Annotated in this window: 53 protein-coding genes and 1 tRNA gene (2 of these 54 only partly in view); 32 read left to right on the top strand and 22 right to left on the bottom strand. The window is 70.2% G+C overall.

The window, feature by feature from the left end; all coding sequences use genetic code 11:
* The 4 genes from ACIQID_RS13905 to ACIQID_RS13890 all read right to left on the bottom strand — a co-directional run.
* Positions 1-85 carry the start of an ABC transporter substrate-binding protein gene (locus ACIQID_RS13905; RefSeq protein ID WP_312675283.1) on the bottom strand. The gene continues 1,508 nt to the left of window position 1, outside the view, so 85 of the gene's 1,593 nt are visible here — the first part of the coding sequence; the start codon lies at positions 83-85; the stop codon falls past the left edge of the window.
* 73 nt (positions 86-158) lie between these two features.
* Positions 159-1,082 carry a serine hydrolase gene (locus ACIQID_RS13900; protein ID WP_312675282.1) on the bottom strand — a complete coding sequence of 308 codons (924 nt, stop codon included), beginning with the start codon at positions 1,080-1,082 and terminating at the stop codon, positions 159-161.
* On the bottom strand, positions 1,079-2,467 hold the full coding sequence (locus ACIQID_RS13895) for a serine hydrolase domain-containing protein (RefSeq protein ID WP_400286154.1): 1,389 nt from the start codon (positions 2,465-2,467) through the stop codon (positions 1,079-1,081). Before ACIQID_RS13895 ends, ACIQID_RS13900 begins: the two co-directional genes overlap by 4 nt.
* A 153-nt stretch (positions 2,468-2,620) precedes the next feature.
* Positions 2,621-4,105: an amidohydrolase family protein gene (locus ACIQID_RS13890; protein WP_400286151.1), complete on the bottom strand. Its 1,485-nt coding sequence runs from the start codon at positions 4,103-4,105 to the stop codon at positions 2,621-2,623.
* Between the two features lie 167 nt (positions 4,106-4,272).
* On the opposite strand from ACIQID_RS13890, the gene ACIQID_RS13885 reads away from it, so the two are divergent.
* The 4 genes from ACIQID_RS13885 (at position 4,273) to ACIQID_RS13870 (ending at position 9,505) form a co-directional block, all read left to right on the top strand.
* Positions 4,273-5,286: a LacI family DNA-binding transcriptional regulator gene (locus ACIQID_RS13885; RefSeq protein ID WP_249521340.1), complete on the top strand. Its 1,014-nt coding sequence runs from the start codon at positions 4,273-4,275 to the stop codon at positions 5,284-5,286.
* Between the two features lie 153 nt (positions 5,287-5,439).
* On the top strand, positions 5,440-6,960 hold the full coding sequence (gene mmsA, locus ACIQID_RS13880) for a multiple monosaccharide ABC transporter ATP-binding protein (protein WP_312675927.1): 1,521 nt from the start codon (positions 5,440-5,442) through the stop codon (positions 6,958-6,960).
* Complete coding sequence (gene mmsB, locus ACIQID_RS13875; RefSeq protein ID WP_025105620.1) at positions 6,957-8,327, top strand: multiple monosaccharide ABC transporter permease; 1,371 nt, start codon at positions 6,957-6,959, stop codon at positions 8,325-8,327. The genes mmsA and mmsB overlap by 4 nt, the downstream gene beginning before the upstream one ends.
* Before the next feature lie 59 nt (positions 8,328-8,386).
* Complete coding sequence (locus ACIQID_RS13870; RefSeq protein WP_136051678.1) at positions 8,387-9,505, top strand: sugar-binding protein; 1,119 nt, start codon at positions 8,387-8,389, stop codon at positions 9,503-9,505.
* Positions 9,506-9,619: 114 nt separating this feature from the next.
* Here ACIQID_RS13870 and ACIQID_RS13865 read toward each other — a convergent pair whose 3' ends face one another.
* Positions 9,620-10,828: a Cmx/CmrA family chloramphenicol efflux MFS transporter gene (locus tag ACIQID_RS13865; RefSeq protein WP_400286145.1), complete on the bottom strand. Its 1,209-nt coding sequence runs from the start codon at positions 10,826-10,828 to the stop codon at positions 9,620-9,622.
* A gap of 105 nt (positions 10,829-10,933) precedes the next feature.
* Positions 10,934-12,373, bottom strand: coding sequence for a DUF222 domain-containing protein (locus ACIQID_RS13860; RefSeq protein WP_400286142.1), 1,440 nt, complete (start codon positions 12,371-12,373; stop codon positions 10,934-10,936).
* A gap of 90 nt (positions 12,374-12,463) precedes the next feature.
* Here ACIQID_RS13860 and ACIQID_RS13855 point away from each other — a divergent pair, with 90 nt between their 5' ends.
* The 6 genes from ACIQID_RS13855 (at position 12,464) to ACIQID_RS13830 (ending at position 19,763) form a co-directional block, all read left to right on the top strand.
* On the top strand, positions 12,464-13,240 hold the full coding sequence (locus ACIQID_RS13855; RefSeq protein WP_312675268.1) for an alpha/beta fold hydrolase: 777 nt from the start codon (positions 12,464-12,466) through the stop codon (positions 13,238-13,240).
* A 42-nt stretch (positions 13,241-13,282) separates the two neighbouring features.
* Entirely contained in the window at positions 13,283-15,133 is a 1,851-nt protein-coding gene (locus tag ACIQID_RS13850; protein WP_312675267.1) for an ABC-F family ATP-binding cassette domain-containing protein, read from the top strand.
* Positions 15,134-15,172: 39 nt separating this feature from the next.
* A complete protein-coding gene (locus tag ACIQID_RS13845) occupies positions 15,173-16,957 on the top strand; it encodes a Na+/H+ antiporter (protein WP_331201884.1) in 1,785 nt (594 codons plus the stop codon).
* Positions 16,958-17,056: 99 nt separating this feature from the next.
* The gene (locus ACIQID_RS13840) at positions 17,057-17,962 is read left to right on the top strand and encodes a MetQ/NlpA family ABC transporter substrate-binding protein (RefSeq protein WP_400286135.1); all 906 of its coding nucleotides are present in this window, start codon (positions 17,057-17,059) and stop codon (positions 17,960-17,962) included.
* 98 nt (positions 17,963-18,060) lie between these two features.
* Positions 18,061-19,104, top strand: a complete 1,044-nt coding sequence (locus ACIQID_RS13835; protein ID WP_312675264.1) for an ATP-binding cassette domain-containing protein — start codon at positions 18,061-18,063, stop codon at positions 19,102-19,104.
* Positions 19,104-19,763 (top strand): methionine ABC transporter permease, encoded by a 660-nt coding sequence (locus ACIQID_RS13830; RefSeq protein ID WP_312675263.1) that lies wholly within the window; start codon positions 19,104-19,106, stop codon positions 19,761-19,763. Before ACIQID_RS13835 ends, ACIQID_RS13830 begins: the two co-directional genes overlap by 1 nt.
* 6 nt (positions 19,764-19,769) lie before the next feature.
* Here ACIQID_RS13830 and ACIQID_RS13825 read toward each other — a convergent pair whose 3' ends face one another.
* Together ACIQID_RS13825 and ACIQID_RS13820 are read right to left on the bottom strand one after the other, a co-directional pair.
* Positions 19,770-20,693 carry a pseudouridine synthase gene (locus ACIQID_RS13825; protein ID WP_400286130.1) on the bottom strand — a complete coding sequence of 308 codons (924 nt, stop codon included), beginning with the start codon at positions 20,691-20,693 and terminating at the stop codon, positions 19,770-19,772.
* A 107-nt stretch (positions 20,694-20,800) separates the two neighbouring features.
* Entirely contained in the window at positions 20,801-21,550 is a 750-nt protein-coding gene (locus ACIQID_RS13820; RefSeq protein WP_400286127.1) for an SDR family oxidoreductase, read from the bottom strand.
* Positions 21,551-21,613: 63 nt separating this feature from the next.
* On the opposite strand from ACIQID_RS13820, the gene ACIQID_RS13815 reads away from it, so the two are divergent.
* A complete protein-coding gene (locus ACIQID_RS13815; RefSeq protein ID WP_400286123.1) occupies positions 21,614-22,084 on the top strand; it encodes an RrF2 family transcriptional regulator in 471 nt (156 codons plus the stop codon).
* A 108-nt stretch (positions 22,085-22,192) separates the two neighbouring features.
* Here ACIQID_RS13815 and ACIQID_RS13810 read toward each other — a convergent pair whose 3' ends face one another.
* Entirely contained in the window at positions 22,193-22,687 is a 495-nt protein-coding gene (locus ACIQID_RS13810; RefSeq protein ID WP_062636517.1) for a MarR family winged helix-turn-helix transcriptional regulator, read from the bottom strand.
* The gene (locus tag ACIQID_RS13805; protein WP_396654662.1) at positions 22,684-23,259 is read right to left on the bottom strand and encodes a GNAT family N-acetyltransferase; all 576 of its coding nucleotides are present in this window, start codon (positions 23,257-23,259) and stop codon (positions 22,684-22,686) included. The genes ACIQID_RS13810 and ACIQID_RS13805 overlap by 4 nt, the downstream gene beginning before the upstream one ends.
* 56 nt (positions 23,260-23,315) lie before the next feature.
* On the opposite strand from ACIQID_RS13805, the gene ACIQID_RS13800 reads away from it, so the two are divergent.
* From ACIQID_RS13800 to ACIQID_RS13775, 6 genes are all read left to right on the top strand, one after another.
* Positions 23,316-23,387, top strand: a tRNA-Gln gene (locus ACIQID_RS13800).
* 1 nt (position 23,388) lies between these two features.
* Positions 23,389-24,819 (top strand): bifunctional UDP-N-acetylglucosamine diphosphorylase/glucosamine-1-phosphate N-acetyltransferase GlmU, encoded by a 1,431-nt coding sequence (gene glmU / locus ACIQID_RS13795; RefSeq protein WP_312675254.1) that lies wholly within the window; start codon positions 23,389-23,391, stop codon positions 24,817-24,819.
* Between the two features lie 7 nt (positions 24,820-24,826).
* Positions 24,827-25,861 carry a ribose-phosphate diphosphokinase gene (locus tag ACIQID_RS13790; protein WP_312675253.1) on the top strand — a complete coding sequence of 345 codons (1,035 nt, stop codon included), beginning with the start codon at positions 24,827-24,829 and terminating at the stop codon, positions 25,859-25,861.
* A gap of 92 nt (positions 25,862-25,953) precedes the next feature.
* Complete coding sequence (locus tag ACIQID_RS13785; protein ID WP_400286116.1) at positions 25,954-26,430, top strand: FMN-binding protein; 477 nt, start codon at positions 25,954-25,956, stop codon at positions 26,428-26,430.
* 15 nt (positions 26,431-26,445) lie between these two features.
* On the top strand, positions 26,446-27,339 hold the full coding sequence (locus ACIQID_RS13780; protein WP_400286113.1) for an FAD:protein FMN transferase: 894 nt from the start codon (positions 26,446-26,448) through the stop codon (positions 27,337-27,339).
* Positions 27,336-28,910 carry an FAD-dependent oxidoreductase gene (locus tag ACIQID_RS13775; protein ID WP_400286110.1) on the top strand — a complete coding sequence of 525 codons (1,575 nt, stop codon included), beginning with the start codon at positions 27,336-27,338 and terminating at the stop codon, positions 28,908-28,910. Before ACIQID_RS13780 ends, ACIQID_RS13775 begins: the two co-directional genes overlap by 4 nt.
* Positions 28,911-28,945: 35 nt before the next feature.
* Here the strand turns inward: ACIQID_RS13775 and ACIQID_RS13770 are convergent, their stop codons facing one another.
* Together ACIQID_RS13770 and ACIQID_RS13765 are read right to left on the bottom strand one after the other, a co-directional pair.
* Positions 28,946-30,436, bottom strand: a complete 1,491-nt coding sequence (locus tag ACIQID_RS13770) for a sensor histidine kinase (RefSeq protein WP_400286107.1) — start codon at positions 30,434-30,436, stop codon at positions 28,946-28,948.
* A 26-nt stretch (positions 30,437-30,462) separates the two neighbouring features.
* Complete coding sequence (locus ACIQID_RS13765; RefSeq protein WP_136051691.1) at positions 30,463-31,191, bottom strand: response regulator transcription factor; 729 nt, start codon at positions 31,189-31,191, stop codon at positions 30,463-30,465.
* A gap of 164 nt (positions 31,192-31,355) precedes the next feature.
* Between ACIQID_RS13765 and ACIQID_RS13760 the strand changes: the two genes are divergently transcribed.
* From ACIQID_RS13760 to ACIQID_RS13750, 3 genes are all read left to right on the top strand, one after another.
* On the top strand, positions 31,356-32,819 hold the full coding sequence (locus ACIQID_RS13760; protein ID WP_400286102.1) for an ABC transporter permease: 1,464 nt from the start codon (positions 31,356-31,358) through the stop codon (positions 32,817-32,819).
* Positions 32,820-32,866: 47 nt separating this feature from the next.
* Positions 32,867-33,586: an ABC transporter ATP-binding protein gene (locus ACIQID_RS13755; protein ID WP_136051726.1), complete on the top strand. Its 720-nt coding sequence runs from the start codon at positions 32,867-32,869 to the stop codon at positions 33,584-33,586.
* Positions 33,587-33,662: 76 nt separating this feature from the next.
* Positions 33,663-34,913, top strand: coding sequence for an FAD-binding oxidoreductase (locus ACIQID_RS13750; RefSeq protein WP_400286099.1), 1,251 nt, complete (start codon positions 33,663-33,665; stop codon positions 34,911-34,913).
* A gap of 51 nt (positions 34,914-34,964) precedes the next feature.
* Here ACIQID_RS13750 and gndA read toward each other — a convergent pair whose 3' ends face one another.
* Positions 34,965-36,419: an NADP-dependent phosphogluconate dehydrogenase gene (gndA, locus tag ACIQID_RS13745; RefSeq protein WP_400286096.1), complete on the bottom strand. Its 1,455-nt coding sequence runs from the start codon at positions 36,417-36,419 to the stop codon at positions 34,965-34,967.
* A 163-nt stretch (positions 36,420-36,582) separates the two neighbouring features.
* Between gndA and ACIQID_RS13740 the strand changes: the two genes are divergently transcribed.
* Entirely contained in the window at positions 36,583-37,641 is a 1,059-nt protein-coding gene (locus tag ACIQID_RS13740; RefSeq protein WP_400286093.1) for a D-2-hydroxyacid dehydrogenase, read from the top strand.
* A gap of 19 nt (positions 37,642-37,660) precedes the next feature.
* On the top strand, positions 37,661-38,185 hold the full coding sequence (locus ACIQID_RS13735; protein ID WP_400286090.1) for a gluconokinase: 525 nt from the start codon (positions 37,661-37,663) through the stop codon (positions 38,183-38,185).
* Here ACIQID_RS13735 and ACIQID_RS13730 read toward each other — a convergent pair.
* On the bottom strand, positions 38,170-38,295 hold the full coding sequence (locus ACIQID_RS13730) for a hypothetical protein (RefSeq protein WP_400286087.1): 126 nt from the start codon (positions 38,293-38,295) through the stop codon (positions 38,170-38,172). The genes ACIQID_RS13735 and ACIQID_RS13730 overlap by 16 nt on opposite strands.
* Before the next feature lie 225 nt (positions 38,296-38,520).
* On the opposite strand from ACIQID_RS13730, the gene ACIQID_RS13725 reads away from it, so the two are divergent.
* Positions 38,521-39,138 (top strand): 50S ribosomal protein L25/general stress protein Ctc, encoded by a 618-nt coding sequence (locus ACIQID_RS13725; RefSeq protein ID WP_312675233.1) that lies wholly within the window; start codon positions 38,521-38,523, stop codon positions 39,136-39,138.
* 96 nt (positions 39,139-39,234) lie between these two features.
* On the top strand, positions 39,235-39,816 hold the full coding sequence (gene pth / locus ACIQID_RS13720; protein ID WP_025105649.1) for an aminoacyl-tRNA hydrolase: 582 nt from the start codon (positions 39,235-39,237) through the stop codon (positions 39,814-39,816).
* A 21-nt stretch (positions 39,817-39,837) separates the two neighbouring features.
* Here the strand turns inward: pth and ACIQID_RS13715 are convergent, their stop codons facing one another.
* Positions 39,838-40,461: a hypothetical protein gene (locus ACIQID_RS13715; protein ID WP_400286082.1), complete on the bottom strand. Its 624-nt coding sequence runs from the start codon at positions 40,459-40,461 to the stop codon at positions 39,838-39,840.
* A 26-nt stretch (positions 40,462-40,487) separates the two neighbouring features.
* On the bottom strand, positions 40,488-41,492 hold the full coding sequence (gene trpS / locus ACIQID_RS13710) for a tryptophan--tRNA ligase (RefSeq protein WP_082749972.1): 1,005 nt from the start codon (positions 41,490-41,492) through the stop codon (positions 40,488-40,490).
* 62 nt (positions 41,493-41,554) lie between these two features.
* Here trpS and ACIQID_RS13705 point away from each other — a divergent pair, with 62 nt between their 5' ends.
* Positions 41,555-42,220, top strand: a complete 666-nt coding sequence (locus ACIQID_RS13705) for a DUF4166 domain-containing protein (RefSeq protein WP_400286077.1) — start codon at positions 41,555-41,557, stop codon at positions 42,218-42,220.
* Here ACIQID_RS13705 and ACIQID_RS13700 read toward each other — a convergent pair.
* From ACIQID_RS13700 to sdhC, 6 genes are all read right to left on the bottom strand, one after another.
* A complete protein-coding gene (locus ACIQID_RS13700; RefSeq protein WP_025105653.1) occupies positions 42,214-43,053 on the bottom strand; it encodes an exodeoxyribonuclease III in 840 nt (279 codons plus the stop codon). The genes ACIQID_RS13705 and ACIQID_RS13700 overlap by 7 nt on opposite strands.
* Before the next feature lie 9 nt (positions 43,054-43,062).
* Entirely contained in the window at positions 43,063-44,268 is a 1,206-nt protein-coding gene (locus ACIQID_RS13695) for a YihY/virulence factor BrkB family protein (protein ID WP_400286073.1), read from the bottom strand.
* A gap of 132 nt (positions 44,269-44,400) precedes the next feature.
* Positions 44,401-45,168, bottom strand: coding sequence for a succinate dehydrogenase iron-sulfur subunit (locus ACIQID_RS13690; protein WP_025105655.1), 768 nt, complete (start codon positions 45,166-45,168; stop codon positions 44,401-44,403).
* Positions 45,169-45,170: 2 nt separating this feature from the next.
* Positions 45,171-46,997 (bottom strand): succinate dehydrogenase flavoprotein subunit, encoded by a 1,827-nt coding sequence (sdhA, locus tag ACIQID_RS13685; RefSeq protein ID WP_136051703.1) that lies wholly within the window; start codon positions 46,995-46,997, stop codon positions 45,171-45,173.
* 19 nt (positions 46,998-47,016) lie between these two features.
* On the bottom strand, positions 47,017-47,457 hold the full coding sequence (locus ACIQID_RS13680; RefSeq protein WP_060921490.1) for a succinate dehydrogenase hydrophobic membrane anchor subunit: 441 nt from the start codon (positions 47,455-47,457) through the stop codon (positions 47,017-47,019).
* A complete protein-coding gene (gene sdhC, locus ACIQID_RS13675) occupies positions 47,457-47,891 on the bottom strand; it encodes a succinate dehydrogenase, cytochrome b556 subunit (RefSeq protein WP_082758508.1) in 435 nt (144 codons plus the stop codon). Before sdhC ends, ACIQID_RS13680 begins: the two co-directional genes overlap by 1 nt.
* A 165-nt stretch (positions 47,892-48,056) precedes the next feature.
* Here sdhC and ACIQID_RS13670 point away from each other — a divergent pair, with 165 nt between their 5' ends.
* The 7 genes from ACIQID_RS13670 to ACIQID_RS13640 form a co-directional block, all read left to right on the top strand.
* Positions 48,057-49,172 carry a mannose-1-phosphate guanylyltransferase gene (locus tag ACIQID_RS13670; protein ID WP_060921492.1) on the top strand — a complete coding sequence of 372 codons (1,116 nt, stop codon included), beginning with the start codon at positions 48,057-48,059 and terminating at the stop codon, positions 49,170-49,172.
* 147 nt (positions 49,173-49,319) lie between these two features.
* On the top strand, positions 49,320-50,438 hold the full coding sequence (locus ACIQID_RS13665) for a BMP family ABC transporter substrate-binding protein (RefSeq protein WP_312675220.1): 1,119 nt from the start codon (positions 49,320-49,322) through the stop codon (positions 50,436-50,438).
* 105 nt (positions 50,439-50,543) lie between these two features.
* Positions 50,544-52,058: an ABC transporter ATP-binding protein gene (locus tag ACIQID_RS13660; protein WP_312675219.1), complete on the top strand. Its 1,515-nt coding sequence runs from the start codon at positions 50,544-50,546 to the stop codon at positions 52,056-52,058.
* The gene (locus ACIQID_RS13655) at positions 52,055-53,362 is read left to right on the top strand and encodes an ABC transporter permease (RefSeq protein WP_292789986.1); all 1,308 of its coding nucleotides are present in this window, start codon (positions 52,055-52,057) and stop codon (positions 53,360-53,362) included. Before ACIQID_RS13660 ends, ACIQID_RS13655 begins: the two co-directional genes overlap by 4 nt.
* Positions 53,362-54,645 carry an ABC transporter permease gene (locus ACIQID_RS13650; protein ID WP_396654670.1) on the top strand — a complete coding sequence of 428 codons (1,284 nt, stop codon included), beginning with the start codon at positions 53,362-53,364 and terminating at the stop codon, positions 54,643-54,645. The genes ACIQID_RS13655 and ACIQID_RS13650 overlap by 1 nt, the downstream gene beginning before the upstream one ends.
* Before the next feature lie 28 nt (positions 54,646-54,673).
* Positions 54,674-55,072, top strand: a complete 399-nt coding sequence (locus ACIQID_RS13645) for a cytidine deaminase (RefSeq protein WP_136051707.1) — start codon at positions 54,674-54,676, stop codon at positions 55,070-55,072.
* On the top strand, positions 55,069-56,061 hold the 5' portion of the coding sequence (locus tag ACIQID_RS13640; RefSeq protein ID WP_400286063.1) for a thymidine phosphorylase. It continues 321 nt past the right edge of the window; 993 of the gene's 1,314 nt are visible here — the first part of the coding sequence; it begins with the start codon at positions 55,069-55,071; its stop codon lies beyond the right edge, outside the window. Before ACIQID_RS13645 ends, ACIQID_RS13640 begins: the two co-directional genes overlap by 4 nt.

Genomic DNA, 56,061 nt, shown 5'->3' with positions numbered 1-56,061 from the left:
CGCCGGGAGCGGCGCCGCCGGCGCACGATGTCAGGGCGAGCGCCGTGGCGCCGAGCAGGGCGAGCAGCGGGGTACGGGAACGCATCAGGAGCCTCCAGCGGTGTTCGGGCGGTGCGGGTCGGGTCGTGCGGATCGGTGGTGCGAGGGGGTGGTGCGGTTCAGGAGTCGTGGCTCCGGCTCGGTGTCGCCGCGCGCAGGTGCTCGACGGCGGCGTACGCGGCGGCGCCGATGGACGCGTCGACGCGTGGCTGCCGGTCGGCGAGCGAAGCCGCGCGGGTGAACACGGCGACGGCGTACTGCCGGCCGTCCGGGTAGGTCACCACGCCGGCCTCGTTGCGCCAGGTGGGCAGCGTCCCCGTCTTCGCTGCGATCTGCACGCCGGAGGGGAAGGCGGACGAGAGCCGGTGCGGCCAGATCTGTCTGGCCATGATGTCGCGCGCCTGCCGGCAGGCCGCCGCGGGGGCGGCGCGGTCGCTCCACAGGGAGTCGAGCAGCGTCGTGACCTCGCGGGGGGTCGAGCGCGTGGTCCGCTGCGGATCGAGCGCGTCGAGGGCGAGCACCTGGTCCGCCGACGCACCGCTGAGCAGAGCGTCCAGGTCGCTGTCCGGGGTGCCGCCGAGACCGGAGACGACGGAGGCGAACAGGTCCTCGCAGCAGCCGATGAGGTGCGTGCGGTGCAGGCCGAGATCGGTGATCACCCTGTCCACGGCCGCGGCGCCGAGGCGGTGGTAGAGGACGTCGGTGGCGGCGTTGTCGCTCATCGACATCATGTTCAGAGCGAGGTCGCGCCAGCTCACCTCGGTGTCGTCGGCGAATCCGGCCGTGCCGACACCGCCGATGCGGTAGCGGGCCGTGACGGTGGTGCGCTCCCGCCCGTCGAGCTCGCCCGCCTCGACCGCACGGACGAACGCCGTCAGCACGAGGATCTTGAACACCGATGCGAGCACGACCGGCTCGTCGGCGCCGATCGCGACCTCCGGTCCGCCGTCGACGCCGATCTCCCGCGCGTGCAGGAAGCCGACGGCGCCGGCATCGGCGAAGATCTCCGAGATGCCGGGAGCTGTCGTCGCCGCGATCGTCATGCGTCCACCCGACGGTCGGCCCGGCCCGTGTGCAGGTACAGTGCGCGACCCGTGCCGTCGTCGCCCACGAAGGCGTGCGGCATGCGGATGCCGTTCTGCGCCTCGCGGGGGAGGAGGGTGTCACCCGCCCAGCCGACGAGCTCCACCGGTTCGGGGGCCGGACCCAGCTCCGCGAAGATGCCCTTCATGGTGCGCTCGAGCCACACGCGACCGTCGTCGTCGACGCGTACGGTCGAGTCGGACACCGAGGACGAATAGGTCCCGAGGATCCGGTCGAGGTCGACCTCCACGGGGGAGTCCGGGAGGGAGGGCAGCGCCGGCATGCGCACGCCGGCGAGGGCGGCGAGGACCCGCGAGGTGATCGCGTGGTAGACGTCGACGGCGTGTCCGCCGTTGGTGAGCACGGCGACGGCGACACCCGCGCCCGGCACCATGCGGAGGAATGCGTTCTGGCCGATCGTGCCGCCGTCGTGGCCGATGACGGGCCCGCCTTCCCAGTCGAAGAGCTCCCAGCCGAGGCCCCAGGCGTCGCCCATCAGCCCGAGGTCCGGCAGCTCGACCTGACGTTCCTGCATGGCCTGCACGCTCTCCGTCGAGAGCACACGGGTGCCGTCCGCGGCGACGCCGCCGTCCAGATGCATCCGGGCGTACGTCACGAGGTCGCGCGCCGTCATCGCGAGCATCGATCCGGCAGGGGCGTTGGAGCGCACGAGGCTCCACACGGGTGCCGGGACCGGTTCGTCGCCGTCCTCGGACGGGAGATGACCGAGTGCGGCGCGGAACATGATCGCCTCCGCCGCGGAGGTGGCGAGATGGGTGAGCCCGAGCGGTGTCGCCAGGTGCGTGCGCAACGCCTGGTCGAAGGACGTCCCGCGCAGCACCTCGACGATCCGGCCGAGCACCACGAAGGCGGCGTTGTTGTACGAGAAGCGCTCGCCGGGTGCGAACAGCTGCGGGGCATCCGTGATCGTGGCGAGGTACTTCTCCACGGCGTCGTCGCCCACCCCGGTGTCGTTGAACAGGTCGCCCTCGAAGCCGCTCACGTGGCTGAGGAGCTGGCGCGGGGTGATGGCGCTCGCCGCCGCCTCGTCGGCGATCGCGAACGCCGGGACGACGTCGCGCACCGGCGCATCGAGGTCCAGCAGACCCTCGTCGACGAGCTGCATGATGAGCGTCGCCGTCCAGGTCTTGGTGATGGACCCGATCTGGAAGACCGAGTCCTCGTCGGCTTCGACCCCGGTGTTGCGGTTCAGGATGCCGGCGGCGGCGGTGACGACCTCGCCGTCGGACAGGACCGCGACGGATGCCGCGGGGACGTGCGCGTCGGCGAGCAGCGCGGGCAGGTTCTCCCGCACCCAGCTGCCGATTTCGTTCAGTTCGGACACGTGCGCTCCTCTTCGTCGAGTCGGCCGTCGCCACGGAGGGGGGGACGGCGATGCGCCGAGACTATTGGCGGGTTCCGGTTCGTCGTTGGTGCCCGGCGACGAGATGTGCGCCGCCCTTGGTGCCGCCGGACGAAGAGCTCAGCGCTCGAGGCGTCAGGCGTCGCCGCGCACGGCACGTCCCGGCAGGGCATCGGGCACGATGTCGCCGTCCCGCACCACCGCCGTGCCGTGCACGAGCAGGTGCCGGACGCCCCGGGACGGGCGGGTCGGGTCGGCGTAGCTGGCGCGATCGGTCACGGCGTCCGGGTCGAGGATCACCAGGTCGGCGTCGGCGCCCACGCCCAGGTGGCCTTTCCGTCGCATCCCGGAGGCGACCTCGTCCAGCACGCGGGCGGGGAGGGTGGAGCAGCGGCGGAAGGCCTCCAGCCAGCTCCACTCCCCGCTTTCCCGCACCATCAGGCGCAGCGACTTGAGGAACGTGCCGGCGGTGCGCGGATGCGTGTGCCCACCGGGCGGGAGCGGCCACTCCCGTTGCTCGTACACGGAGGAGCCGTCGGGCTGCGTCCACGACACCGGCATGGCGTCGCTCGCGACGATCGCGTCCGGGTAGGCCAGCGCGCGGTGGAGGTGGGCGCGGTCGAAGGGGTCGGCCTCGTCGAGGAAGGTGACGATGCAGGTGGCGCCGGGATCGGAGGCGCGGAGCTCGCGCAGCCGGGTCTCGTCGGCGATCCGCTCGCCCGTCTCCACGAGGAGGAGCGACTGCGGCGTGATGCCGAGGCCGGGGAGCTTCTCCGGCGCGAGGAAGAAAGCCCCGATGGCTGTGCTCCCCGCGCCGTACGGATAGGCCTCGACGGTCACCCGGGAGCCGGCGGCCCGACTGCGGTCGAGGAGCGCGAGCACCCGGTCGACGTGGCGGAGCGAGGTGCTGTTCACGTGGCAGTGGTGCATGGCGGCGCCGGTCTCGGCCGCAGCCCGGACGAGTTCCTCCGACCCGTCGATCGGGGTCCGCGGATCGGCCTCGATCAGTTCGCGGACGTGGGTGAAGGTCGGGGCGTGTGCGGCGGCGGCGATCCGGGCGAGGGCCAGGTACTCGTCCGGGTCGGATCGCGGGGCGTAGCCCATCAGCACGCCGATGCCGAGAGCTCCGGCGGACAGCTCGTCCTCCAGGAGGCGCAGCCAGCGGCGACGCTCGACGGGGGAGGAGGACCGCTGCCACTCGCTGAGGCCGAGCAGGTCCATCGACGCGGTGAAGTCGGCGACGGGCACGCGGCCGAGGTGAGCGAGGGCGCGGGCCTGCGCCCAGGAGGCGGAGAACCCGTAGTTCAGGGGGCGTCCGTCCGCGGCGGCGCGCGCGAAGGCCTCCGCGATCGGCATGAGCCCGGCCTCGAGGTCGAGTGCGGTGGTCACGCCGTCCATCGCCTGGAGCCGCTGACCGGCGATCGAGTGCACGTGGCTGTGCAGGTCAACGAAGCCGGGACCGACGATCGCCCCGTCCGCCTCGATCACGTCGGCGCCGACGGGCGCGGCGAGATCCCGCCCGATGGCCCGTACCCGCCCGTCGGCGATCAGCAGGTCGGCGGTCCGGTCCGTCTCGGTCATCGGGTCGATCACGCGCCCGCCGCGTACCAGGGTGTCCACCCCGCCACCCTCGCACCCTCCGCGCGGCGCGTCCCGTGCCGTCGGACGAAACCAGGGCGTGCTTCCGGTGCGCTCCCACGAACTCCGGTGCCCCATCGAGGTGCACGGGGCATCGTCGGCAGACATAATGAAGTAGTCATGTGACCGTGCACACGCGAGGAGGCTGGATGTCGACCTCCTCCGAGCGTGCCCGCATGCCGAGCATCCGCGACGTCGCCCGCCTCGCCGGCGTCTCGCATCAGACCGTCTCCCGGGTGCTCAACGATCACCCCAGCATCCGCCCGGAGACCAAGGCGAAGGTGCTCGACGCGATCGCCGTGCTCGACTACCGTCCCAATCTCGCGGCGCGCGCGCTCGTGACGAGCAAGTCGAACATGCTCGGCATCCTGTCCGCGACGATCGGCGAGTTCGGGCCGACGTCGTCCATCGCCGGCATCGAGGACGCGGCGCGCGAGGAGGGGTACTCGGTCTCCACGCTCAACCTCCCCGCGACCACTCCGGAGGCGATCGGCAACGCCGTGCGCCAGCTCGAGCGCGAGCAGGTGGACGGCATCGTCGTGCTCGCCCCGCAGGTGCGGGTCTTCCATGTCCTGCGCGGCATGAACGTCACGATGCCCTTCGTGACCCTGCAGACCGCCTCGGGCTCGGACGGCGTCAGCCTCTCCGCCGACCAGGTGGCGGGGGCGAAGGCGGCGACCGAGCACCTGATCGCGCTGGGTCACAGCGACATCCTCCATCTCGCCGGGCCGCAGGACTGGATCGAGGCGGAGTCCCGGATGCGCGGGTATCTGGATGCGCTCCGCGACGCCGACCTGCCGACGTTCCCGCCGATCCGCGGGGACTGGACGGCCGACTTCGGCTACTTCGCCGGCAAGGAGCTCTCGTTGCGGCGCGACTTCACGGCGGTGTTCGCGGCGAACGACCTCATGGCCATCGGACTGCTGCACGGCTTCCGCGACGCCGGGCTGCGCGTGCCGCATGACGTGAGCGTGATCGGCTTCGACGACATCCCGGTCGCGGCGCACGTGGCGCCGACGCTGAGCACGGTGCACCAGGACTTCCCCGAGCTCGGCCGACGTGCCGTGCGCATCCTCCTCGCCGAGATCCGCGGCGAGAAGACCCCCGCATTCGGCCCGCTGCAGACCCTCCTGCGGGCGCGCGAATCCGCTGCATCACGGTAGCGACACGAAAACACGCCGCGGACTTGACACGGCTCCCGCGGAAGACGACGATATACCGATGTGAACGGTCACATCGAAGGTGACCGCACGTCGCGAGGAAGATCCGTGAGCACCACAGCAACGTTGCCGACCGTGTCAGGCCCGATCCTGGAGATGCGCCGCATCACCAAGGAGTTCCCGGGAGTCAAGGCGCTCGCCGACGTCTCGATCACCGTCCGCGCCGGCGAGATCCATGCGATCTGCGGCGAGAACGGCGCCGGGAAGTCGACGCTGATGAAGGTCCTCTCGGGGGTGTACCCCTACGGCACGTACGACGGCGAGATCCTCCTCTACGGCCAGGAGCAGCGCTTCAAGGACATCGCGGCCAGCGAGCAGGCCGGCATCGTCATCATCCACCAGGAGCTCGCGCTCATCCCCGAGCTGTCCGTCACCGAGAACATCTTCCTCGGCAACGAGATCCGCCGCTTCGGCCGCATCGACTGGCAGGCGCAGAAGGAGCGCACGATCGAGCTGCTCGCCCGCGTCGGCCTGGACGAGGACCCGGACGTGCCGATCAAGACCCTCGGCGTCGGCAAGCAGCAGCTCATCGAGATCGCCAAGGCGCTGAACAAGGACGTCAAGCTGCTCATCCTCGACGAGCCCACCGCCGCCCTCAACGAGAACGACTCGCAGCACCTCCTCGACCTGATCCTCGGGCTCAAGGCCAAGGGCATCGCGTCGATCATGATCAGCCACAAGCTCAACGAGATCGAGCAGATCGCCGACGAGATCACGATCATCCGCGACGGTCGCACGGTGGAGACGCTGGACATCTCCCGCGGCGAGATCAACGAGGACCGCATCATCCGCGGCATGGTCGGCCGGTCGCTGGAGAGTCGCTACCCGGACCGCACGCCGGAGATCGGCGAGGTGTTCTTCGAGGTCAAGGACTGGTGGGTGCAGCACCCGACCGTGCCGGAGCGCATGGTGGTGAAGGGGTCGAGCATCGACGTCCGTCGCGGCGAGGTGGTCGGCATCGCCGGGCTCATGGGTGCGGGGCGCACCGAGCTGGCGATGAGCATCTTCGGCCGGTCCTACGGCACGTTCCTCTCCGGCACGCTCGTGAAGGACGGCCAGGAGATCGAGCTCCCCGACGTCGCCGCCGCCATCAAGCACGGCCTCGCCTACGTCAGCGAGGACCGCAAGGTTCTCGGGCTCAACCTGCTCGACACCATCAAGCGGTCCATCGTCGCGGCGAAGCTCTCCAAGATCGCGCACAACGGCGTCGTCGACGCCCGCGAGGAGTTCTCGGTGGCGGAGCGCTACCGCAAGGCGCTGCGCATCAAGACCCCGTCGGTCGAGGAGGGCGTCGGAAAGCTCTCCGGCGGCAATCAGCAGAAGGTCGTGCTGGCGAAGTGGATGTTCACCGACCCGGACCTGCTGATCCTCGACGAGCCCACCCGCGGCATCGACGTCGGCGCCAAGTACGAGATCTACGCGATCATCAACGAGCTCGCCGCCCAGGGCAAGGGCGTGATCGTCATCTCCAGCGAGCTGCCCGAGCTGCTCGGCATCTCCGACCGCATCTACACCGTGTTCGAAGGCCGGGTCACCGACTGCATCCCGGCCGACCAGGCGACCCCCGAAGACCTCATGCGCAGCATGACCTCCGCGACCCAGAAAGCATCCGCATGACCACCGACTCGACCACCGCGAAGCGCGGCTTCCACTTCAAGGACATCACGAAGATGTTCGGGGGAGGGCAGTCGACCCTCCGTCAGTTCGGCATCCTCGGCAGCCTCGTCGTCATCCTCGTCGTCTTCCAGGTGCTGACCTGGATCTTCAAGGGCACGGGTCTCACGCTGTCCTCGGGGAACCTCATCAACGTCGTGAACCAGTACTCGTACATCCTGATCCTGGCGATCGGCATGGTGATGGTCATCATCATGGGGCACATCGACCTCTCAGTCGGCTCGGTGGCGGCGTTCACGGGCATCGTCGTGGCGAAGGCCATGCAGGACTGGAACCTCCCCTGGCCGCTGGGCATCCTCCTCGGCCTCGGTGTCGGCGTGCTCGTCGGTGCCTGGCAGGGGTTCTGGGTCGCCTACGTCGGAGTGCCGGCGTTCATCGTGACGCTGGCCGGCATGCTGTTCTTCCGCGGCGCGAACCAGGCGGTGGGTGACTCGCAGTCGGTGCCCGTGCCGGAGGGCTTCAAGATCATCGGCGCCGGCTACCTGCCGGAGATCGCCCTGCCGCTGCCGTTCAACATCCCGACCATGCTGCTGGCGCTCGCCGGCGTCGCGTGGATCGTGTTCTGGGAGATCCGCACCCGGCGCATCCAGCGCAAGATGGGCTCCGACATGGCGCCGCTCTGGGTGAGCGTGACGAAGGTCGTCCTCATCTCGGCCGTCATCCTCGTCGCCGGCTGGCTGTTCGCCACGGGGCGCGAGGGTACGAGCTTCCCGATCTCGGGCGTCATCCTCCTCGCTCTCGTCATCCTCTACTCGTTCATCACGAACAACACCGTCTTCGGCCGTCACATCTACGCGGTCGGCGGCAACCGCCAGGCCGCGCGCCTCTCGGGCGTGAAGGATCGCTGGGTCGACTTCTTCGTGATGATGAACATGTCGGTCCTGGCCTCGCTCGCCGGCATGATCTACGTCGCCAGGGCGACCGCCTCGGGCCCGCAGGACGGCAACGGGTGGGAGCTCGATGCGATCGCGTCGGTCTTCATCGGCGGCGCGGCCGTCTCCGGCGGCATCGGCACGGTGATCGGGTCGATCATCGGCGGTCTCGTGATGGCGTTCCTGAACAACGGCCTCGCACTGCTCGGCGCCGGTGCCGACGTCGTCTCGATGATCAAGGGCCTCGTGCTCCTCTTCGCCGTCGGGGTCGACGTGTGGAACAAGCAGCAGGGTCGTCCGTCGATCATCGGCTTCCTCACGCGCCGTCTCGGCCGCAAGCAGGATCCGGCCACCGACACGTTCGATCCCACGAAGACGAACTACCCCACCAGTCAGAAGTACGAAGCCCCCGCCGTCGAGGAGACGCGCGGAAAGTAAGGGCCGCGTCGCGCAACGCAGGCGCGACGGGACCTGCACACACCAGAGAAAGAGATCACATGAAGAAGATCCTTCTGTCGGCGACAGCGCTTGTCGTCGCGGGCGCATTCGCCCTCACCGGCTGCTCCTCGGAGCGCGGCGGTGACTCGGGTTCGGGGTCGGGCGATGAGGCCGCCTCGGGCTTCGACGCCGGCTCCACGATCGGTGTCGCTCTGCCCGACAAGACCTCGGAGAACTGGGTCCTGGCCGGTCAGCTGTTCACCGACGGTCTCGAAGAGGCCGGCTTCAAGGCGGACGTGCAGTACGCGCCCGCCAGCAACACGGTCGCCGAGCAGCAGAACCAGATCCAGGCGATGGTCACCGGTGGCGCCAAGGTCATCATCATCGGCGCCAAGGACGGCAAGCAGCTCACCACCCAGGTGGAGGCCGCGCGCGACGCCGGTGTCGCGGTCATCGCGTACGACCGTCTCATCGAGAACACCGACGCCGTGGACTACTACGTCGCCTTCGACAACTTCGAGGTCGGCAAGCTCCAGGGCCAGGCGCTGCTCGACGGCCTCGCCGAGCGCGCCGGTCACGAGGCGCCGTACAACATCGAGCTGTTCTCGGGCTCGCCGGACGACGCCAACTCGGCGGTGTTCTTCAACGGGGCGATGGAGGTGCTGCAGCCGAAGATCGACGACGGCACGCTGAACGTCGTCTCCGGACAGACCGAGATCTCCCAGACGGCGACCGAGGGCTGGAAGCCGGAGAACGCGCAGCGTCGCATGGACTCGATCCTCACGTCGAGCTACGGCTCGGAGACGCTCGACGGCGTCCTGTCCCCGAACGACACCCTCGCCCGCGCCATCATCACCTCGGCGCAGCAGGCCGGCAAGCCCGTCCCGGTGGTCACCGGACAGGACTCCGAGGTCGAGTCGGTGAAGTCGATCATGGAGGGCGTCCAGTACTCCACGATCAACAAGGACACCGCGCTGCTCGTGGAGCAGGCCATCAAGATGGTCGGTCAGCTCCAGAAGGGCGACGAGGTCGACGTCAACGACACCGACCAGTACGACAACGGCAAGAAGGTCGTCCCGGCCTACCTCCTCCCGCCGGTCATCGTGACCAAGGAGAACGCGGCCGAGGCCTACGCCAACGTCCCGAGCCTCCTCGAGATCGTGAAGTCGTACGAGTAAGGACGAGTGGGACCGTCCCCGTTCCGCGCGAACGACGGACAACGCCACGACGAGCCGTCCGGACCTTCGGGTCCGGGCGGCTCGTCGCCGTTGCGGCGCGTCACCGTCCTGCCTTCAGCCGACGGGCCGCCATCGCCGCGTCGCCAGGGCGAGGAGGAGCGCCGCCATCGTCAGGGCGGCCGCGAGAGCGACGGGGGAGAGCGGACCCGCTCCGCTCGCGAGGATCCACGCTCCCGACGCCGGCCCGATCACGGCGCCGATGTTCAGGGCCGCGGTCGCGTAGGACCCTCCCATGGTCGGGGCAGCGGACGCGGCGTTCAGCACGCGGGCGATCAGCGTGCTGCCGACCGCGAAGGACAGCACGCCCTGCACCAAGACGAGGGTCAGTAGGGCGACGGGATGGGAGGCGACCGCCGCCCACAGGATCCAGCCGCCCAGGAGAAGGGGCCCGGCGACCGCGAGCAGCATCCCGGCGTGGTGGTCGGCGAGCTGACCCGCGATGGTCACGCCGAGGAACGAGCCGATGCCGAACAGGACGAGCGCGACGGGGACCGCAGCATCCACCAGGCCCGCGACCTCGGTGACGACCGGCGCGAGGAACGTGAAGACCGCGAAGGTCCCCGCGTTCACCAGCGCTGCCAGGCTCATCGCGACGGCGAGACGCGGTGTCACCAGGAGCGCGAGCTCCGCACGCAGAGACGGCGCGGGCCCGGGGAGCGGTGTCGGAGCCGGCGCTGTCCCTGGCGCCGACCGGGGTCGGCCGTGCGCCGTGCCCCGGATCGTCGTCGGCACGCCGCGGAGGATTCCGAGCAGTGCAGGGAGACAGAGGAGTGCGACGGCGGCGAAGGGGGCGCGCCAGCTCAGCGCGGCGCCGAGCACTGCCCCCGCCGGAACGCCGACCACGGTGGCGATCGTCGTGCCGGAGAGCAGCACCGCGAGAGCGCGGCCGGTGCGTTCACCGGGGACGAGGAGAGCGACCGTGCGGAGTGCGACGGCGAGGAAACCGGCGTTCGCGAGGGCGCTGAGCACGCGCGTGACGAGCAGGAGTTCGAATGCGGAAGCAGCCGCGCCGACGACGTGGCATACGGCGAAGAGCGTGAGGCGGGCGATGAGCGTGCGACGCGGGGGCCAGCCGCGCGCGAAGGCGGCCAGGGCGGGGGCGCCCACGACCATGCCGACGGCGAAGCCCGAGGTGAGAAGCCCGGCCGTGCCGACCGGGACGTCGAGGTCGTCCGCGAGCGCGGGGAGGAGTCCCGCGAGCATGAACTCGGAAGTGCCCATGACGAAGACTGCCAGGGCAAGGGCATAGAGGGGGAGAGGCATCGAGTGCTCCGAGGTGAGAGGGAAGGGGGAGCTTCTCGTCACCACGGTCAGCGCCCGGGTCACCGGCGCGCGCCCGCCGAAAGGGCGGACGGAGGGATCAGCGGTTCACGGGGCTGACGGTGTGACCGGCAGCCCCCGACCTGTCTGATTCGGGGCTCGACATGCCCTCCACCCTACGGCTGACCGGTGTGCCTGCGTGAACGTCGTGCCTGCGGGAGACCACGGGGGTTCTTCGGCGAAGGTCACAGTGTGCGGAGGCGGCGGTCGGTCGATGTAGGTCCGGCCGGTGGGGCTCGTCCACTCCAGAACGCCGCCCGGCCCCTGCTCGACGTGCCACGGGGAGTGGTGTTTGAGCATGTGATGTCGTCGGCAGAAGGTCGCGAGGTTGTCGTGCGCGGTCTCGCCGCCGAGCGCCGCATCGTGATTGTGATCGAGGTCGCACTTCCGCGGCGCGAGGCCGCAGCCGGGGAAGCGGCAGCGTTGATCGCGGGCCCGCAGGTGTCGGCGGAGGTCTTCGCTCGGGCGATACCGGTCGACGGCCAGCAGTGCCCCGCTGATCGGGTGAGTGAGCACCCGATCCCATCCGCTCGCGGCACCGGCCAGTCGCCGGGCCGTGGCCGGATCGATCGGGATCATCCCGTCGAGCTCGGCGGCGAGGATCGGAGCGCCGTCCATCGTCCCTTCCTGCTCGCCGCGCATCCGCTCGCCGTGCATCAGCGTCAGCACCGGCACGGTGACCTCGACGCGCGCACGAAGCTCGGAGAGCAGCCCCTCTTCCGAGTCATGGCCCGCCGGTGCGCCGGTCAGGACGAGATCGGCGAGCAGGTCCGCGCGCAGCTGATCGACCGTCCTCTCGTCGAGGATGCTCTCCGCCGCCTCCGGACGCCGTGCCCGCGCGTTCTCCTCCCGCACGGCATGCGCCATCTGGGAGAGCCGGTCGTACATCCCGTGCACGAGGGCCGCAGGCCCGCGGGCGCCGAGTTCGGCCATGCCGTCCTCGAGATCGGTCACCCAGACGCGGCGCAGCTCCCTGGCGTCACGATGTCGCTCGACGAGCGTCCGCTCCTGGAACCGGTCGGCCAGTCGGCGCACGAGTCGGCGTATCCGGTTCGGAGATTCCGCAGCGGCCACCTCGATCGCCTCCGCCGCGAAACGCGAACGATCGTCGGCGTCGTCGAGGTGAGCCCCCGCCTCCACGATCACGCGTGCGTGTGCGGCGCTGACGCGCCCGGCGCCCTGGGCCTCCCAGACGGCGGGGAACCGTTCGACCAGCCAGGACGCATCGGACATCCGCCGCTCGATGGTGCGGTCGCTGACGCGCTGCGCGGCCCCGATCTCCGCGGCGACGGTGCGGATCGCCATGTCTGCGCCGTCCGGATGACGCGCCTGCCGAGCGATGTCGACCGCAAGTCGCCCCGCCATCGCGAGCAGTCCGTCGCGGGCCGCCTGCATGCTGCTCAGCGTCTTCTCCGCCGCTTCCAGCCCCTCCACCAGATCGGCGAGAATCGCCATCTGGGAGTCGGTCGCGTCGAGCAGTGCGGGCATGACGTCAGTCCATCACCGACCACCGACATTCGAACGAAGATTCGAAGGAATCTGGCCGAAAGTCGTATCACGAAAGGATAACGACCGTGGTTGACTGGCTCCGTGCTCCTGAACGTCATCGAAGCCGGGGAGGGCGACCGCGTCGCCGTGCTGCTGCACGGCATGATGGGGTCCGCCGAGAGCTGGCACCGCGTGGTCCCGCTGCTCGTGGAACGCGGCTTCCGCGTGCTCGCGCTCGATCTGCCCGGCCACGGCCTCTCGCCGCGCGATCCGGAGCTCACGATCGAGACGGCGGCCGACGCCGTCGTCGCCACGCTCGCGCAGACGGCTCTCCCTCCGGGGGCAGGGTCCGCCGCGGGGGACAGGGCCGCGGCCCCGCCCGCCGTCGCCGTCGGGCACTCCTTCGGCGCCACCGTGCTCGCCGCCGCCGCGCCCCGCCTCGACCCGGGCCTCGCGGTCTACGTCGACGCGCCGCTCGCCCTCCAGGGTGGCCATGATCGTGCCGCCCTCGTGTCGCAGTACGAGCACGACCGCCGCGCGCGCATGTCGCCCGCCGAGCTCCGCAAGCTCCGGCCCTTCTACTCCGTCGACGACGCCACGGTCGAGGCGCGCGCGGCCGAGCGCTTCGATCCGCCGACCGCGGCCTCCGTCTCCTGCGGGGAGGACGGCCATTGGACCGCCGCCCCCGGCTCCATCGTCGTCCGCGCGGAACCCAGCGCCTGGGTCACCGACGAGGACGCGCGACGGTTCGAGCACGGCGGCGTGACCGTGCGCAGCATCCCCGGAGCCGCCCACACCGTCTGGTACAGCCACTTCGAGGTCTTCACCGCCGCGTTGCCCGAGCTCTTCGCCCCGTCGCTGGTCTGATCGGGCGACCGCCCGACGCGGCGCGACTACCCTGGAGAGGACATGGCACATCTTCTCGGGGCCGAAGCCCTGCACCTCGAATACCCGACCCGCGTCGTCTTCGACGCCGTGACCCTCGGCATCGAGGAGGGCGACCGCATCGGCATCGTCGGCCGCAACGGCGACGGCAAGTCGAGTCTCCTGGCGATGCTCGCCGGCCGGAAGGAACCGGACTCCGGCCGGGTGACCGTCCGCGGTGGCACCCGCATCGGCGTGCTGGACCAGGCCGACACCCTCCCCGACGACATCACGATCGGGGCCGCCGTCGTCGGCGACATGGCCGAGCACGAATGGGCCGGAGACGCCCGCGTCCGCGACGTGATCGAGGGGCTGCTGACCGATCTTCCGTGGGACGCGCAGATCGGCTCCCTCTCCGGCGGACAGCGCCGCCGCGTGTCGCTCGCGAAACTGCTCACCGGGGACTGGGACGTCATCGCTCTCGACGAGCCGACCAACCACCTCGACGTCGAGGCGATCACCTGGCTCGCCGGGCACCTCAAGAAGCGCTGGCCCGCGAACGCCGGTGCCCTCCTCGTCGTGACCCATGACCGGTGGTTCCTCGACGAGATCTGCACCGAGACGTGGGAGGTGCACGACCGCATCGTGGAGCCCTTCGAGGGCGGCTATGCGGCGTACATCCTGCAGCGGGTCGAGCGCGACCGCATGGCGGCGGCGACCGAGGCGAAGCGGCAGAACCTGGCCCGCAAGGAGCTCGCCTGGCTGCGCCGCGGTGCCCCGGCCCGCACCAGCAAGCCCAAGTTCCGCATCGATGCGGCCAACGAGCTCATCGCCGACGTGCCCGAGATCCGCGACAAGGTCTCGCTGCAGTCGCTCGCCGTCTCGCGGCTGGGCAAGGACGTCGTCGACCTGCTCGATGTGGGGGTGACGTACCCTTCGACAAGCTCAGGGACCCAGACTTCGACAGGCTCGGGGGCCGGCGGGAAGACCGTGCTCAAGGACGTGGAGTGGCGGATCGCCCCGGGCGAGCGCACGGGCATCCTCGGCGTGAACGGTGCCGGGAAGTCCACGCTCCTGGGGCTCATCTCCGGCACGGTCGAGCCCACCGAGGGGCGGATCAAGCGCGGGAAGACCGTGCAGGTCCGTACGCTCACGCAGCGCCTCGACGAACTCCTCCCGCACTGGAACGACCCCGTGCGCGTGGTCATCTCCGGCCTGCGCACGTCCTACACGCTCGGTGCCGGGTCGAAGGCGCAGGACCTCACGCCCGGACAGCTCCTGGAGCGGCTCGGGTTCTCGTCCGCCCAGCTCTCCACTCCGGTGAAGGATCTCTCCGGCGGTCAGCAGCGCCGGTTGCAGCTGCTGCTCGTGCTGCTCGACCAGCCGAACGTGCTCATCCTCGACGAGCCCACGAACGACATGGACACCGACATGCTCGCCGCGATCGAGGACCTCCTCGACTCCTGGTCGGGCACCCTCCTCGTCGTGAGCCACGACCGGTACTTCCTGGAGCGGGTGACGGATCAGCAGTACGCGATCCTTCCCGGTCCGGACGGCGCGGGGCGCCTGCGTCATCTCCCGGGCGGCGTCGACGAGTACCTGCGTCTGCGGCAGCGCGTCGAGAGCGCCTCGACGACCTCGACGGCGGCATCGGCCCCCGCAGCGAGCGGTCTCGATGGCGCGGCTCTCCGGGCGGCGCAGAAGGAAGCCGCCGCCCTCGAGCGTCGCATCCAGAAGCTCACGCAGCAGGTCGACGCGGCGAAGCACGCCCTCGCCGACCACGACCAGTCCGACTATGCCGGCCTCGGCGAGCGGATGAAGGCGATCACGGCGCAGGAGGCCGAGATCGAGGAGTTGGAGCTGCGCTGGTTCGAACTCACGGAGCAGATCGGCTGACGGAGGAATATCCTTCTCCCACGACTGTTGGGAGTAGCGATGGAAGGCCTCGAAGTAACCGTCCTGCTCGGACTCACGATCCTCGTCGGAACCCTGATCGCCCCGCGCGTGCGTCTCGCGCTGCCCCTCGTCCTCGTCATCCTCGGTCTGGCGCTGGGATTCATCCCGCCGCTGCGCGAGGTCCAGCTGCCGCCGGAGACCGTGCTGCTGCTGTTCCTGCCGGTGATGCTGTTCTGGGAGAGCCTGACGACATCGCTGCGGTCGATCCGCCGCGACTTCCGCTACATCGTGCCGATGAGCACCCTCCTCGTCGTCGCCTCCGCGTTCGCGGTGGCCGGCATCGGCGTGCTGTTCGGCATGCCCTGGGAGATCGCGCTCATCCTCGGGGCCGCGGTCGCACCGCCCGACGCCACGGCCGTCGCCGCCCTCGGCCGGCTGCTGCCGCGCCGGATGTTCATGAAGCTCAAGGCCGAGAGCCTGACCAACGACGGCACCGCGCTCGTGCTCTACGCCATCGCGGTGTCCCTCGCGCTGGGCGGTCAGGTCACGCCGCTCTCGGTCACCTGGGACGTTCTGGTGTCCTACGTGGGCGGGATCGCCGCGGGGATCGTGGTCGCGGCCCTGGCCACGCTGCTGCTGCGCCGCATCTCCTCCACCATCGTCATCAACGTCACGCTGCTGCTCGTGCCGTTCTCCGCGTTCCTGCTCGCCGAGCTCGTGCACGCGTCGGGGGTGCTCGCCGTGGTCGTGGCCGGACTCATCGTCGCCTGGGTGTCGCCGCGCGTGACGACGGCGGCCTCGCGCCGACAGGCCGACGCGGCCTGGCCGTTCGGCGTCTTCCTGTTGAACGGGGCGCTGTTCGTGCTCATCGGCCTCGAGGTGCAGTTCGTCGCGCACGAGATCTCCGCCGCCGCCATCGGCCGCCTGGTGCTCGTGACGCTCGCCGTGTGGGCGACGCTCTTCGCCGTGCGGTACGTGTTCCAGCTCCTCAACGTGCTGTTCCAGCGCCGCCCGGCCGAACGCCCGCCGCGCGGCGCCCGCTCCCGCGCTCGACTCGTGTCCACGGTCGCCGGCATGCGCGGCGCGGTGTCGCTGGCGATCGCGCTGTCGGTGCCGACCGGTGTCTCCGCAGGGAGCATGGTGGGCGGGCGTGACGAGATCGTCTTCGTGACCGCCGGGGTGATCCTGCTCAGCCTCCTCGTGCAGGCGCCTCTCCTCCCCGCGCTCGTGCGCTGGGCGCGATTCCCGGTCGACCATGCCGAGGACGAGGAGTACGAGCTCGCCGAGCGGGCGATCTCGGGTGCGGCCCTGGCCGCGCTCGACGACCTCGCCGCGGAGCACGGCATCGGCCAGGAGGTGCGCGACCGGGTACGTGCCGAGGGGTACCAGGCGCTGGAGTTCGCGAACGCCCGGACGCTCGCGCGGGAGCAGGCGCTCATCGACGCCGAGGCCGACGCGCTGGACGAGATGCTCGGCGAGCCCGATCCCTACGGCACCGGGGGAGAGGCGCCCCGTCGCGAGGACGAGGACGCAGACGCGGGGGACGTCGCGGTGTCGGCAGGGACCGCCCCCGACCCCGAGACGACGGACGGCACGACGCTGCAGATGATCGCGACCTCCGCCGACGTCGACCTCGCCCAGCGCTCACCGCTCGTGCGGCACGAGGAGCACACCCGGCTCAAGCTCGCGCTGCTCGACCGCAAGCGCGAGGTGCTGCTCGGGCTCCGCGGCGCCGGCACCGTGGACGACATGGTGGTCCGCCGGATCTCCGCCCGTCTCGACCTGGAGCAGGTGCGTCTGCAGGGAATCGAAGAGTTCGACTGACCGGCCCGCGCGGCTGTGACGCCGTGTGACATCCCGATTCCGCGACAGCGCGCCCTCCTGCCTAACGTTGTCGAGTCCCGCCAGGAAGGAACCCTCATCATGTCCCGCCGCACCACCTCCGCCCTCGCCGCGCTCGCCGTGGTCCCGCTGTTCGTTGCCCTCGCCGGGTGCGCCACCTCGTCCGACGTGGGCTCCGGCGACGGCGGCTCCGAGGACAAGACCGTCAAGATCGGTGTCGTCGGCGAGAGCGACCCGCAGTGGCCCGCTTTCGTGGACGCGGCGGCCGACGCCGGCATCACCGTCGAACTCGTCGACTTCGGCTCGTACGAGCTGCCCAACCCGGCACTGAGCGAGGGGGAGATCGACCTCAACCAGTTCCAGCACATCGTGTACTTGGCGCAGTACAACGAGGCCTCGGGGGATGACCTCGCGGCGATCGGTTCGACGCAGATCTACCCGCTGGGTCTCTACTCGACGAAGTACGACTCGGTCGAGGACATTCCTGAGGGCGAGACCGTCGCGGTTCCCGACGACGCCTCCAACCAGGCCCGCGCGCTTCTCGTGCTTCAAGCCGCTGGCCTCGTCGAGCTGAAGGACGGAGGCACGGCCTTCTCCGATCTCGCAGACGTGGACGAGAGCAAGTCGACGGTCAAGGTCACCGCGCTGGAGGCCGCCCTTACTCCGGAGGCTCTGCCCGACGTCGCTGCCGCCATCATCAACAACGACTTCGTCGAGGACGCCGGTCTCTCGTTCGACGATGCACTCTTCACCGACGACCCGGAGGACCCCAGCGCGCTCCAGTACGTGAACATCTTCGCGTCTCGCGCTGAGGACGTCGACAACGAGACCTACCTCAAGCTCGTCGAGATCTTCCAGACCGACGAAGCTGTGCAGGAGGGGCTGGCGAAGTCGTCCGGAGGAACCGGCGTCACTCTGCAGACGCCGGCAGATGAGCTCGCCTCGCTGCTGAAGGACGTCCAGAAGGACGTCGCCGCGAACGGTTGATCAGGTTCACCTGAGAGAATCGGGCGACGCGGATGCGTCGCCCGATTCGTCGTCTTCAGGCCGACCCCGCCCTTTCCTCCCTCAAGACCGGAGAACCCATGCCGATCGTCTCCCTCGAGCACGTGTCGAAGAGCTACCCCTCGCCGTCCGCATCCGGCACGCAGATCACCGCTGTCGACGATGTGTCTCTGCAGATCGAGCAGGGAGATGTCTTCGGAATCATCGGCTATTCGGGTGCGGGGAAGTCCACCCTGGTTCGACTCATCAACGCGTTGGAGCCCGCCTCCGCCGGCCGCATCGCCGTCAACGGTGTCGAGATCACGGCACTCAGCGAGCGTGAGCTCCGGCGGGTGCGGAGCGGGATCGGCATGATCTTCCAGCAGTTCAACCTCTTCTCCTCGAAAAGCGTGCGGGCGAACATCGCGTATCCGCTGAAGCTTGCGGGGTGGTCGAAGGCAGACATCGACGCGCGCGTGACCGAGATGCTGTCTTTCGTCGGGCTGAGCGACAAGGCACGCTCGTACCCCGAGCACCTGTCGGGAGGCCAGAAGCAGCGCGTCGGGATCGCGCGGGCACTCGCGACCAGGCCGGCGATCCTCCTCGCCGACGAAGCGACCAGCGCGCTGGACCCGGAGACCACACATGAAGTCCTCTCCCTGCTCAAGCGCGTGAATGAGGAGCAGGGCGTCACGATCGTCGTCATCACCCACGAGATGGACGTCATCCAGACGCTCGCGACCAGGGTCGCCGTCATGGACCGTGGGCGGGTGATCGAGCAGGGAGATGTGTTCGAGGTCTTCTCCAACCCGCAGCATGCCGCGTCGCAGCGATTCGTCGGTACGGTCGTCAAGGGCATTCCCTCCCCGTCCGAGCGTGCTGTCCTGCGTGACCGGCATCAGGGACGACTCGTGACGTTCTCCTTCCGCGACGGCGGTCCGTCCCAAGCGCAGGTCTTCCTGGAGCTGGCGGAGGCCGGATTGGAGTTCGAGCTGGTCTTCGGCGGTATCAATGACATCCGCGGCAGGGCCTTTGGCCACTTGACTCTCGCGATCCGCGGGGACGACGCTCGCATCGATGCGACGCTTGCACGGATCTCGGAGCGCATCGAAGTGACGGACATCGACCGCGAGGAGGTGCGCTGATGGATCGTCTGATCGAGTTGGGCCCTGAGTTCTGGACGGCTGCCGTCGAGACGCTTTACATGGTGTCGCTGACACTGGTGCTCGGTGGTCTGCTGGGAGGCCTGATCGGAGTCGGGCTGTACCTCACGCGGCCGGGCGGCATGCTGCAGAACCGGGCTATCTCCGCCGTTCTGAACCTCTTCATCAACTTCTTCCGCCCCATCCCCTTCGTGATCCTCATCACCGTCCTGATCCCGTTCTCGCGGTTCATCGTGGGGAGCGGCATCGGAACGAACGCTGCCATCGTCGCCCTGGTGGTGGCGTCGATGTTCGCCATCGGCCGGATCGTCGAGCAGCATCTGGTCGGTGTCTCGCCGGGAGTGATCGAAGCCGCACGTGCGATGGGAGCCGGACCGTGGCGAACCCTCTTCACGGTCGTGATCCCCGAGGCGCTCGGACCCCTGATCCTGGGATACACGTTCGTGATCGTGGCGCTCATCGACATGACGGCAATGGCCGGTTACATCGGCGCGGGCGGTCTCGGGAACTTCGCGTTGACGTACGGCCGACGTCAGTTCGAGCCGGTCGTGATGTGGGCCGCCGTGCTGCTCATCGTCGTGTTCGTGCACGTGGCTCAGACGCTCGGCACCCGGCTCGCGCGGAAGGTCATGCGCCGCTGAGGCCGATCAGCGTGCCGGGGCCTCCTGCAGGCTCCGGCGCGTGGTGAAGGTGCGCTCCTGCCCGCTCAGCGGATCGGTGAACCGGAGCTCGCGTGCGAGGAGCTGGAGCGGGCGGGTGAAGTCGTCCGGACGCTCCGGCTGCAGCACGGGGTAGAAGCCGTCGTGCAGGATGCCGAGGCCGAGCGCGGCGAGGTGCACGCGGAGCTGGTGCATCTTCCCGCTGTGCGGACGGAGGAGCGTGTGCACGACGCGATCGTCGGCGGCGATGACCTCGATGAGCGTCTCGGAGTTCGGCTCGCCGTCCTCGGCCACCTGCACGCACACCTGACCGCGGAGCTTCTCGATGCGGTTGCGGTAGACGAGCGGGAATCGCGACGGATCCCAGTCCGCCGGGCGCGCGGAGACGGCCTCGTAGACCTTCTGCACGCGGCGGTCCTCGAACAGCAGTTGGTAGGCGCCGCGGGTGGCAGGGCGGGCGGAGAACATCAGCAGCCCCGCCGTGGCCCGGTCGAGGCGGTGGATGGGCGTGAGATCCGGGTTGCCCAGGCGGTTGCGCAGACGGACGAGGGCGGAGTTCTGCAGGTACTTGCCGCCCGGCGTGGTGGGGAGGAAGTGCGGCTTGTCCACGACCACCAGGTGCTCGTCCTGGTGCAGGATCTCCTCGGCGAACGGGATCTCCTTCTCGACCGGAGGCTCCCGGTAGTACCAGACGAACTCCTCCGCGCCGAGAGGCGTGTCCCGGGAGAGCGGCCGGCCGTCGCGCGCGACGATCTCCCCGCGGTCGAAACGCACGAGCAGCCGCTCCGGATCCAGGTGGAAGAACCGCTCGACCATGTAGGCGGCGACGGTGGGCCATGCACCTGTCATCGGCACGTGCAGCCGGGTCGCGCCGACCCCGTCGCGCACGGGAAGCGGGGAGGGCATGCCCATGTCTCGGCCTTCGGAGCAGGGGTCGCGGGGCTGCGACCGGGTGCTTCCAGCCTAGGCGACCGGCCCGGCCTCCCTGGGGCCCCGAGACCCCGGACCCGGCTCCGGGGTCAGCGGGCCTCGGTGGCGAGCCAGTCGTCGAACGTCGTGGACGCCGTCCGTGCGTCGCCTGCGGGGAGCAGCACCTCGCCCGCGAACTCGACGCCGAGTGCAGCACCCTTCCAGGCGGCGCGCAGCGGAAGGTCGCGACCCCACGCGGCGAGAGTGCGGCGCGCCATGTCGACGGCGTCCTCCGTGCGGGGTCCGGCGACGTCGAACGAGCCGCCGAGCGCCGGCGACTCCGCGGCATCGACGAGGGCGACGGCCACGTCCGCGGGCGCGATGGGCTGCAGCAGCAGAGGGGGCACGATGCCTTCGCCGTCCTCGATGCTCCACTCGGCGATCATCGCGGGGAAGTCGTGGAACTGCGTCGCCCGCACGATGGTGAACGGCACCGCCCCGCGCGTGACCTCTCGCTCCTGGGCGCGCTTGCCCGCATAGTGCGGATTGCCGCGCACGCGATCGAGTGCCGCAATCGAGAGGGCCACGTGGTGGCCGACCCCGGCTTCGTCCTCGGCGGCGAGCAGCGTGCGGCTGAGCGTGGTGAACACCCGCTCGGCCTCGGCGACGTCGGATACCGGCGGATTCGTCGCGTCGACGACCGTATCCACCCCGCGCAGCAGAGTGGCGAGGCCGGCCCCCGCGGTCAGATCGACGCCTTCGCCGCGGCTGAGCGAGAGCGTGTCGTGCCCCCGACGCCGAGCCTCTTCGACGACCAGTCGCCCGATCCGTCCCGTTCCTCCTGCGACCGCGATGCGCATGCCTGCTCCTTCAATCATGGATATTGTGTGTCCACAATAGGGCGGTCCCGATACGATGGGCAAGTGAAACTCCCCGAGACCTCCGAATGGGTGCTGCACACCGTCGCGGTGATCGCTCAGCTCCCTGCGGGGTCGACGGTGTCCGGCGCGCAGCTCGCCGAGCACTTCGGCGTGCCGGGGCCGTACCTCTCGAAGCAGCTCGCGAAGCTCGTCCGCGCCGGAATCCTCACCGGGAGCACGGGGCCGCGAGGCGGCTTCCGCCTGGCCAGAGACCCCGGGAACATCAGCGTCCTCGATCTCGTCACCGCGGTCGACGGCGCCGCCGACCCGTACGTCTGCCGCGAGCTCCGTCAGCAGGGGAGAGGCGCCGCCCGCCCGGAGGACTGCACCGCGCCGTGCGGACTCGCCGTCGTGATGCGCCGTGCCCACGAGGCCTGGCGGGCGACGCTGGAGGCGGTGTCGATCGCCGAGGTCGTCGCCACGCTCCCGGACACCGTCCCGGCCAAGAACCGGCGCCTCCTGCTCGGTCCCTGACCCGCCCGACTGCACGATCCGTGCCCGGTTGCACGAGGGCGTCGGATCGTGCACGCAGAAGCGGCCGGACGGGTCGGACGAACCGACCCGGACCGGACCGGGTCCGGGTCAGGCGTCGAAGCTGAGGCTCAGTTTTCGCAGGAGGGCGGCCAGTCGGTCGCGGTCGGCGCGGGAGAGGGCACGCAGCAGGTCGGCCTCGGCGTCGACGAGCCGGGTGATCGCGGCGTCCACCCGGACGCGGCCGTCGTCGGTCAGGGTCACGAGCACGCTGCGGCCGTCGGCCGGGTCGGCTTCGCGGCGCACGAAGCGACGGCCGACGAGACGGTCGATGCGGTTGGTCATGGTGCCGCTCGACACGAGGGTCTGCTGCAGGAGCTGTTTGGGGGAGAGCTGGAACGGGGAGCCCGCCCGACGCAGCGCCGACAGCACGTCCCACTCCCACGGTTCGAGGTCGCTCCGACGGAACACCTCGCGGCGCGCGCGGTCGAGGTGTCGGGAGAGGCGGTCCATGCGGGACAGCACCTCCAGGGGGGAGAAGTCGAGGTCGGGTCGCTGCGTGTTCCACGCGCCGACGATCCGATCGACCTCATCCGCCTCGCTCATCCGTTCATTATCGCGCGCGAGGGCGTCGTGGCCGCGGAGGACGCGGGGAGCAGCATCGTGAGGAACGCGCTGTGCGGGTCGGGGAGGTAGGAGCCGAACGGCGGACCCTCCCGGAAGCCGGCGGCGGTGTACAGGGCCCGGGCCGGAGCGAAGAACGGGTCCCGTCCGGTCTCCAGCGAGACGCGTCCGATGCCCCGCGCGCCGGCGTCGTCCAGGAGGTGTCCCAGCATCGTGCGTGCGAAGCCGCGCCCGCGGAAGGCGGGATCGGTGCGCATCGACTTCAGCTCCTCGTGTCCGTCCTCGACGACGGCGAGGGCGCCCGTCGCGGCGATCCGTCCGTCGACCCGTCCCGTGAAAAACCGGACGCGAGGAGTCAGCAGCCGGTCGAGCGGAAGCGCATGCTGGCTCTCCGGCGGAGCGGTGCCGTCCATCTCCGCGTGGTGTGCGGCGATGAAGGCCGCGATCTCAGGGGTGGCGACGGTGACACGGTCGATCACGAGGCTCATCGTCCCAGCATCGCAGAGCCGTGTTTCGCGGGGATGACGAGCCCGCCCGGCGTGCGCCTCACGCACAGGAAGACGGGCGAGGACGTGGCAGACTTATCCCGCGGTGCCCCCGGGCAGCGCGGTCCGCCGTGGTGTAATGGCAGCACGACAGCCTTTGGAGCTGTGAGGTCTAGGTTCGAGTCCTGGCGGCGGAGCATGACTGGGAACAACCTCGCCATCGTCGTCCTCGCCGCAGGGCAGGGCACTCGCATGAAGTCGCGCCTGCCGAAGGTGCTGCACCGGATCAGCGGGCGGCCTCTGGTCGGACACGTGCTCACGACGGCCACCCGTCTGCAGCCGACGCACATCGAGGTGGTCGTGCGCCACGAGCGCGATCAGGTCGTCTCCGCGCTGCGCGACGACTACCCGGATGCCGTCTTCGTCGACCAGGACGACGTGCCGGGCACGGGCCGCGCCGTCCAGGTCGCGATCGATGCGCTGCCCGCGGACTTCGACGGCGACGTGCTCGTGCTCTCCGGCGACTGCCCGCTGGCCGATGCCGAGACGCTCTCGACGTTCCTCGACGAGCACCGCGCCTCCGGAGCCCCCGCGACCCTCATGACCGCTCTCGTCGACGACCCCACCGGGTACGGCCGGGTCATCCGCGACGCCGACGGCACGGTCGACCGCATCGTCGAGCAGAAGGACGCGACGGCGGAGGAGGCGGCGGTCAGCGAGATCAACGCCGGCATGTACGTGTTCCGCGCCGCCACGCTGCGCACCTACCTGCCCCGGATCGGCGTGGACAACGCGCAGGGCGAGATGTATCTCACGGACGTGCCCGGCCTCGTGCGCCGGGACGGCGACCGGGTCGCGGCGTCGATCGTGTCGGACGTCGAGGTCACGTTCGGGGTCAACGACCGCGCCCAGCTCGCCGAGGTCGGGCGTCGTCTGAACGCCCGCATCGTTCGCCGCTGGCAGCTCGAGGGCGTCACGATCGTCGACCCGGCGACCACCTGGATCGACGACGACGCCACGCTCGCCCCCGACGTCACGGTGCTCCCGAACACCCAGATCCTGCGCGCGACGACGATCGCCGCCGGCGCGACGATCGGTCCGGACACCACCCTCGTCGACTGCGAGGTCGGGGAGGACGCGGTCGTCCGGCGCACCGACGCGACCCTGGCCGTGATCGGCGCCGAGGCGACCGTGGGTCCGTTCTCCTACCTCCGCGCCGGCACCGTGCTCGGCCCGAAGGGCAAGATCGGCGCCTACGTCGAGACGAAGAACGCCGAGATCGGCGAGGGCAGCAAGGTGCCGCACCTGTCGTACGTGGGCGATGCGACGATCGGCCGCGGCGTGAACCTCGGCGCGAGCACGATCACCGCCAACTACGACGACGTGCACAAGCACCGTACGGAGATCGGCGACGAGGTGCACACCGGCTCGCACACGGTGCTGGTCGCGCCCGTTAGGCTTGGTCCTGGTGCGAAGACCGGCGCCGGCGCCGTCGTCCGCAAGGACGTCCCGGCCGGTGCTCTGGCCATGAGCGTGGCCCCCCAGCGCAACATCGAGGGGTGGGTCGAGAAGAACAGAGCAGGGACGGGCGCGGCGGATGCCGCGGCCCGGGAGAATTCGGCGGAATAGGCGGAGCATGGCCCGGAAGAAGAAGACGGTCGACCTGGATCGCGACAACGGCGTGGCCCCCGGCCTCGTCGCCAAGACGAAGAAGCGTCTGGTCATCGCGGGTGGTCGATCGCATCCCGAGCTGACGGCGGCCGTCGCCGCCTCACTCGGCACCGAGATCGCTCCGGTCGAGCACCGCACCTTCGCCTCCGGCGAGATCTACGCGCGCTTCGAGGTCTCGATCCGCGGCTGCGACCTCTTCCTCGTGCAGACCTTCGGCGAGCCGGTCAACGAGTGGCTCATGGAGACGCTCATCATGATCGACGCCGCCAAGCGCGCCTCGGCCAAGCGCATCACCGTCGTCGCGCCGTACTATCCGTATTCGCGTCAGGACAAGAAGGGCCGCGGCCGCGAGCCCATCAGCGCCCGCCTCGTCGCCGATCTGCTGAAGACGGCCGGCGCGGACCGCGTCATGAGCGTCGACCTGCACGCCGCCCAGATCCAGGGCTTCTTCGACGGCCCCGTCGACCACCTGTTCGCCAAGCCGGTGCTCCTGGACCACTTCGAGCGCACGCTCACCCCGGAAGACCGGGAGATCCTCACGGTCGTGTCCCCGGACATGGGCCGCGTGCGTGTGGCCGACACCTGGTCGGACAGCCTCGGAGCCCCGCTCGCGATCATCCACAAGCGCCGCGACCCGAAGGTCGCCAACCAGGTCTCCGTGCACGAGATCGTGGGCGCCGTCGAGGGACGCACCTGCCTCCTCGTCGACGACATGATCGACACCGGCGGCACGATCGTCAAGGCCGCGCAGGCGCTGAAGGCGAACGGCGCGCACCGCGTGATCGTCGCCGCGACCCACGCGATCTTCAGCGACCCGGCGTCCGAGCGGCTGCAGGACGCGGCGATCGACGAGGTTGTCGTCACGGACACGATCCCGCTGTCCGCATCGCGTCGCTGGGAGAACCTCACGGTGCTGCCCATCGCGCCGCTGCTGGCCCGGGCGATCCACGAGGTCTTCGAGGACGGCTCCGTCACGAGCATGTTCGGCGGAGACGCGTAACTCATCGGGACGGCACAGCCCGTGCATAGCCGGGGTGCTTACGGTCGAGTCATCGACGGAAGAGTCGACCGACGACGACCACGGAGGACCCCATGATCCGCACGACCGTTCCGACCTCTGTCCGCACGGGCACCGCCCTCCTCGGGGTCGCAGGCCTCTTCGTCCTCGCCGGGTGCTCGTCGACCGGCGACGCCGCCGACACCTCGAACGGCGCCGACGAGACCGCGGGGTCGAGCTCGTCGTCCTCGTCGACCGGTGGTGACGCCTCCGGCACCTACACCGACGGCACCTACACCGCCGACGGCTCGTACCAGACCCCCGAGACGGTGGAGGAGATCACCGTCACGCTCACCCTCGCCGACGGCGTCGTGACGGAGGTCGAGGTGACCGGCGACCCCAAGGCCCCGGAGACCGAGCGGTACCAGGGCGAGTTCATCGACGGGATCGCCGACGAGGTCGTGGGGAAGTCGATCGACGAGCTGAACGTCAGCCGCGTCGCCGGATCCTCGCTCACGAGCGGCGGCTTCAACGACGCCGTGGCCTCCATCAAGGAGCAGGCCGCCGCCTAGGCGCGAGGCGTCCTCATGGGGCAGTGGCGATTCGAGGCGATCGGCACCGGGTGGGAGATCGAGACCGGCGCCCCGCTCACCGCTGACGTCCGCGCGGCCGTGACGGCCGAGATCGAGCGGTTCGATCGCACCTGGTCGCGGTTCCGAGACGACTCCGACGTGACTCGTCTCGGACGCTCCGGCGGTCGCCTGCCCTCGCCGGACGCGGGGCCGATGCTCGACGCCTATCGCGATCTCGACGCGGCCACGGCCGGTGCGGTGAATCCGCTGGTCGCCGACAGCCTGGTCGCCCTCGGGTACGACGCCACCTACTCGTTGCAGGCCGGCGATCCCCGCCCCGCTCCCGCCTCCTGGACCTCGCGGCTCAGATGGTCCGCCGGGGTGATCGACGCCCCTGCGCCCGCCCTGCTCGATGTCGGCGCCCTCGGCAAGGGACGCCTCGTCGACCGGGTGACGGCGGTGCTGGCGGACACCCCCGGCGACGTGGTCGTGGATGCCGGTGGGGATATCCGCGTCCGCGGCGCCGGCGTCCGCATCGCGCTCGAGCACCCGTTCGACGCACGGAAGGCGATCGGCGTGGTCGAGGTCACCGACGGCGCGCTGTGCGCCTCGGCCATCAACCGACGGGCGTGGGGAGACGGTCTTCATCACGTGCTCGACGCGCGGACGGGACGCCCCGTCCGTACCTGGGCCGCGACGTGGGCTCTCGCGCCGGAGGCGATGACCGCCGACGCCGTGGCCACCGCCCTGTTCTTCGACGGCGGCCCGGAGCTGGCCACCCGCTGGGGCGTCGAATGGGTGCGCATGACCACCGACGGACGCGTGCAGCGCTCACCCGGGTGCCGCGCCGAGCTCTTCACGGCGGCACCCGCCGCTGCCGCCGGGACCGGGGGAGACAGGACACCATGACCACCGCTTTCGCCGCCGCCCGCCAGCGCGTCCTCGCCGTCCTCGGGGCGCTCTCGATGTACCGCCTCGTGCTGTTCGCGCTGACGGCACTCGCGCTCATCGCCCTCGTGCTCTCCCTGCTCGGGGTGATCGTCTCTCCGACGCCGGTGGAGCTGGTGGCGTCCTTCCTGGTGCTCGCCGTCGTGATCTCCGCCGTGGACGCGGTCGCCCAGCGCCTCCTCCGCCTGCCCTGGCGCGTGGAGTCCTCGCTCGTCACCGCCCTCATCCTGCTGTTCGTGCTGCGTCCCGGCATCGAGCCGTCGGCGTTGCTCGGCCTCGCGATCGCCGGTGCCGTGGCGAGTGTGTCCAAGTACCTCATCGCCTGGCGAGGACGCCACATCTTCAACCCGGCGGCGTTCGGTGCCGCGGTCGTGACGATCCTGGGGGCGTTCGATGCGTTCAGCGGGCTCGGCACCTTTTCGTCGTGGTGGGTCGGCACCCCGGTTCTCGTGATCCCCGTCGTCCTCCTCGGGCTCGCCGTGCTGTGGCGCACGGAGAAGGTCGGCGTCGTCCTCCTCTTCCTCGTCGTCGCCGTGGGCACCTCGATCGTGCGGCAGGCGGTGCAGTTCGCGCAGTTCGACACCTCCTTCGACCCCCTGGCGGCTCTCTCGTTCGCGGTGCTCCAGTCGCCGTTCCTCTTCCTCGGGGCGTTCATGCTGTCGGAGCCGCTGACGCTCCCGCCGCGTCGCCGGCAGCAGCTCGTCGTCGCCGCCGTGGTCGGCGTGCTCGCGGGGTGGCCGATCGCCGTCGCCGGCCTCTTCACGCTCGGTCAGGAGCGCGCCCTGCTCATCGGCAACCTCGTGGCCTTCGCGTTCGCCCTCCGCGGGTCCGTGCGTCTGGTCCTGGAGCGCCGTGCCTTCGTGACGCCGACCGCGCAGGAGCTCACGTTCCGGGCCCAGGGCCGCGTGCGGTTCCTCCCCGGGCAGTACCTCGAGCTCGATGTCCCGCATCGGCGCCCTGACGCGCGGGGCACGCGCCGCGAGTTCAGCATCGTGTCCGCTCCGGCCGACCTGCCGATCCTTCGCATCGCGTACAAGAACGGCGACCAGCAGCACCCGTCGAGCTACAAGCGGGCTCTCGCGGCCGCCCAGCCCGGTGCGACCTTCGCGGTGACGGGCACCTGGGGCGATTTCATCCTGCCGCGTGGCGAGCACCCCGTGCTCATGGTGGCGGCCGGCATCGGCGTGACCCCGTTCGTGTCGCAGCTCCGGCAGCTCCAGGCGACGGGGCAGCGACGGGACATCGTCCTCGTCTACGTGGCCGCTGCGGCGGACGAGCTCGCCTTCCGGGACGAGCTCGCCGCGACGGGTGTGCGCACGGTCGTGTTCACCCGTGACGAGCCGGACGACCTCCCCGCGCACTGGACCTGGGCGCAGGGGGCGCGTCTGGACGCGGAGACCCTGGAGCGCGCGGTGGCGGACCTCTCGACGCGGCACGCCTTCATCTCCGGCCCGCCGCGGCTCATCGCCGACCTCGCGCCCGCGCTGCAGAAGGCCCGTTCCCTCACCACCGACGCCTTCGCCGGCTACTGACCCGGACCCTTCTTCCCTCTGCCTCGGGGCTCGGCTCAGGCGTCGGGGGTCTCGCCGGGAGGGGTCAACGGGAGCCGGACGGTGAACGTCGTGTCGCCGGGCTCGCTCTCGACCGAGATCCGGCCGCGATGGCCCTCCACGATGGCCTTGACGATCGCGAGACCGAGCCCGGTCCCTCCGGTCTGACGAGCGCGGGAGCTGTCCCCGCGGGCGAATCGGGCGAAGAGCTCGTCGCGGAGGGCGGGATCGATCCCCGGGCCGTCGTCGTGCACGCGCAGCACGGCCTCATCGCCCTCCCGCGCCACGCTCAACGTCACCGTGGTCCCCGCGGGGGTGTGGGTCCGGGCATTGGCCAGCAGGTTCGCGACCACCTGATGCAGCCGCCCCGCATCGCCCACGACGGTGACCGGCTCGTCCGGCACCTCGATGTTCCAGTGATGGTCGGCCGCGGTCGGCCGCGCGTCGGAGAGGCCCTCGAGGGCGAGCTGGGCGAGGTCGACCGTGCCGTACACGAGCTCACGGCCCTCGTCGAGACGGGCCAGGAGCAGCAGGTCCTCGACGAGCCGCGTCATCCGCAGCGACTGCGCCTGGATACGCTCCAGCGAGGAGGTCGTGCCCTCGATGACCGCGTCTTCCTTCGTCGCCTCCGGTGCCTGACGCAGCGCCCGCAACGAGAGCTCCGAGTAGCCGCGGATCGAGGCCAGGGGCGTACGCAGCTCATGGCTCGCGTCGGCGACGAACCGGCGCATCTGCTCCTCGTTCTTCTGCCGCGCCGAGAGGGACGTGTCCACGTGGTCGAGGAGCTTGTTGAGTGCGGCGCCGACGAGCCCGGTCTCCGTCCGCGGATCGGCCTCGCTCGCCGGCACGCGCTCGGTGATGCTGACCTCGCCGCGGTCGAGCTGCTGATTGGCGACCCTCGTCGCCGTCGCCGCGACCGCCCGCAGCGGCCGCAGCCCGACGCGGATCGTGACCGCCGTGGTCAGGGCGAGGAGGATCAGGCCGCCCGCCGTCGCGAGCAGGATCACGGTGAGGAGCTGCGTGAGCTGATTCTGGATTCCGTCGCGCGGGAGTCCGGTGACGACGACGACGCCGTTACTCGCGGTCGTCGCGAGGATCCGATACGAGCCGAGCCCGTCGAAGGAGACGGTCGCAGGGGTCCCGAGTGCGACCGTTCCGTACAGCCTCTGCAACTGCTCGGGCGTGAGTGTCTGGGACGAACTGGTGAGGTCGCCGCGGTTGTCGTCGAAGACGAGACCCGTCGGCCCCACCACCGGGCTGGCCACGGAGAACAGCAGGCCGGGCACCTTGACGTCGCGGCCGTACAGGATGTTCTCCGCTGTCGCCTCCGAGGGGTTGGAGCGCGACACCCACTGGTCCCGGATGGTGACCGCGTAGCCCTTCACCTCGTCGTCGAGCTGGCGCTCGAGCGTGCTGCCGAGGGTGGCGCTGGTGATGACGGCGACGATGACGAGGATCAGCGACACGAACCCGATCACCGCGGTCATCAGCCGCGTCTGCAGGCTCATGGGCCGTCGCGTCACCGTCGCTCCGCTCACTGCGGGGCCTTGATCATGTAGCCGACGCCGCGCACGGTGTGCAGGAGGGGCGTGCGGCCGGCGTCGATCTTCTTCCGGAGGTAGGAGATGTAGAGCTCCACGACCGAGGACTTGCCGCCGAAGTCGTAGCTCCAGACGCGGTCCAGGATCTGCGCCTTGGACAGCACCCGGCGCTCGTTGCGCATGAGGTACCGCAGCAGCTCGAACTCGGTCGCGGTCAGCTCGATCTCCACGCCGTCCCGGACGACCTCGTGGCTGTCCTCGTTGAGCGTGAGATCGGCGACCCGGAGGATCGACTGCCCGTCGTCGGCGCTGGCGTGTCCGGTGCGCCGGATGATCGCGCGGAGCCGGGCGATCACCTCCTCCAGGCTGAACGGCTTGGTCACATAGTCGTCGCCCCCGGCCGTGAGCCCGGCGACGCGGTCGCCCACGGCGTCCTTCGCCGTCAGGAAGAGGACGGGGACGAGGTTGCCCGCTTCGCGGAGCCGCTTGAGCACGGCCATCCCGTCGAGGTCGGGCATCATGATGTCGAGCACGAGGGCGTCCGGCTCGAACTCCTTCGCGACCTGGAGCGCCTCGAGGCCGGAGGACGCGGTGCGCACCTCCCAGCCCTCCATGCGCAGGGCCATGGCGAGCAGATCGGTGAGCATCTGCTCGTCGTCCACGGCGAGGATGCGCAGAGGGGAGCCGTCGGGGCGGCGCAGTTCGGGCAGATCGCTGGTCATGCCTCTATTCTGCGGAACTTCCTATGTGATTTCTATGGAACGGGCTATGGGTTCTCTGGGAGATGTCCGCCTCATAGAACCCTCATCATCCGTCCCTCGAATCCGCATAACGGTCGTCCCTAGCGTCGGTTCCGCGCCGCGATCGTCGCGGCGGGAGGAGAGACATGTACGGACGATATCTGCGGCGCGAACTCGCGGGCCGCAAGAAGCAGACGGCGATCGTGGCCATCGGGCTCGCGATCGCGATCGGACTGGTGATCGTGGTGAATGCCCTGACGACCGGTGTGCGCGACGCCCAGACCCAGTCGCTGGCAGCGGTCTACGGAGTGGGGACGGATCTCACCGTCACCGGCGCCGCCGCGGAACCGGGCGACGGGACGGGACCGCGGTTCGAGTTCGACGAGGACGCGGGGGAGAGCGACGGCGAGACCACGACCCTGGAGCAGTCGACCCTGCGCACGGACTTCGGCCGGACGACGCTCGACGCCTCGGTGCTGGACACGGTGGCCGGCACCGACGGCGTCGCGGCCGCGACCGGAGCGCTGAGTCTGACGAACTCGACCTTCTCCGGCGAGCTGCCGAGCGGCGGCTTCGGCGGGCAGGACGGCGCAGAGGGCGGCGAGGCGCCCGCGGAGGGCCAGGCGCCTCCGCAGGGCGGCGGGGGCGGCGGGGGCGGTGCGTTCGGCATCGACTCGTTCACCGTCCTCGGCATCGACCCGTCCGCGACGGAGGTCGGCCCGCTGGCCTCCGCCGAGATCGGCGAGGGGCGTGGGCTGGACGCCGACGACAGCGGAGACCTCGTCGCTCTGGTGGACAGCACGTACGCGGCGACGGAGGACATCGCGGTCGGCGACACCCTGGACGTCGCAGGCTCTGACGTCGAGGTCGTCGGCCTCCTCACGTCGGCGTCCGATGCCGCGGATACCGCGGCGGACGTCTATCTCCCGCTCGACACCGCACAGGAGCTGGCCGGGGTCGAGGACGTGATCTCCACGGTGTACGTGCAGGCGGATTCGGCGTCGTCCATCGACGAGCTGCAGACGGCCCTGGCGGAGGAGCTTCCCGACGCCACCGTCTCCTCGCAGTCCGAGCTCGCCGCGACCGTGTCCGGCTCGCTCTCGAACGCGACGGCGCTCGTCACCAACCTCGGCACCTGGCTGTCGATCATCGTCCTCGCCGTCGCCGTGCTGCTCTCGGTGCTCCTCACCCTCTCCGGCGTCGGCCGCCGCACCCGCGAGTTCGGCACGCTCAAGGCGATGGGGTGGTCGAACGGCCGCGTCGTGCGCCAGGTCGCCGGGGAGTCGATGGTGCAGGGACTCCTCGGAGGAGCAGCAGGTCTCGTGCTCGGCCTCGCCGGGATCCTGATCATCACCGTCGTGCAGCCGACCGTGGCCGCAGGATCCACGGCCGTCGGCGGAGGCCCGGACGGAGGAGGAGGCTTCGGCGGCCCCGGCGGCATGGCCCCGGGCGCGGAGACCGCCGACATCGTGCTGCAGGCACCGCTGACCCCCTGGGTGCTCGTCGCCGCCGTGGGTCTCGCGGTGCTGGGCGGACTCGTCGCCGGCGCCTTCGGAGGCTGGCGGGCGGCGCGACTGAGCCCGGCCGAGGGCCTGCGGTCCGTCGCATGAGCGACGTCGCGAACCACACAGGAGAGAAGGAGACCGAGATGACCACGATGACGGATTCCGAGGCTCGCGTTCCGGCCCCGCCGGCGGCGACCCCGCTGTACCGGGCGGCGGGCGTCACCCGCACCTATACGCGGAGGGGACGGACGGTGACGGCGCTCACCGGCGTCGACCTGGAGATCATGCCCGGCGCCTTCGTCACGATCCAGGGGCCGACCGGAGGGGGCAAGTCGACGCTGCTGCAGCTGCTGGGGGCGCTCGACACCCCGACCTCCGGGACGCTGCAGCTGGACGGCCGTGAACTGTCGTCGGCGTCGCCGTCGGAGCTGGGACGGATCCGCGCGCAGGAGATCGGCTTCGTCTTCCAGGGGTTCAACCTGATCCCGACCCTGACGGCGGCGGAGAATGTCGACATGGCCCTGGAGCCGCTCGGCATCGACCGGGCGGAACGACGCACCCGCGTCGCCGCCGCTCTCGCGCACGTCGGCCTGGAGGACCGCGGAGACCATCGCCCCGCGGAGCTGTCCGGCGGACAGCAGCAGCGCGTCGCGATCGCGCGGGCGATCGTCAAGCGCCCCCGGGTGCTGCTCGCGGACGAGCCGACGGGCAACCTCGACGAGAGGATGCGCGACGAGATCCTCGACCTCCTCGAGCGGCTGTGCGCGGAGGGCATCACCATGGTCGTGGTCACGCACGACTCCGCGGTGGCGCGACGAGCGACGAAGCGGCTGCGTCTGACGCAGGGGACGGTGAAAGACATCACCCGATAGTCGGCGGCGCGGGGGAGGGGCGGACGGCGAGCCGCCCCTCTTCCGCGATGTCCGACCCCGGGTCTACCGTGTGCTCATGGTCGACCACGTCGAATCCGCACAGCCCACCGTCCACCGTCCCTCCACCGTCTCCGAGGTCGCCGCGCTCGTCCGCGCCGCCGCGCAGGAGGCGGTCCCCCTGACCGTCGTCTCCGGCGGCCACGGGCCCTGGTCCCACGCCCCCGCTCCCGGTCTGCGTCTCGAACTCGGGGAGCTCTCCTCGATCGAGATCGACGGCACGGTCGTGCGCATCGGCGGCGGTGCCGTCTGGGGCGACGTCGCGAAGACCCTCGCCGGCCACGGCCTCGCGCTGAGCTCCGGCGACACGGCCAGCGTCGGCGTCGGCGGACTCACCCTCGGCGGCGGCGTCGGCTGGATGGTGCGCGCCTGGGGGCTCGCCGTCGATCAGCTGGTCGGCGCCCAGGTCGTCACCGCGAGCGGAGACGTGGTGGAGGCGTCGGCCACGCAGCATCCCGACCTGTTCTGGGCGCTGCGCGGCGGTGGCGGCAACTTCGGCGTCGTCACCCGTTTCGATTTCGAGGCGCATCGCCTGCCGGGGATCGCGCTGGCCGAGTCCGTCGTCGAAGGCGACGCGACGGCCGTGCTCCGGGCCGCGCGCGAACTCCTCCGCGACGCCCCGCGCGAACTGACCGTCACGTACATGGACGTGCCGCCCATGGACCCGAGCGCTCCGGCCGGTGCCCGGCTGACCGCCGTGTGGGCCGGGCCCGACCCGGAGGCGCTGCGTGTGGAGCTCGCTCCGATCACCGCCCTCGACGGCGTCACGACGGAGATCACCGAGCCCGCCTACCGGGACATCCTGATGGAGATGCCGCAGCCCGAGGGCGGCGAGGCTCCCGCTCCTCCCGGGTTCCTCGGCGGGAACGGTCTCGTCGCCGACCTCGACGATGAGACGATCGATCGGCTCGTGGCCTATCGGCGGGAGTACCCCGCCTCGGTCGTCTTCCTCCGGTCCCTCGGCGGGGCGTTCGGCGCCGTGCCGCAGGAGGAGACGGCCTTCCCGGCGCGCGGCGCGACCTGGTTCGTCATGGCCGGTGCCTTCGACGTCCCGGGGATGCTCGACGAGCAGCAGCGTGAGAAGGCCGCCGCCGACGCACAGCGGATCGTCGGGGGCCGCCTCGCCGAGTACAGCAACTTCGTCGACCGCGAGCGACCGGACGCGGTGTCCGGGATGTACGACGGCGACGGCTACGCGCGTCTGCGCGCGGTGAAGGCGCAGTGGGACCCGCAGAACGTGTTCCGCCGCAACCACAACATCCTCGCCTGACGCACGAAGGGCCGGGCACCCTGCGGTGCCCGGCCCTTCGCAGACCCGAGGTCAGTGCGTGTCTTCGGCTTCGATCTCGGAGCGGTCGCCCGACCACAGCGTGTGGAAGGTGCCCTCCTTGTCGATGCGCTTGTAGGTGTGCGCGCCGAAGAAGTCGCGCTGGCCCTGCACGAGAGCGGCCGGGAGGCGGTCGGCGCGGATGCCGTCGTAGTACGACAGCGACGAGGAGAACGCGGGAGCGGGGATACCGGACTGCGCTGCCGTGACCACCACGCGACGCCAGGCCGCCTGGCCGCGCGTGAGCGCCTCGGCGAAGTACGGAGCCGTCATCAGCACGGGCAGGTCCGGGGTCTCGGCATAGGCGTCCGCGATCCGGTTCAGGAACTGTGCACGGATGATGCAGCCGCCGCGCCAGATCTTGGAGATCGCACCGAGATCGATGTTCCAGCCGTACTCGGCGGCACCGGCGCGGATCTCGTCGAAGCCCTGCGAGTAGGCGACGATCTTGGAGGCGTAGAGCGCCAGGCGGACGTCCTCGACGAAGGCCTCGACCTCGTCGGCGGGGACGGTGAACTCCTCGTCCGGACCGGGAAGCGCCGCGGCGACCGCGCGCTGCTCGGGGTGGGAGGAGAGCGACCGGGCGAACGTCGCCTCGGCGATACCCGAGACCGGCACGCCGAGGGAGAGCGCGGTCTGCACGGTCCAGGCGCCGGTGCCCTTCGCGCCGGCCTGGTCCAGGATGACGTCGACGAGCGGCTTGCCGGTGGACGCGTCGACCTGGCGCAGCACCTCGGCGGTGATCTCGATGAGGTACGACTCCAGCTCCCCGCGGTTCCACTCGGCGAAGATCTCGGCGATCTCCGCGGGCGTCTTGCCGGTCCCGCGACGGATGAGGTCGTAGGCCTCGGCGATGAGCTGCATGTCGGCGTACTCGATGCCGTTGTGCACCATCTTGACGAAGTGGCCGGCACCGTCGTGGCCGACGTGCGTCACGCAGGGCTCGCCCTCGGCGATCGCGGCGATGGACTTCAGGATGGGTCCGAGCGTGATCCAGGACTCGTCCGAACCGCCCGGCATGATCGAGGGGCCGGTGAGGGCGCCCTCCTCGCCACCGGAGATGCCGGCGCCGACGAAGTTGATCCCGGTCTCGCGGACGGCCTTCTCACGGCGGATGGTGTCCGGGAAGTAGGCGTTGCCGCCGTCGACGATGATGTCGCCCGGCTCGAAGACCTCGGCGAGGGAGTCGATCACGGCGTCGGTCGGGGCTCCGGCCTTGACCATGATGATCGCGGTACGCGGCTTCTGCAGCGAATCGGCGAACTCCTGGTAGGTCTTCGCCGGGAGGAAGCCCGCCTCAGGATGCTCGTCGAGGAGGGTCTGCGTCTTCTCGTAGCTGCGGTTGAAGATCGCCACGGTGTTGCCCTCGCGGCTCGCGAGGTTGCGGGCGAGGTTCGACCCCATGACGGCGAGTCCGACGACTCCGATGTTCGCTGATGCTTCGGGCACGGAAGGCTCCTCGATCGTGAAGAAGGGTTGTCTTCAGCGTATCGCTGTGCGGTGGATCGAGGCGCACCCATGACGCATGGCCGTCATCGTCCGCGGTGCCCGACAGCCGCGTGCGTGCGGACCTCTACGCTGAAGGGAGCACAGGAGCTGGAGGGAGTCGGTCGTGACGGAGTCCGAGAAGAAGGTCCGCGCCGTCGTCGCGGTGCCGTTGGCGGAGGAGCTGTGCGGGCTCATCGAGGAGCTGGAGCCGCGGCTCGAGGTCATCCACGACGCGGCCCTGGTGCCTCCCATGCGCGGTCCGGCCGACTGGTCGGGCGATCCCGACTTCGCGCGCACGCCGGAGCAGCAGCGGGCGTTCGATGACCTCGTCGACTCCGCCGACGTCCTCTTCGGCATCCCCGACGTCGACCCCGACGCGCTGGCACGGACGGTGTCCGCGAACCCGCGGCTGCGGTGGGTCATGACCACGGCGGCCGGCGGTGGCAGCACCGTGAAGGCCGCGGGACTCGACCGGGCCGCTCTCGACCGCATCGTCTTCACCACCAGTGCCGGCGTCCACGGCGGCACCCTCGCCGAGTTCGCCCTCTTCGCGGTGCTCGCCGGGGCGAAGGACCTCCCGCGCCTGCGGACGGATCAGGATCGGCGCGTCTGGCCCGATCGCTGGGAGATGCGTCAGGTCGACGAGATGACCGTGCTGGTGGTGGGCCTCGGCGGCATCGGCGCGGAGTGTGCCCGCCGGTTCCACGCCCTCGGCGCCAGGGTGTGGGGGACCAGTCGCTCCGGTCGCCCGGTCGAGGGCGTCGATCGCCTCATCGCGCCGGACGAACTCGTGGACGCGGTGGGGGAGGTCGACGCGATCGTCGTCACGTTGCCGGGCACGGAGCAGACCAGGCACCTCATCGGCGAGGAGGTCCTGCGGGCGGTGAAGCCCGGGGTCATCCTCACCAACGTCGGGCGCGGCAGCGTGGTCGACGAGACGGCGTTGCTCTCCGCACTCGACGACGGCCGCGTCGGCTTCGCCGGGCTGGATGTCTTCGAGCAGGAGCCGCTGCCCGCCGAGTCCCCGCTGTGGGCGCACCCGCGCGTCCTCGTCAGCCCGCACACGGCGGCGCTCAGCTCGAAGGAGGAGGAGCGCATCGCCCGGCGGTTCGCCGAGAACGCCACCCGCCTGCTCGACGGTCGGGAGCTGCGCGCGGTGGTCGACACGGTCGAGTTCTACTGAGGGTCGACGGGAGGCCGGCATGAGCGTGCGCATCGTCGTGATGGGGCCGAGCGGCTCCGGGAAGTCGACGGTGGGCGCGGCGCTGGCGGAGAGCCTCGGGGCGCGCTTCGTGGACGGCGACGATCTGCATCCGCTGACCAACGTCGAGAAGATGGCGGCGGGGATCGCCCTCGACGACGAGGATCGGATGCCGTGGCTGCGGGTGGTCGGACGGACGCTCGCCGCGGAGACGCACATCGTCGTCGCATGCTCGGCGCTGCGGCGGTGCTACCGGGATGCGATCCGGGCGGAGGCGCCGGACGCCATCTTCGTCGAGCTGCACGGAGAGCGGGAGACGCTCGCACGGCGGCTGGGCGGTCGATCCGACCACTTCATGCCGGCGTCCTTGCTCGACTCCCAGCTCGACGCATGGGAACCGCTGACGGACGACGAGTACGGGGTCCGGGTCGATGCCGCGCTCCCGCTGGTGCCGGAGGTGGCGGCGATCCGGAAGGCGCTCGCCGCGATGACGGGAACGCCGGGGGAGTCTCAGTCCTTGCGGTAGCCCGAGCGGCCGAGGGAGAACAGTGCAGCGCCCGTGGCGACGGCGGCGCACAGCGACATGGCGCCGATCACCCAGAGGAAGACGTGAGAGAGGAACGCGGCGTCGAGCATGGGGGTACTCCGAATTTCTGCAGAGGGGACCGGTGTCCTCAGCCTATCGGGTCATCCGGTACCATGGAGGCGTACCTCGGCGAGGGACGCTTCTGCGCGTGCGCGGACGTCCGTGATCGACGCGGCGAAGCAAGCCCGGTGGCTTTCCTCACGCGTCCGCGTTCGAGTCCACAATTCCAAGACCACCGCGCGGCGCCTTCGCTGCGTGCCCCGAAGGAGAACCTCATGTCTGAAGACAACACGGTCCACGCCGAGCTGCGCAGCAGCTTCGGCAAGGGCTTCGCCCGTCGTCTGCGTGCCGCCGGCAAGATCCCCGCGGTCATCTACGGCCACGGCACCGAGCCCGTCCACGTCGCCCTGCCGGGCCACCAGGTCTCCCTGATCATCCGTCGCGCCAACGCGCTGCTCGACCTCGACATCGAGGGCACCTCGCAGCTCGCCCTCGTCAAGGACGTGCAGAAGGACCCGGTGCACCAGATCATCGAGCACATCGACCTCCTGGTCGTGAAGAAGGGCGAGAAGGTCGCCATCGACGTGCCCGTCGTCGTGACCGGCGAGCCGGCTCCCGGCACCATCGTCAACCTCGATGCCACGACCATCCAGGTCGAGGCCGAGGCCACCCACATCCCGGAGAACATCGAGGTCTCGGTCGAGGGTCTCGAGGAGGGCGCGCACATCACCGCCGCCGACGTCACCCTCCCGAAGGGCTCGACGCTCCTCACCGACGCCGAGGTCCTCGTGGTCGCCATCTCCGTCCCGGCCGCTCCGGTCGAGGACGAGGAGACCGAGGGCGAGTCCGCCGAGGGTGGCGCCGAGGCGTCCGAGGAGGCCGCCGCGGAGTGATCTCCGCCTGCTTCATCACGGAGGGGACGCGATCGGATCGCGTCCCCTCCGTCGTATCCTGACCGGGGTGACGGCTCCGGCGAGAGAGGACGAGGAATGGCAGCGACCTGGCTCGTGGTCGGTCTCGGCAACCCGGGACCCCGCTATGAGGCGACCCGCCACAACATCGGCCAGATGGTCGTCGACGAACTCGCGGCCCGCCGCGGCGAGAGCTTCCGGGAGCACAAGGGCGGTGCCCGCGTCGTCGAGACCTGGCTGCGTCCCGGCGCCGACAAGCTCGTGCTCGCGAAGCCGAACACGTTCATGAACGTCTCAGGCACACCCGTCGCCGCCCTCGCGCGGTTCTACTCCGTCCCTCTCGACCACGTCGTCGTCGTGCACGATGAGCTCGACATCCCGTTCGACACGGTCAAGCTCAAGACCGGAGGAGGGCATGGCGGGCACAACGGCGTCCGCGACATCGCGCGAGCGCTCACGAGCCCGGACTTCCCCCGGGTGCGCGTGGGCATCGGTCGCCCGGTGGGGCGTCAGGACCCGGCCGACTGGGTGCTCTCCCCGTTCGGCAAGGACGAGCGCGCCAACTTGCCGCTGCTCGTGGGGGACGCGGCGGACGCGGTCGAGCTCCTCGTCGACGAAGGGCTGCTCGCCGCACAGCAGAAGCACCACGCCCCTCGCTGAGGTTCCGGCGCGCGCCGCGCGTCAGGTCGTGAAGGTGGCGTACCCCGCCGCCCCGCCGACGGCGAACGCGGTGAAGACGGCGACGAAGAAGATGATCGCGCCGAGGACGGCGACGATGAGCGCGGCGATGCCCGCTCCGCGCCCCTGCTTCCTGCGGATCGCGATGATCCCCAGCACGATCGCGGCGATGCCGAGCACCGTCCCGGCCCAGAAGGACAGCTCCGTCCACAGCACCTGGTCGCGGGCGGGGGACAGGAACCCGAGATCGCCTGTGGAGCCGCTGAAGCCCTGCGGGATGCGGTGGCCGACTTCGAACGCGCTGACGCCGCCGATGATCGGCATGACGACGGCCGCGAGGATCGAGAGGCCGAGAGCGAGCAGGCCGAGGAACCCCGAGGGCTTCGGTGCGGCGTCCGGAGCGGTGTACGTGCCGGACGGTGCCGCATAGCCGCCCACGGGCACCTGATACGCCCCCGGAGGCGCGGCCGGCGGTGCCGACGGGTACGCGGGCGGGTACGGTGCCGGCGGTGCCGACGGATACGCGGGCGGCGGGACGGCGCCGGATGCCGGATCCTGCGGGACCGAGGTCGCCGGGGGGAGGGGCGGCATCGCGCCGGCGGGAGGGGGCAGCTGCGGATCGGTCACGATGTCATCCTAGGGTCGGCCGCGGCTCACACCCGGCGCAGCAGTCCGACGCGGTCGTACACGTCGGACAGCGTGCGATCGGCGACGGCGTCGGCACGGGCGGCGTTCTCAGCGAGGATCCGGTCGAGCTCGGCCGGGTCGTCCAGGAGCTCGAGGGCACGGTCGCGCACCGGGGCGAACTCCTCCACGACGACCTCGGCGAGGCCCTTCTTGAAGTCGCCGTAGCCGCGGCCCGCGTACTCGTCCTCGATCGCGGGGATCTGACGGCCGGTCAGGGCGGCGTAGATGGTCAGGAGGTTCGAGACGCCGGGCTTGGCCTCCCGATCGAACCGCACGGTGCCCTCGTTGTCGGTCACCGCGCGCATGATCTTCTTCGCCGACTTCGCCGGGTCGTCGAGCATCCACAGCACACCGGCATCGCTCTCGGCCGACTTCGACATCTTGGCCGTCGGGTTCTGCAGGTCGTAGATCCGCGCCGTCTCCTTCTGGATGACCGGGACCGGCACCGTGAAGGTCTCGCCGAACCGCGAGTTGAAGCGCTCCGCGAGGTCGCGGGTGAGCTCGACGTGCTGCTTCTGGTCGTCGCCGACCGGCACGACGTCGGTCTGGTAGAGCAGGATGTCGGCGGCCATGAGCACCGGATAGGTGAAGAGGCCGACGCTGGTCGCATCGGCGCCGTAGCGGGCCGACTTGTCCTTGAACTGTGTCATGCGTCCGGCCTCGCCGAAGCCGGTGATCGTGCTGAGGATCCAGGCGAGCTCGGCGTGCGCACGGACGTGCGACTGCACGTACAGCGTCGACTGCGACGGCTCGATGCCGGCGGCGATGTACTGCGCGGCGGTCCGGCGGGTCTTCTCGCGCAGCTCTGCCGGGTTCTGGGCGACCGTGAGGGCGTGCAGGTCGACGACGGAGAAGAACGCGTCGTACGAGGTCTGGAGCTCCCGCCACTGCAGGAGTGCACCGATGTAGTTGCCGATCTGGAGGGAGTCGGCGGAGGGCTGCATTCCGGAGTAGAGACGAGGCTTGTTCACCCGTCAATCCTATGCGTCTGCGCGGCGAAGCCCGGCGTCGCCGCATCCCCTACGCTGACGTCATGACGGACGGCATGCCCCTGAGGCGCGGACAGGTGTTCCTCGATGCCCTGGGCGCGGAAGCGGAGCGTCTCCATCCGGAGATCCTCGCGCAGTACCGCGCTCCGGCACCGGCGGGGCACGCGGAGGGGGTGTTCGCGGTCGCGGGGAGCCGGTTCGGCCGCTGGGCGGCTCTCGCGCGTCCGATCGTGGGACCGGGGCTGCTGGTGCCGACGTCGGGGCGGGACGTCCCGTTCGTCCTCCGCACGATCACGGGGCGCGCGGAGACCGGCCGCGCGACGCTGGACTCCACCCGCGAGTTCCTCTTCCCCGGGCGGACCGCACGGATCGTGGACAGGCTCACCGTGAGCGTGCGACCGGGACTGGTCCGGAATCTCCTCGGTGCCCGCGGCCGTGTCGAGCTCATCGAGGAGTGCAGCGTGACGGCGGAGGGCTTCCTGCGGATGCGCACCGTCCGGGTCGCCCTGCGGCTGTGCGGTCGGCGGTTCGCCCTGCCCGGTCCGCTCGGGGTGCGCGTGGACCTCGTCGACGGCTGGGACGCCGAGCATCGCCGGCGCACGATCGACATGCGCGCCGTGAACCCCGTGCTCGGCACCGTTCTGGAGTACCGCGGATGGTATCGGGAGTCGGCGCCGTCGCCCTCCGAGCGGCCGGAACCGGGTCAGTAGGTGTAGTCGACGACGACCGGCGCGTGGTCGCTCCAGCGCTGGTCGTACGCGGCCGCACGGGCCACGTGGTACGCCTGGACGCGCTCGGCGAGAGCGGGCGTGGCCAGGTGGTAGTCGATGCGCCATCCCGAGTCGTTGTCGAAGGCCTTCCCGCGCATGGACCACCAGGTGTAGGGCCCGTCCACCTCGCCGTGGAAGCGGCGGCCGACGTCCACCCAGCCCAGGCCCGTGCCGACCGAGCCGTCGACGCCGGTGACCGAGGTCCCGGCTTCACCGAGGAACCGATCGAAGTAGGCGCGCTCGCGCGGCAGGAAGCCGGCCTTGGTGCGGTTGCCGCGCCAGTTCTTGATGTCGAGCTCGCGGTGCCCCACGTTGAGGTCACCGGTGACGAGGGCGAGGGCGCCGTCGGTGTTCAGACTGGCCAGGCGAGCCTCGAATGCGTCGAGGAACTTCCACTTCTCGTCCTGCTTCGGGGTGTCGGCCTCGCCGGAGTGCACGTAGGCGCTGACGACGGTGAGCGGACGGTCGCCGATGAGGAAGTCGGCCTCGATCCAGCGACCCTTGGAGTCGAAGTCCTCCGGGCCGAAGTCCGCCCGGGAGGCGAGCGCGGGGAGGCGGCTGGCGATCGCGACGCCCGCGCGCCCCTTGGCCGTGGCCTCGTCGTGCACGAAGGTCCAGCCGGGGAGGGCAGCCTCGATGTGCTCGTCCTGCCCCCGCACCTCCTGAAGGGTGAGGATGTCGATGTCGGCGGCGTCCAGCCAGGTGCTCATCCCGTTGCGGGCGGCCGCCCGGATCCCGTTGACATTGACCGAGGCGATACGCAGGTGAGGCATTCCTCCAGCCTAACGAGCACCGCCGACATCGCGGTTCTGACGGTGGTCGAGCTCCGAGAGCAGGCGCTGCGCGAGAGGGGACGTCGGGGGTGCGGGCGGGGGAGCGGAGGCCTCCAGCCGTGCGACCTCGTCCTCCGCCTCGCGGACGGCGTGCCCGGCCGCCCAGCTCCGGTACCACGGGGCCTCGTCGCGCGCGGCGCGGGCGTCGCGCAGTCGGATCCGTGCCGCGGAGAGCAGCGTGGCGTGCTCGGCCACCCGCCGCTCGGCCTCCGTCGGCAGCAGGAGCGGGAGGTCGCGGTCCTGGGCGGCGACGGCGATCCACGAGGCGGCGACGAGCATGACCACCCCGTTCACCCGGAACCACAGCAGCAGGCCGACGAAGATCGCGAAGGTCGCCAGCAGCGGGTTCGACGGCGTGTAGCTCAACAGGAAACCGACCCCGAACTGCAGCACCGTCATGGCCGCGCCGCCGAGGAGGGCGCCGGGCCAGATGGTGCCCCAGTGCAGCGAGGTGCCGGTGAGGAAGCGCACCATCGCCGCCAGCGCTCCCGTCAGCAGGACGAACGACACCAGGACGGTGCCGATCCGGATGCTGATGTTGAGGCCGTCGGAGCCGGCGTCCCAGCCCAGCAGCGACAGGACCCAGCTGAGGACCGCGGCGCTGGCCGAGCTCAGTGCGGAGCCGACGATGAGGGCGACTCCGAAGATGAGAGCGGCGAGCAGGTCGCGCGCCTTGAGGAGGAGGTAGCTGCGCCGGTCGGGCTCGAGGCCGAAGATGTCCCGCACGGCCCGCCGGGAGAAGGTCACCCACCCGATCGCGGTCCAGATCACCGTGCCGAGGGCGATCAGACCGGTGATGCCGAGGAACCCGCTGGTGTTCGACGCGATCTCCTGCACCTGCGCGGGGGTGAAGACGCCGCCCTCGTCGAGGATGAGGTTCGGGATGTAGTTGTTGATGATGTCGATGAGGCCGTTCACCGCCTCCTCGCTGCCGCCGAGCCAGAGGCCCGCGATGGCGAACGCGAGGTAGATCGCGGCGAAGATGGCGAACAGCGCCTGGTAGCTCACCCCGGCCGCGAGCAGGAAGCCGTTGTGCTGCAGGAAGTGTCGCCACACCCGCACCGGGAAGAGGCCGAGGGTGCGCCGGGTCAGCGCGGTCGCGCGCTCGACCGCGGCATCGAGGCGACCGTCGGTCGCCGAACCGGGCTCGGACACGCCCCCACCCTACCCAAGCGCGGGCCCCGCCTTCGCGCGCCCGGCCTGCCTCCGCGAGAACAGGCGCAGACGCGAGAACAGGCGGCCCCGTCTGGGACCGCCTGTTCTCGCGTGAATGCCTGTGTCGGCGCGTCAGGGACGGCCGCGGAGGACCGCCTGCTTGACCTCGGCGATGGCCTTGGTGACCTCGATGCCGCGGGGGCACGCCTCGGAGCAGTTGAAGGTCGTGCGGCAGCGCCAGACGCCCTCCTTGTCGTTGAGGATGTCGAGACGCACGGCGGCGTTGTCGTCGCGCGAGTCGAAGATGAAGCGGTGCGCGTTGACGATCGCGGCCGGGCCGAAGTACTGCCCGTCGGTCCAGAACACGGGGCACGACGAGGTGCACGCGGCGCAGAGGATGCACTTGGTGGTGTCGTCGAAGATCTCACGGTCGGCGATGGACTGCGTGCGCTCCTTGCCCTTCTCCGGCACGGAGTTCGCGACGAGGAACGGCTGCACCTCGCGGTACGACGCGAAGAACGGCTCCATGTCGACGACGAGGTCCTTCTCCAGCGGCAGGCCCTTGATGGCCTCGACGTAGATCGGCTTCGAGATGTCGAGGTCCTTGATCAGCGTCTTGCAGGCCAGGCGGTTGCGGCCGTTGATGCGCATGGCGTCGGAACCGCAGATGCCGTGGGCGCAGGAGCGGCGGAAGGTCAGCGAGCCGTCGACCTCCCACTTGATCTTGTGCAGGGCGTCGAGGACGCGGTCGGTGGAGTAGAGCTCCACGTCGTAGTCGACCCAGTGCGGCTCGGCGTCGACCTCGGGGTCGAACCGGCGGATGTTGAAGGTGACGATGAAGGACTGGATCCCGGTGTCTTCGGTCGTCTCGGCCGGCGCTTCGGCGATGGCGTTCGACATGCTCAGTACTTCCTCTCCATCGGCGGGTAGTTCAACTCGCCCTTGTCGTTCTTGGTGAAGACGACCGGCTTCCAGTCGAGCTTGATGTGGTCGCTCGGGTCGGAGGAGTGCGGGTCGCCCGTGAGGTACGCCATGGTGTGCTTCATGTAGTTGTCGTCGTCGCGCTTCGGGAAGTCGTCGCGCATGTGGCCGCCGCGGCTCTCCTCGCGGTTCTGCGCGGCGTAGACGACGACCTCGGCGATGTCGAGCAGGAAGCCCAGTTCGACGGCCTCGAGCAGGTCGGTGTTGAACCGGTGGCCCTTGTCGTCGACGTGCACGTTCTTGTAGCGCTCGCGGAGTTCCGCGATCACACCGAGGACGTGCTGCAGCGACTCGTGCGTGCGGAACACCTGCGCGCCCTTGTCCATCTCGTCCTGCAGCGTCTTGCGGAGGACAGCGATCCGCTCGGTGCCCTGGTTGTTGCGCAGGCCCTCGAGCATGTCGGAGACGAAGGCGGCGGGGTTCTCCGGCAGCGGGACGAACTCGGCCGTCTTGACGTACTCGACGGCGTTGCGGCCGCTCCTCTTGCCGAACACGTTGATGTCGAGCAGGGAGTTCGTGCCGAGACGGTTGGCGCCGTGCACCGAGACGCAGGCGCACTCGCCGGCGGCGTAGAGGCCGGGGACGACGGTGTCGTTGTCCGCAAGCACCTCGCCGTTGTTGTTCGTCGGGATGCCGCCCATGGCGTAGTGCGCGGTCGGCATCACGGGGACCGGCTCCACGACCGGGTCGACGCCCAGGTAGGTGCGGGCGAACTCGGTGATGTCGGGGAGCTTGGTCTCCAGCACCTCGGCGCCCAGGTGCGTGCAGTCCAGCAGCACGTAGTCCTTGTGAGGGCCGGCGCCGCGTCCCTCCGCGACCTCCTGGACCATGCAGCGCGCGACGATGTCTCGGGGCGCGAGGTCCTTGATCGTCGGGGCGTACCGCTCCATGAAGCGCTCACCCGAGGCGTTGCGCAGGATCGCACCCTCACCGCGGGCGCCCTCGGTGAGGAGGATGCCGAGGCCGGCGAGGCCGGTCGGGTGGAACTGGAAGAACTCGAGGTCCTCGAGGGGGAGGCCCTTGCGCCACACGATGCCGACGCCGTCGCCCGTGAGGGTGTGCGCGTTGGAGGTGGTCTTGAAGATCTTGCCGAAGCCGCCGGTCGCGAAGATCACGGCCTTGGACTGGAAGACGTGCAGCTCGCCCGTGGCGAGGTCGTACGCGACGACGCCCGCGACCTGCGTGGCACCCGCCGCGTCCTTCACGGTGATGAGGTCGAGCACGTAGAACTCGTTGAAGAAGTTGATGCCGAGCTTGACGCAGTTCTGGAACAGCGTCTGCAGGATCATGTGACCGGTGCGGTCGGCGGCGTAGCAGGCGCGGCGGACCGGGGTCTTGCCGTGCTCGGCCGTGTGGCCGCCGAAGCGACGCTGGTCGATCTTGCCCTCGGGGGTGCGGTTGAAGGGGAGACCCATGTTCTCGAGGTCGATGACCGCGTCGATGGCCTCCTTCGCGAGGATCTCCGCCGCGTCCTGGTCGACGAGGTAGTCGCCGCCCTTGACGGTGTCGAAGGTGTGCCACTCCCAGGAGTCCTCCTCGACGTTCGCGAGGGCCGCCGCCATGCCGCCCTGCGCGGCACCGGTGTGCGAGCGCGTCGGGTACAGCTTGGAGATCACGGCCGTCTTCGCGCCGGGGCCGGCCTCGATGGCCGCCCGCATGCCGGCGCCGCCGGCGCCCACGATGACGATGTCGAACTGGTGGTAGTGCACGCCGTCACGGACGACGGAATCCTGCGTCTGGGTAGTCACTTCTCGTTTGCCTCTTCTTCTAGCCCTGCGCCTGGCAGGTCTCCCACAGCGTGCTCGACTCGGTCACACCCAGGCACGGGTCGAACGTGAAGACGACCAGGGTGCCGAGGAGGATGAGCAGGCCCGCGGCCAGGCCGAGGGCCCAGACGAGCGCCTTGCGCGCGGTGGGGTTGGTCACGTAGTCGTTCACGATCGTCCGCATGCCGTTGGCACCGTGGATGAGCGCGAGCCAGAGCATCAGCACGTCCCACCACTGCCAGAACGGCGTGGCGAACTTGCCGGCGATGAAGGCGAAGTCGAGGGCGTGGATGCCTTCGCCGACCATGAGGTTGACGAAGAGGTGGCCGAAGATCAGCACGACGAGCACGACGCCCGAGACGCGCATGAAGACCCAGCCCCACTTCTCGAGGTTGATCCCGCGCTGGCGGCGGGCGGGGGCGGCGACGGTCTGGGCGGTCATCAGTGTCCTCCTCCGAAGCCGGCGAACGCGAGCATCAGGTGGCGCGGCACGAAGCCGGCCATGATGATGCCCCACACGAGCAGCACGCCCCAGAAGAGCTGGCGCTGGTACTTGGCGCCCTTCGACCAGAAGTCGACGGCGATGATGCGCAGGCCGTTCATGGCGTGGAACACGATGCCCGCCACGAGCACGACCTCGCCGATCGCCATGACCGGGTTCTTGTATGTGCCGATGACCGCGTCGTACGCCTCCGGCGACACCCTGATCAGCGCCGTGTCGAGCACGTGCACCAACAGGAAGAAGAAGATGGCGACTCCGGTGATGCGGTGAAGCACCCACGACCACATGCCTTCGCGACCCCGGTAGAGGGTGCCGCGGGGGGTCTTGGACGTGGTTTCCGAAATCGACGGTGTCAAGCGAGCGCTTGTGGACACGGTCGTCCTCCCTGGATCGATGTGTTTCGGTCGCGTGCGCTGCTTCGTCCACATCTGGCCTGGAGGAGGGTCAGGCACGCCCGATCGGTGTCCATCCTATTCCCGCGCGGACGCCCCGGGCGACGAAGGGGAGCCTAAGTCGGGCCCGCCGCTACGCTGGCCTGCATGAGCGAGCCGATCGAAGACTTCTACGCGGTCATCCCTGCCGGCGGCATCGGCAGTCGGCTGTGGCCGCTGTCCCGGGCGGACGCCCCGAAGTTCCTGCACGACCTCACCGGGTCCGGCCACTCGCTGCTGCGCGACACGTGGGACCGTCTGGAGCCGCTCGCCGGTCCGGACCGGATCGCGGTGGTCACCGGGCGTGCGCACCGGGCGGCGGTGGAGGCGGAGCTGCCGGGCATCGCCGACCTCAACGTCTTCCTGGAATCGGAGCCCCGCGAGTCCGCGGCGGCGATCGGGCTGGCGGCGGCCGTGCTGCACCGGCGCAACCCGGACGTGATCATCGGCTCGTTCAGCGCCGACCACGTCATCCGGGGCACGCGGGTCTTCGAGTTCGCCGTCCGCGACGCCGTCGAGGTCGCCAGGGAGGGCTACATCTGCACGATCGGCATCGCGCCGACGGAGCCGGCGGTCGGCTTCGGCTACATCAAGAAGGGGCCGGAGCTGGTCGTGGAGCGCGCCCGTGAGGCGGCCCTCGTCGAGAGCTTCGTGGAGAAGCCGGATCTGGAGACGGCCAAGGCCTACCTCGCCGAGCGCACGTACCTCTGGAACGCGGGCATGTTCATCGCGAAGGCGAGCGTCCTGCTGGACGAGCTCGCGGCCAACGAGCCCGCGCTGCACGCCGGCCTGCTCGAGCTCGCCGAGGCCTGGGACGACCGGGAGCTCCGCGGGCCCGCCGTCGACCGCATCTGGCCGCGGCTGAAGAAGATCGCGATCGACTACGCCGTCGCGGAGCCGGCGGCGCGGCGCGGACGCCTCGCGGTGGTCCCCGGGCACTTCGACTGGGACGACGTGGGGGACTTCGCCTCGCTGACGAAGCTCATCACGAACGGCCGCAAGAACGACCTCGCCGTCCTCGGACCCCGCGCCCGGGTGCTCACCGACGCGGCCAGCGGCATCCTCGTCAGCCAGACCACCCGCGTGATCAGCCTCGTCGGCGTGCAGGACATCGTCGTGGTCGACACCCCGGACGCGCTCCTGGTCACGACAGTCGAGAACGCGCAGCGGGTGAAGGGCGTGGTGGAGTCGCTGAAACTCAACGGACAGGGGGATGTGCTCTGATGAGCACCGCCCCGTGCTCATCGGCAGGGTTGATTTCAGCTTTGTAACCATTGGCCCGGCCGCCCGGGGCCGACGTGCACGAACGTCGAAACACTAGGTAACTTTGATCGATCCGCGATGGCCGCGGGTTCGTTGAGGGAGGCATCCGTGACCATCTCCACCACCAAGAAGCTGCTCGGCGCGACGGTCGCCGCCGGTGTCGTCTTCGCTCTTGCCGGCTGCGGTCAGGCGCCGACCGACGAGTCCGAGGGCGGATCCGCCCCCGTCGACTCCGACTTCAAGCCCTGCCTCATCTCCGACGCCGGCGGCTGGAACGACAAGTCGTTCAACCAGTCGGCCAAGGAGGGCATGGACAGCGCCGCCGACGAGCTCGGCATCAAGCCGCTGGAGTTCGAGTCCGCGAACGACAACGACTACGCCCCGAACCTCGAGACCGCCGTCTCCGAGGGCTGCTCCCTCATCGTGTCGGTCGGCTTCAAGCTGTCCGCCGCCACGGTCGAGTCCGCGCTCGCGAACCCCGAGATCGACTACGCGATCATCGACGACTGGGCCGACAACGACTTCGACGGCACCACCGACGCGCCGAACATCAAGCCCCTCGTCTTCGACACCGCCCAGGCCGCCTACCTCGGTGGCTACGCGGCGGCCGCCTGGTCCGCAGAGGCCGGCGTGAACAAGGTCGGCACCTTCGGCGGCATGCAGATCCCGTCGGTCGCCGTCTTCATGGACGGCTACCAGCTCGGTGTCGAGAAGTACAACGAGGACAAGTCGGCCGACGTCCAGGTCTTCGGTTGGGACGCCGCCACCCAGAAGGGCTCCTTCACGGGCGGCTTCGACGCCAACGACACGGCCAAGCAGACCGCTCAGGGCGTGCTCGACCAGGGTGTCGACGTCATCCTCCCCGTCGGCGGCCCGGTCTACCAGAGCGCCGCAGCGGCGATCAACGACAGCGGCAAGGACACGCTGATGCTCGGCGTCGACAGCGACCTCGCCGTCGCCGACCCCAGCGTCGCCGACATCACGCTCGTCTCGATCATGAAGGCCATCGACGTGGCCGTCCGCGACGCGACGCTCGCGGCCGCCGCGGGCGAGTTCGACCCGGAGCCCTACATCGGCACGCTCGAGAACGAGGGCGTGAAGCTCTCCGGCTTCGGCGACTTCGAGGCGGACCTGCCCGAGGGCCTCACGGACGAGCTGGCCGCTCTCCAGGAGCAGATCATCTCCGGTGACATCAAGGTGGAGTCCGAGAACTCTCCCACCCGCTGAGTCGGAGCCGTACCCAGCACGGGGCGAGTGGCGCAGGCTGCCACTCGCCCCGCACTGTGGGCGGCGACGATTCTCCTCGGTGACTCTTCTGGATAAGGTGCAGATATGAAGCTCGAACTTCGCGGCATCACCAAGCGATTCGGCAGCCTCGTGGCGAACGACCACATCGATCTCGTGGTCGAACCTGGTCAGATCCACGCTCTCCTCGGCGAGAACGGCGCAGGCAAGTCGACGCTGATGAACGTGCTCTACGGCCTGTATCAGGCCGACGAGGGCGAGATCCTCCTCGACGACGCCGTGCAGCACTTCCGCGGCCCCGGCGATGCGATGGCCGCCGGCATCGGCATGGTGCACCAGCACTTCATGCTCGTGCCGGTGTTCACGGTGGCCGAGAACGTCATGCTCGGTCACGAGCAGACCAAGGGCCTCGGCACGCTGGACATCGCGAAGGCCCGTGAGCACGTGCGCGCGGTCGCCGCGCGGTTCGGGTTCGACATCGACCCGGACGCCGTCGTCGGCGACCTGCCGGTGGGCGTGCAGCAGCGGGTGGAGATCATCAAGGCGCTGTCCCGCGATGCCAAGGTCCTCGTCTTCGACGAGCCCACCGCGGTGCTGACGCCGCAGGAGACCGACGAGCTCATGGCCATCATGCGCCAGCTCCGGGACGAGGGCACCGCGATCGTCTTCATCACGCACAAGCTGCGCGAGGTGCGCGAGGTCGCCGACCGCATCACGATCGTCCGGCTCGGTCGGGTGGTGGGGGAGGCCTCGCCGACCGCCACCAACGCCGAGCTGGCCTCGCTGATGGTCGGCCGCGCGGTGGAGCTGACCGTGCACAAGGAGGCTCCGCGGCTGGGCGAGGGCGGCCTGGAGGTCCGCAACCTCCGCGTGCTCACCGCCACCGGCGCCATCGTCGTCGACGACGTCGACTTCACCGTGCGACCGGGCGAGGTCCTCGCCGTCGCCGGTGTGCAGGGCAACGGCCAGACCGAGCTCGTCGAGGCCATCGTCGGCCTCGCCGCCCGCGTCGAGGGGAACATCATCCTCGACGGCACCGAACTCGTGGGCAAGAGCGTCCGCGGCATCCTCGACGCCGGCGTCGGGTTCGTGCCGGAGGACCGTACCGAGGACGGCCTCGTCGCCGGATTCTCGGTCGCCGAGAACCTCATCCTCGACCGCTCAGACGATCCCGCCTTCAGCCGGGCCGGGACGCTCCGTCGCGGCGCCCTGGAGGACTTCGCCAAGGAGCGCATCGCGGAGTACGACATCCGCACGCAGGGTCCGTACACCCCCGCGGGCACCCTCTCCGGAGGCAACCAGCAGAAGGTCGTCATCGCGCGCGAGATGAGCCGCGAGCTGCGGCTCTTCGTCGCGGCGCAGCCGACCCGCGGGGTCGACGTGGGCTCGATCGAGTTCATCCACAAGCGCATCATCGAGACGCGGGACGCGGGCATCCCCGTGATCGTCGTCTCGACCGAGCTCGACGAGGTCGCCGCCCTCGCCGACCGGATCGCGGTCATGTACCGCGGCACCATCGTCGGCATCGTCCCCGGTGACACGCCCCGGGAGACACTCGGACTCATGATGGCCGGAGCGGCCGATGCGGAGGTGACCGCGTGAGCGGCGCGACACCCGGTGCAGGAGACGTCACGAAGGGCCTGCCTCCCGAGCAGCTCCCGCCCAGCACGGGCCTCGCGGACGAGGTGCCCCCGGCCCCGCGCGGCAACGTCGTGCTCAAGGAGATCCTCCGCGGCAGCGCGGTCACGACGATCCTGGCGATCGTCCTCGCGCTCATCGTCGGCGGCATCCTCATCGCCTTCACCAACGAAGACGTGCAGAAGGCCTCAGGGTACTTCTTCGCCAAGCCGAGCGACACGTTCGTCGCGGCCTGGAACGCGGTCTACAACGGGTACGAGGCGCTGTTCCGCGGAGCGATCTTCAACGCCCGCGGCGCCGACTTCGCCGCGCAGATCCGGCCGCTGACGAACACGCTGGGCTTCGCGGCTCCGCTGATCGCCGCCGGCCTGGGCGTCGCCCTCGCCTTCCGCGTCGGCCTGTTCAACATCGGTGCCCGCGGTCAGATGCTCGTCGGCGTCGCGGTCGCGGCCCTGCTGACGTTCAACCTCGACCTGCCGATCTGGTTCCACCTCCCCGTCACCCTGCTGGCCGGTATCGCCGGCGGGGCGCTCTGGGGCGGCATCGCCGGTCTCATCAAGGCACGCACGGGCGCGCACGAGGTGATCCTCACGATCATGCTCAACTACATCGCGTACTACCTGCTGCTGTGGATGATCCGCACGCCCGGGCTCCTGCAGAAGCCGGGGACCAACCAGGCGCTGGGCTCGGCCACGCCGGAGAGCGCGCAGTTCCCGACCCTGCTCGGCCCACAGTTCCCGCTCCTGGACCTCGGCTTCGTCATCGTGGTCATCGCGACGGTGTTCGTGTGGTGGCTCATCGAGCGCTCCTCGCTGGGCATGCGCATGCGCGCGGTGGGGGAGAACCCGCACGCCGCTCGCGCCGCGGGCATCAGCGTCAAGCGCGTCTACGTCTATGCGATGCTCTTCGCGGGTGCCCTCGCCGGCCTCGCCGGGATGAACCAGCTTCAGGGCGCCGTCACCACCGGGGTCACCGAGACCATCGACGCCGGCATCGGCTTCGACGCCATCACGGTCGCCCTCCTCGGACGCAGCCGCGCGTGGGGGACCTTCGCGGCCGGAATCCTGTTCGGTGCCCTCAAGGCGGGCTCGTTCTCGATGCAGGCGCAGGACATCCCCGTCGACATCGTGCTCGTCGTGCAGTCGCTCGTCGTGCTGTTCATCGCCGCGCCGCCGCTGCTGCGCACGGTGTTCTTCCTCCCCAAGTCCGATGCAGAGAAGGCGGCCAAGGCGAGAGCCAAGGCCGCGAAGAAGGCGGTGACGGCATGATGTCGCTGGTGCAGACCGAAGCCGCCGACGGCACGGTGCAGCTCGCCACCGTCCGGGAGCGCCACCTCAAGGCGCCGATCAGCCTCGCGGTCGTCACCGCGCTGCTGGCGGTGCTGTTCCTCGCCGTGCCGCGCAGCGGTATCAGCACCTTCCGCCTCGGCGACCGCACGTCGGCCTTCGAGCTCCCCGACGTGGAGCTGCCCACTGCGCCGACCTTCTGGGTGGTCTTCGCCGTGCTCGTCGTCCTCACCGTCGGGGCCTTCCTCCGGGCATGGACCTACCGTGCGCCGTCGATCTGGCTCATCGTCGGCTATGGCGTGCTCGCCGTCTTCGCGTTCCTCGTCTGGGCCGCAGCCGGGGGCCTCGTCCCCGTCACGAGCCTGCTCTTCGGCGCCGTGTCGCTGTCGGTGCCCCTCGTGTTCGGCGCGCTCGGCGGCGTCATCGGCGAACGGGCCGGTGTCGTCAACGTGGCCATCGAGGGACAGCTGCTCCTCGGCGCCTTCTCCGCGGCGCTGCTCTCCAGCATCACCGGCAACGCCTTCGTCGGCCTCATCGGCGCCATGATCGGCGGCGTGCTCGTCGCGAGCGTGCTGGCGGCGTTCGCCATCAAGTACCTCGTCGAGCAGGTCATCGTCGGTGTCGTGCTCAACGTCCTCGTCACCGGGCTCACCGGATTCCTCTACGGCGCGCTCCTCGCCCCGAACGAGACCGAGCTGAACACCCCGGTCCGCTTCTCGCGCATCGAGATCCCGGTGCTGAGCGACATCCCGATCATCGGTCCGGTGCTCTTCAACCAGACCTTCATCGTGTACCTCATGTTCATCACCGTGGCCGTCGTCGCGTGGGGCCTGTACCGCACCAAGTGGGGTCTGCGCCTCCGCGCGGTCGGCGAGCACCCGCAGGCGGCCGACACGGTCGGCATCCGGGTCAACCCGACCCGCTTCTGGAACGTGCTGCTCGCGGGCGCGATCGCCGGCATCGGCGGCGCGTACTTCACGCTCGTCTCGGTCCCGCAGTTCGGCAAGGAGATGACGGCCGGACTCGGCTTCATCGCCCTCGCCGCGGTGATCTTCGGACGCTGGGACCCGATCCGCGCGACGCTCGCCGCCCTGCTCTTCGGGTTCGCGACGAACCTGCAGAACCTGCTGTCGATCCTGAAGACGCCGATCCCCGGCGAGTTCATGCTCATGCTCCCGTACGTGGTCACGCTGCTCGCGGTCGCCGGGTTCGCCGGGCAGATCCGGGGCCCTGCCGCCAGCGGCAAGCCGTACATCAAGTCGTAGAACCCGCAGGGAAGAAGGAACCACCACCATGACGGACATCGACTGGGACGAGCTGCGCCAGGTCGCCGCGGATGCCATGACCAAGGCGTACGCGCCGTACTCGCGCTATCGCGTGGGGGCGGCGGCTCTCGTCAGCGACGGGCGGATCGTCGCCGGCTGCAACGTCGAGAACGCCTCCTACGGTGTCACGCTGTGCGCGGAGTGCGCGCTCGTGGGAGACCTGTTCATGTCCGGCGGCGGGCAGCTCGTCGCCTTCGTGTGCGTGAACAACGACGGCGAGACGATCATGCCCTGCGGCCGGTGCCGGCAGCTGCTGTTCGAGCACGCCGTACCCGGCATGCTGCTGGAGACCGTCTCCGGCATCCGCACGATCGACGAGGTGCTGCCCGATGCGTTCGGGCCGCGCGACCTGGAGGAAGCACGATGACCGCTGGACAGGCTCAGGGAGCCATCGAGCCGTTCGACGCGGTCGACGTGATCCGTGCCAAGCGCGACGGGGGCATCGTGCCCGAGCCGGCCCTGCGCTGGATGGTCGACGCCTACACGCGCGGCTACGTGTCCGACGCGCAGATGGCGTCCTTCGCGATGGCGATCTTCCAGCGCGGCATGGAGCGCGACGAGATCCGCGTGCTCACCGACGCGATGATCGCGTCCGGTGAGCGGATGAGCTTCGCGACCCTCGGCAAGAAGACCGTGGACAAGCACTCCACCGGCGGCGTCGGCGACAAGATCACCCTGCCGCTGGCCCCGCTGGTGGCCTCGTTCGGCGTGGCGGTCCCGCAGCTCAGCGGCCGCGGCCTCGGCCACACCGGCGGCACGCTCGACAAGCTGGAGTCGATCCCCGGCTGGCGCGCGGCGCTCAGCAACGAGGAGATGTTCGCGCAGATGCAGGGTGACGTCGGGGCCGTGATCTGCGCCGCGGGCTCCGGTCTCGCTCCCGCCGACAAGAAGCTCTACGCGCTCCGCGACGTGACCGGCACCGTGGAGGCCATCCCGCTGATCGCCTCCAGCATCATGTCGAAGAAGATCGCCGAGGGGACCGACGCCCTCGTCCTGGACGTGAAGTTCGGCTCCGGCGCCTTCATGCAGGACATCGACCGCGCCCGCGAGCTCGCCCGCACGATGGTCGCGCTCGGCACCGACTCCGGCGTCGCCACCACGGCGCTGCTGACCGACATGAACGTCCCTCTCGGCCGCGCGATCGGCAACGCGAACGAGGTCCGCGAGTCGGTCGAGATCCTCGCCGGCGGAGGACCCGCCGACGTGCGGGAGCTGACCATCGCGCTCGCCAGGGAGATGCTCGCGCTGGCCGGCCAGCCCGATGCGGACGTGGAGGCGGCGCTGGACGACGGCCGCGCCATGGACACCTGGAAAGCGATGATCCGCGCCCAGGACGGCGACCCCGATGCGGCCCTC

Origin of the sequence: Microbacterium sp. NPDC091676, from assembly GCF_044756645.1 — a bacterium.
Taxonomy (GTDB): Bacteria; Actinomycetota; Actinomycetes; order Actinomycetales; family Microbacteriaceae; genus Microbacterium; species Microbacterium paraoxydans_D.
This window is presented reverse-complemented; position numbering and strand designations above follow the sequence as displayed.

What these genes read in the sequence shown, in the direction of transcription:
- ACIQID_RS13900 (WP_312675282.1), bottom strand. Translation starts at nt 1,082, where the DNA reads ATGACGATCGCGGCGACGACAGCTCCCGGCATCTCGGAGATCTTCGCC.
- ACIQID_RS13885 (WP_249521340.1), top strand. Translation starts at nt 4,273, where the DNA reads ATGTCGACCTCCTCCGAGCGTGCCCGCATGCCGAGCATCCGCGACGTC.
- mmsA (WP_312675927.1), top strand. Translation starts at nt 5,440, where the DNA reads ATGCGCCGCATCACCAAGGAGTTCCCGGGAGTCAAGGCGCTCGCCGAC.
- mmsB (WP_025105620.1), top strand. Translation starts at nt 6,957, where the DNA reads ATGACCACCGACTCGACCACCGCGAAGCGCGGCTTCCACTTCAAGGAC.
- ACIQID_RS13870 (WP_136051678.1), top strand. Translation starts at nt 8,387, where the DNA reads ATGAAGAAGATCCTTCTGTCGGCGACAGCGCTTGTCGTCGCGGGCGCA.
- ACIQID_RS13865 (WP_400286145.1), bottom strand. Translation starts at nt 10,828, where the DNA reads ATGCCTCTCCCCCTCTATGCCCTTGCCCTGGCAGTCTTCGTCATGGGC.
- ACIQID_RS13860 (WP_400286142.1), bottom strand. Translation starts at nt 12,373, where the DNA reads ATGCCCGCACTGCTCGACGCGACCGACTCCCAGATGGCGATTCTCGCC.
- ACIQID_RS13850 (WP_312675267.1), top strand. Translation starts at nt 13,283, where the DNA reads ATGGCACATCTTCTCGGGGCCGAAGCCCTGCACCTCGAATACCCGACC.
- ACIQID_RS13845 (WP_331201884.1), top strand. Translation starts at nt 15,173, where the DNA reads ATGGAAGGCCTCGAAGTAACCGTCCTGCTCGGACTCACGATCCTCGTC.
- ACIQID_RS13840 (WP_400286135.1), top strand. Translation starts at nt 17,057, where the DNA reads ATGTCCCGCCGCACCACCTCCGCCCTCGCCGCGCTCGCCGTGGTCCCG.
- ACIQID_RS13835 (WP_312675264.1), top strand. Translation starts at nt 18,061, where the DNA reads ATGCCGATCGTCTCCCTCGAGCACGTGTCGAAGAGCTACCCCTCGCCG.
- ACIQID_RS13830 (WP_312675263.1), top strand. Translation starts at nt 19,104, where the DNA reads ATGGATCGTCTGATCGAGTTGGGCCCTGAGTTCTGGACGGCTGCCGTC.
- ACIQID_RS13825 (WP_400286130.1), bottom strand. Translation starts at nt 20,693, where the DNA reads ATGGGCATGCCCTCCCCGCTTCCCGTGCGCGACGGGGTCGGCGCGACC.
- ACIQID_RS13820 (WP_400286127.1), bottom strand. Translation starts at nt 21,550, where the DNA reads ATGCGCATCGCGGTCGCAGGAGGAACGGGACGGATCGGGCGACTGGTC.
- ACIQID_RS13810 (WP_062636517.1), bottom strand. Translation starts at nt 22,687, where the DNA reads ATGAGCGAGGCGGATGAGGTCGATCGGATCGTCGGCGCGTGGAACACG.
- glmU (WP_312675254.1), top strand. Translation starts at nt 23,389, where the DNA reads ATGACTGGGAACAACCTCGCCATCGTCGTCCTCGCCGCAGGGCAGGGC.
- ACIQID_RS13790 (WP_312675253.1), top strand. Translation starts at nt 24,827, where the DNA reads ATGGCCCGGAAGAAGAAGACGGTCGACCTGGATCGCGACAACGGCGTG.
- ACIQID_RS13785 (WP_400286116.1), top strand. Translation starts at nt 25,954, where the DNA reads ATGATCCGCACGACCGTTCCGACCTCTGTCCGCACGGGCACCGCCCTC.
- ACIQID_RS13780 (WP_400286113.1), top strand. Translation starts at nt 26,446, where the DNA reads ATGGGGCAGTGGCGATTCGAGGCGATCGGCACCGGGTGGGAGATCGAG.
- ACIQID_RS13775 (WP_400286110.1), top strand. Translation starts at nt 27,336, where the DNA reads ATGACCACCGCTTTCGCCGCCGCCCGCCAGCGCGTCCTCGCCGTCCTC.
- ACIQID_RS13770 (WP_400286107.1), bottom strand. Translation starts at nt 30,436, where the DNA reads ATGAGCCTGCAGACGCGGCTGATGACCGCGGTGATCGGGTTCGTGTCG.
- ACIQID_RS13765 (WP_136051691.1), bottom strand. Translation starts at nt 31,191, where the DNA reads ATGACCAGCGATCTGCCCGAACTGCGCCGCCCCGACGGCTCCCCTCTG.
- ACIQID_RS13760 (WP_400286102.1), top strand. Translation starts at nt 31,356, where the DNA reads ATGTACGGACGATATCTGCGGCGCGAACTCGCGGGCCGCAAGAAGCAG.
- ACIQID_RS13755 (WP_136051726.1), top strand. Translation starts at nt 32,867, where the DNA reads ATGACGGATTCCGAGGCTCGCGTTCCGGCCCCGCCGGCGGCGACCCCG.
- ACIQID_RS13750 (WP_400286099.1), top strand. Translation starts at nt 33,663, where the DNA reads ATGGTCGACCACGTCGAATCCGCACAGCCCACCGTCCACCGTCCCTCC.
- ACIQID_RS13735 (WP_400286090.1), top strand. Translation starts at nt 37,661, where the DNA reads ATGAGCGTGCGCATCGTCGTGATGGGGCCGAGCGGCTCCGGGAAGTCG.
- ACIQID_RS13730 (WP_400286087.1), bottom strand. Translation starts at nt 38,295, where the DNA reads ATGCTCGACGCCGCGTTCCTCTCTCACGTCTTCCTCTGGGTGATCGGC.
- ACIQID_RS13725 (WP_312675233.1), top strand. Translation starts at nt 38,521, where the DNA reads ATGTCTGAAGACAACACGGTCCACGCCGAGCTGCGCAGCAGCTTCGGC.
- pth (WP_025105649.1), top strand. Translation starts at nt 39,235, where the DNA reads ATGGCAGCGACCTGGCTCGTGGTCGGTCTCGGCAACCCGGGACCCCGC.
- ACIQID_RS13705 (WP_400286077.1), top strand. Translation starts at nt 41,555, where the DNA reads ATGACGGACGGCATGCCCCTGAGGCGCGGACAGGTGTTCCTCGATGCC.
- ACIQID_RS13700 (WP_025105653.1), bottom strand. Translation starts at nt 43,053, where the DNA reads ATGCCTCACCTGCGTATCGCCTCGGTCAATGTCAACGGGATCCGGGCG.
- ACIQID_RS13690 (WP_025105655.1), bottom strand. Translation starts at nt 45,168, where the DNA reads ATGTCGAACGCCATCGCCGAAGCGCCGGCCGAGACGACCGAAGACACC.
- ACIQID_RS13680 (WP_060921490.1), bottom strand. Translation starts at nt 47,457, where the DNA reads ATGACCGCCCAGACCGTCGCCGCCCCCGCCCGCCGCCAGCGCGGGATC.
- ACIQID_RS13670 (WP_060921492.1), top strand. Translation starts at nt 48,057, where the DNA reads ATGAGCGAGCCGATCGAAGACTTCTACGCGGTCATCCCTGCCGGCGGC.
- ACIQID_RS13660 (WP_312675219.1), top strand. Translation starts at nt 50,544, where the DNA reads ATGAAGCTCGAACTTCGCGGCATCACCAAGCGATTCGGCAGCCTCGTG.
- ACIQID_RS13650 (WP_396654670.1), top strand. Translation starts at nt 53,362, where the DNA reads ATGTCGCTGGTGCAGACCGAAGCCGCCGACGGCACGGTGCAGCTCGCC.
- ACIQID_RS13645 (WP_136051707.1), top strand. Translation starts at nt 54,674, where the DNA reads ATGACGGACATCGACTGGGACGAGCTGCGCCAGGTCGCCGCGGATGCC.